The organism is Bacteroides mucinivorans, assembly GCF_034654355.2.
Taxonomy (GTDB): Bacteria; Bacteroidota; Bacteroidia; order Bacteroidales; family Bacteroidaceae; genus Bacteroides; species Bacteroides nordii.
Map to the genome: position 1 here is coordinate 5,536,464 of NZ_CP178179.1, position 57,671 is coordinate 5,594,134.

Below are 57,671 nucleotides of genomic sequence, written 5' to 3' on the forward strand. Positions count from 1 at the left end.
CCGTAATCACGGTATTTATTGATGGCAGGAGAACGCATCTGTGTTTTACGAAAATCTTTCGCTCTTTTCCCTTCACCCATTTTAGTGATAAAGTTGAATGCCTTCCGTTCATCGGCCGGATAACGTTCATAAAAACAGGAGTCTGCCAGATAATCACTCCATGCAGCCGTACTTTCCTCCATTGCCATATATGAAATACCATAGTTACTGGCTTGATTTACCTTGTCATGAGGTAACGCGAACATATGTTCCGTCGCATCAAGCTTAGTAGCTTCTTTCCATAATTCTTCGTAATGCGGAAGTAATGAATAACCTCCTTCATCAATAATTTCTTTTGCCTTATCACGGGCAAGTGCAAAATTTTCTGTCTTTTTTAATGGCCATTCTGCCATGGTCAGGTATACATCGGCCAGACATGCCTTAGCTGCCCATTTGGAAGGAGTTTCATTTGAACCGTTATTCTTCCGTCCTCTTTCGGGCAGATACTCTTCGGCTATCTTCAAAGAAGGAACAATAATCAGATTGTAAATATCTTCTGTCTTGTTACGGGTAATGTCCGTACTCCCCAATATATCTTTATAACAAGTGGAATCGGTAAATCCGGGAACATCCCCAAAATAACGCACAAGATGAAAATAAGCAAATGCACGCATAAAATAAGCCTCACCCAAATAGGGTTTCTTGGCTTCATCAGCCATAGTTGGAGAAGCTTCCAGTCCCTCTATAAACTGATTGCTTGCTTGTATCACAGCATATAAATACTCCCAAACCAAATCAACATCATCACCATGTACATAAAACTCATCAATCAGATAATGACGTTTACTAACCGAACCTCCGATAATATCATCGGCTCCTAATCCCAAAATTTGGGGACGGCAATTGAATCCCCAGTTATTAAACCACAATTTTCGATATAAACCATCAGTCAGGCTCGTTACATTGTCCTGATTATATTCAATATTCTCCGGAGTTGGAAAGCTCAATGGCTCTTGAAACAAATCAGCACACCCGGAAAGCCCAATACAACCTGTAAAAGCTAACGCTACAATATATTTTTTCATAAATCAATCTGCTTTTTATTATTAAAACCCAAAATTCAACCCAATCAGATAATTACGTCCGTTAGGATAATATCCGTAGTCGATCCCCGAGGTCAGTGGACTTTTCAATGTAACCTCCGGATCGATACCGGAATAACCGGTAAACAGGAATGGATTCTGGATAGAAGCATATATCCTCAATATACTGATTTTCATGCGTTTCAATACCGTTTCCGGTAAATTATATCCCAATGTGATACTCTTTACTTTTACAAAATCACCTCTTTCCACGTATTGAGATACAGATTTCTTTGAATTACGTTTTGATATAAAACCGGCAATATCCGAATTCTCATTCTCCGGTGTCCAACGATTCAGCCATTCCGGATTAGGACCTAACTCCAACGGACTATCCCCTACTCCCAAACGAGCCGCACGCGTATAATTATAAATATCAAAACCGTGTACCCCAATGACAAACAGGCTTAAGTCAAAATTCTTATAGGTAAACGTATTATTCCATCCCCACTGAAAAGAGGGTTGCCCATTACCGATAATAGTCTGGTCTTCCACCGTTATCTGCTTATCTTCGCTACCATCCAGATTCTTGTACCGATAAGATCCCGCTTCTGTTCCCTGTGGAGCATCAGCCAGTTCACTTGTTTTCCAAACACCGTCACTTACATATCCCCACATCGTTCCAAGTTTTTCGCCCTTTATATTACGGAAATAGTCGTTCTGATATCCACCGCTAATAATAGCATATTCCAAATCTCCGTCCAGGCTTTCAATAACTCCTTTATTGTGTGATAAAGTGATATTCGTATTCCACCTGAAATCTCTGGTAGCTACAGGATCGGCTCCGATAGTAACCTCAAAACCTTTATTACGTATTTCGGCTGCATTCTTCAAACGGGTCTTGAAACCAGTATATAACGGTGCAGTCACATCCAGCAAAGCATCTTTGGTCAGTTTATCATACACATCTACCGTAAATGTCAGGCGATTATTGAATACTCCGAAGTCAATACCCGCATTCCACTGTTTTGTACGTTCCCACCGCAGACCTTTCGTTCCGATCCGCTTGGTTGTAAGAGTCAAATTATCATTTGCATCACGGGTTGCTTCCAACTCTGTCCAGGCAGAATATGCGGCTACAGCCTGGTTTCCTGTTTCACCATAGCCGGCACGGAGTTTTAATTGACTCAGGAAATCAACATCACGCAAAAATGATTCTTCCTTCATATTCCATGCCAAAGCCATGGAAGGGAATTGTTCCCATCTCTTCTCTGACGAAAGATTGGAAGAACCGTCATAACGCCAGGAGGCAGTCAGCATATACCGGTTCATAAGAACATAATTTACTCTTGCCATATAAGAAAGCATGAAAGACCGGGTATGTCCGGAAGAACCATATACTTTTTTAGCCAAAGAGGTATTATTGGCGCCTATTTCTTCGGAAATCAACTCACGACCTTCACTCTTATTGTTCATATTATTACTATACTGTTGCTCAATAACGGCTGTAGCATTAATACGATGGTTTTTATTAAACTCTTTCACATAGGATAGAATATTCTGGTTCGTCCAGGAATAATTTTGGGTACTGGTAAAAGCAGCAGAGTTATATCCGCTGTTCCACCCACTCAGGCTCCCTTTCGTATTGGTATTCAATGCACTGGTATTCCCAAACCAGAAATTCTGAGTAGTCCGTAGCGTTAGTCCTTTCAAGATCGTAACATCTACATACCCCTGTATTGTAGAACTATAATAATAACCGTCTTTATCTACCTCATTGATATGAGCCATCGGGTTGAATTTACGACCTCCCTGTATATCTTTGTGATGATAAGCTCCATCTTCATCTTTCGGTAAAACAGTATTCGGGAAATTCAACGCATCTACCAAGGTATTCTGCCATCCGCTAAAGTTCACCCCGGAATCCTTAGAGTAACTGCCATTAAAGTTCACACCTGCTTTTAACCATGGAAGAAGTTCTGTATCCACCTTCAAGCGGGCATTGATCAACTTGCGTTGCGACTCTTCAATCGTACCTTCGTTATAATTATAACGCCCGGAAAATACAAATTGAGTTTTTTCATTTCCTCCGGTCACCGACAATTCATGTGTATGCTCCAACGCCACATCCCGGAAAATAGCGTCCAGATAGTCATATCCACCTCCATTATAGAAACCTTTAACAGCATCTGCATCATAGAAAACCTGAGGATCCAGACCTGAATTCCGGTTAATTTCTCTTCCGTAATCATTAGCCAAATCGGCCATTTGTCCGGGAGACAAAATATCAGGAAGAGTATACGGCTTTTTAAAATTGACATATCCGTTATAATTCACATTTACTTTTCCGGATTTTCCTTTTTTAGTAGTAATCAAGATAACTCCATTCGCCCCGCGCGAACCATAAACAGCCGTAGCAGAAGCATCTTTCAGGACCTCGACGGACTCTATATCTCCCGGATTCAACATGCTCAATGTACCTCCGATAAAACCATCGACTACTACCAGCGGACCACCATCTGCCTTGATGGAGTTGGCTCCGCGTACACGGATCGTAGCTCCCTGGGTAGGGTCACCCGAAGCGGAAACAATACTAACCCCCGCCATGCGTCCCTGAAGTGCATTCTCAATATTATTAGTCGGTGTATTTTTCAGAATATCGTCTGCTTTAACAGAAGCAACCGCCCCCGTTAAATCCGACTTACGCTGTACACCATAACCTACTACCACTACTTCATCCAGAGCTTGCGTATCGTCCTGCAGCGTTATTGTCAGACTTTTCTTTCCTGCTACTTTGACCTCTAATGTCTGATAACCGACAAAGGAAATTTTCAAAGTTGCATCCCTCCGTACGTTGTCCAACTTAAAGTTTCCATCCACATCCGTAATGGTACCCATTGTCGTACCTACCACCAGAACAGATGCTCCAATCACGCCCTCCCCGGCTTTGTCAATAACCTTACCAGTTATAGTCCCTACCTGTGCCCATACTATTTGTGTCATCAGGCAGCAAACTACAAACAGGCTCCACAACCTTTTTGTCGCCAAATTACTTTTTTTCATACTATTTTATTTCTAAAGTTATTTCACCAGAACTTTAAATGTCTTCGAACCGTTTACATTGCTGACTTTCACCAGATAGAAACCATTTCCGGACATGTTTATAGTGTTATCACCAGCGGTAACCGGCACACTAAGAACCATTTCACCTACAATAGAGTAAACCTCTACAACCGAATTTTCATCAGAGGTTACTACCAACTGATTCCCATAAGCCACCACTGAGGAACCGTTATCTGCTTTGTTCGGATAAATGCCGGTCAGTGCCGAACCCTGGTAAGCTCCCATATTTATTTTACCATTTACAATACGATCATTTCCTGCAATATCTTTCTTCATGAATTTTTCAACCCAGGTATCTTCCAGTTCACAATTATAGTCAAATTCAGTAGTACCGGAGTTTATAGCTAATGAAGCCTCCTTCAAAGAATAATCAGCCTTTGCAGATTCCTCTTTCTGAGTTGCATCCACAGCAACCCCTTTGAAAGAAGCAGGATTTACAAATGGAGTAACATCTACAACATTATTACTATTCGTTGCTTCTCCAAAATCAATCTCTGTATCAAAAGCACTGTATTCTATCCAACACAGTTCGTTATTAGCTGCAACCTCCACAGTTTTTTCTCTACTTGCTTCATTGTTTACTACAATATTATTATACCAGAAAGGACTACCGGCACCATCAATATACAAAGTACCTTTATTATTGGCAATGGTATTATTCAACTGAGTACCTCCCTGAATATCCATCAGTAAGCGGTTACTTGTATTATTCACTATCAGATTATTAGCAAGAACCATATTGGAGACCGTTGTAATAATAGCACTTCTCCATTCGTCTCCACTTTCTGTTGTATTTTGATTATTACGAACAATGTTGTTAGTAAAACTTGCCTGTACATTTGACTTTCCGGAAAGCACAGTACCAGAAACAGTTGTGGCATTTCCTTCAAACAGACAGTCGGTTATCGCCATCGTACCTTCTGACCAGTCATAAGCAATTCCAATACATTTATCTGTATTATCTTTAAAAAGACACTTGGTAATCAGCACTTCATCTGATTGATTCTGTGGTCCACCATTATAATTATAAAGTCCAAAAGATTGCATTTTGTTAGCCTCAAAGACACAGTTCTCCATACGATTTGGCAAACTGCCTACTGCATAACCACAAAAATAAATCACTGAATTAGTCTTCGTCAAATCACCCAAATTGCTGTTATTGGCAAAATAACAATCACGCACTATGAAATTCTCTTCACCATAAACAAGGGTAGCATTAGCTGCGCAATTAATCACTTTGTTATTCTGGAAAGTAACAGAATTTCTAAAATATAAAAAACGCCAGTCCTTAGTTACCTTATAATTATTAAAAGTAATTCCATCCACATACAGCATATCCCAAAGAGAACTTTTATCCTCCCGCTCCATCAAACGGTTTTCATTCTCACCGGTAAAAATCGTTTCATTTGTAAAGTTCCAGGGTTCAGCTTGAGGATTGGGTCGTTGGCGTGCATCGACAGAAATTTCTCCTTTGGCAAATCCACCATAAAAACTTACTCCATTTTTCATCATAATAGATGTATTAAAGACGTAGGTGCCTGCAGCAATATAAATATCATCACCTTTATCGGCTTTGCTTATTGCCACATTCAAATCTTTCACTGCCGTCTCCCAGGAAGTCCCGGCATTGTTGTCATTACCATCAGTAGTTACGTAGATTACTTTCGCACTCATGCCTGAGCAGAGAACCAAAGCACACATTGCAGAGAATAATGTCTTTTTCATACTATAAATTTTAAAATTGATAAGTTTTACATCGGTTTTTGATGCAACAAAAGTGGAATAAATATGAAAGAGAGGGATGCATATTGCGTACTTAAAGGAGGCACATCAAGTACAATTCACCAATATACAACATGCAGGAATTATTCTGTACGCAATGTGCACCTGATTGTACGCATAGTGCACATCAATCTAATAAATTTCGTATTAAACCTGCCCCTGCTATTGTATTAACACAATTAACATTATTCTTTAACAACCGCCTCCTGTCTTGTAAGAGTGTACACTTTTGCACTACAAAAATGTACATCTTTGCATAGCAAAAATGTACAATTAACACATGAATAAGTGTACACTTTTGCAAAACATTAAACAAGAGGCTATTATCTGTTATAAATCAGATGATTGTATAATATCAACGAAGTATATTCTGCCCAAAAATTTCTTTTGAAAAATATCTGTAATTACTTTTTTGACTATTACGTATTTGCCGAATAAATCCAATATAAGAGGTGAAGAGAATATCACGTACATAAAAAACGACTGATACAGAATTGGGCATATATCATACACCAAAAACTTATACGATGATGAGCGCCTCTTTACCCGCCAGTTTCCTCTTCCGTTTCTTCCACATCCTCGTCCTTATTACCCGTGCGATAGAATAATGGGCTGATGCCATATACTTCCTTAAAGCAACGGCTGAAGTAACGGGGAGAGCTAAAACCTGTCCGGTCTGCCACCTCAGCTATAGACAAGAACAATTCATTCTTCAGAAGATAAGCGGCTTTTTTCAAACGAATTGTCAAAATGAAATCGTTCGGAGTTTGTCCGGTAATAGCTTTCATTTTAGAGAAGAAGTTGGTGCGAGAGATACACAACTCACGAATCACGTCATTCAGACTAAACTCTGCATTATCCATATTCTTTTCAATAATGGCAACGGTACGGTCCAACAGATCTTTATCCATCGGATTGGTTGCTAACATCTGAACACGGGTCTGTGGCTGTTTACTAAACTTCTCCTGCAATACGATACGACTGTTCACCAGATTATTACATCTGGAAATAAGCAGGTTCACATTAAAAGGTTTCGTGATATAATCGTCCGCACCAATACGCAAGCCTTCAATGGTATGCTCTATCGCAGTACGGGCCGTCAATAAAACAACCGGAATATGACACGTTTCGAAATCCTGCTTTATCTGCTTGCAGAGTTCAATACCGGTCATTTTAGGCATAACCACATCGCTAATAATAAGATCAGGCATCCTATCACGAGCCTCTTTCAATCCCTCTTCTCCATCCGCAGCGGTTATTATCTCATAATAAGGTTCAAACAGACCCGCCAACATTTCTCTTAAAGAGTCATTGTCCTCCACAATCAGCACCTTCGCTCCTTTGATACGTTCCTTCACCGTATCGTCCAGCACCTGCTGCTCAACCATGAATTTCGATTCGACAACGACCGCCGCCTCCTCTTCTTTCGGCTCCTCTGTCTCTATCTGTTCTGCGGTGAAATGGGCATTTCCTAACTTTAACGCAATAGTAAACGTTGTCCCACTGGTCTGATTGCTGCTAACCTCAATCCGCCCCTTATGTAACTCCACAATACCTTTACTCAAGGCCAGCCCAATACCTGTTCCCTGAGTATTCTCCGGATCATTGCTGGTTTGATAGAAGCGTTCAAAAATCTTCCCTGCTTCTTCCGGCTTGATTCCTTTACCACTGTCCTGCACTTCAATAATAGCTTCTTCTCCTCTCTTACTGATGTTAATGGAGATACTTCCTTTCTCAGGAGTATATTTAAAAGCATTTGACAGCAAATTATTAATAACTTTCTGCATCTGACGCGAGTCATACCAAACCTCCAACTGATCCTGATCTTTATTGAAATAGAATTTGATATGCCGGGTAGATGCATATTCGATATAAAGCAGATAGTTTTCATATAAGAAGTCAACCAGATTATGCCTGCTCACCTTTATCTTCATATGTCCTTGCTCCTGCTTGCGAAAATCAAGTAATTCACTGATCAATCCCCGTAACTGGAGCCCGTTCTTATAAACATTCAGAAGTTTATTGTAAATAGCCGGTGGAAACGACTGTACCTGCAGTAACATTTCAATCTGCCCCACAATAACCGTCAACGGAGTACGGAACTCATGAGAAATATTAGTAAAGAAACGGAGTTTAGATTGGTTCAGTTCCTCTACATCCCGAATGCGCTGTTTCTCGTATTTAAGAGATTCTTGCAATTTTATTCTTCCATGATAGGTCCTCACTATATAATAAAGAAGGCTAATCGTAGTGACAGCATAGATAAGATAGGCCCAGATTGTTTTGTAAAACGGAGGAAGAACGGTTATGTTAAGACGATATTCCGGTTGATACACATTATTAATTCCTGCCGGTTTTACAATCAGGGTATAGTCACCCGGCGACAGATTGGTATAAGTAATAGTACGTTGCTTGTATATCTTTGTCCACCCATTGGAGAATCCCTCTAACCGGTACACAAACTCATGCTGATTGGCAGCAATATAATTGGAAACAGCAAATTCCAGATTTAAAACCGAATGATCACTTTTCAGCGTAATAGCAGAGGTGTCATAAAAAGAAGATTTCAGAATGCCTGTCTTGTCATTGATACCCACCTCTTCGCCATTCACCCAAAGTCCTACCGGAAAGATATCATAAGGTTTAGGAGGAATATTGAGACTTTTTTCATAGAATGAAACCATTCCTTTAATACCTCCCAAAAATATTTCACCATCTTTACATTGATATAATGAGTTCTCATTCAACGTAGTGAAAGGAAAGCCATTCTCATTATCATAATTATAAAATAGCTTCGTGTAATAATCAAAAAGGGTGAATCCCTGGTTAGTGGTCAGCAACAATTTGCCGTTTAAAGACTCTGTTACAGCATAAATACAATCACTACCCAAGCCGTTTTTCTTAGAATTGAAATTCTCAAACTTACCTGTCTCCCGGTAATAAACGTCAATGCCGGAACTAATCGTCGAGAACCACAGATTGCGATGACGATCTTCGGCAATACAGGTTATCATATTATCGCTTAAACAATTTGTCTTCTCCGGATCATATCTGTAATTCACCAGCTCCTTCGTATCAAAATGGTAAGCATATACGCCATGCCCTTCTACCCCAATCCACAATAATCCCTCCGAATCTATTTTCAGATAATGTGAAAATAGATTTAACAACAAAGTGGAGTTTCCCGTCTCAGGATTGAATTGAAAGACGCCATCATAAGAAGCCAGCAACAAATCATCTTTATAGGGAATAATGTCCAGTATCACATTGGATGCTTGTTTTCCTTCTATATCAGGAAGCTTATAAGTGGTAATCCTGTCTGTTTTTAAATCCAGTTTATTAACTCCCTCCTGATGGGTTCCGATCCAAAGCGCTTCCCGTTTCTCGTCATAGTACAAAGCTTTAATGTTATTATGCGAAAGAGAACCGCTACCCTCCCTATGTTTATACCATTTGAAACGCTTGTTGGTACGATCATAAAAATCCAGTCCACCCCCTTCGGTAGCAATCCACAAGTTTCCTCTCTTGTCTTCTGCAAAGCAACCGATCACCGGAAAACTAAGTCCCTCGTTCTCGTGCAATCCGGGACGATAATGGGTATAAATTTCATATTCGGGATTAAAATAGTTCACCCCACCGAAATAAGTGCCTACCCAGAGAGTTCCCTGGTGATCTTTAATAATGCAATAAACAGAAGCATTACTTAAACTTCCCGGTATATCCGTAGAAGTATAATAGACAAATTCGTTTTTCTTCTTATCAAACTTATCTAACCCATTGAAAGTTGCGATCCACAAATTTCCCTGATTATCTTCACAGCAATCCCGCACTGAGTTAGAAGAAATACAGTGTGTTTTGTCTGCTCCTCCATCTGTATAATGTACGATTTCATCATCAGAGATATGAAAAAGTCCGTCCTCCCAGGTACATACCCAAACATCACCGGACAAATCCTGATAGAGATTAAAGACATTACACCGGGGCAAAACACATTTCTGACTCGCCTGTCCTCTCTCCAAACAATATAGCCCTTCTCCCCGGGTACCGAGCCACAATCGCCCCCTACTGTCTTTCAGTATGGAAGAGACCTGTATGTTTCCTTCTAAAGAGCAATAAGGCTCCACCTGACGGCTTGCGACATCGTAATAATAGACAAAATTGTTACCACCTATCAGTAATGTATCAGCACTATAAGTAATTGAGTAACCCGCACCCCTCTGAATCGTTTCGAATGTTTCAGTACGCATATCAAAAGAGCATATCCCCTCAATTGTCTGTATATATAGATGTCCTTTATCATCACCACAAATCTTCCGGACATCTTTTCCTAAAATAGAATGACTGTTCTCCCGTTCCGGCTTGTAACTTTGTATCCGATTGCCATTGTAGACGTTCAACCCGTCACGTGTTCCTATCCATATCCTACCAAGTTCATCTTTATATAAACAGTAGGCTGTAAACTGTGAAAGTCCATTCTCAGTAGATAAATAATTGAACGATATGTCTTGCGCAATAAGCTTAGTAACCCAAAATAGTGAAATAAGAAATAAGGTAATCCTACTTATATTCTGATGCTTTATGTTTTTCATATCAGAGACGAATTAGATTCTTTATTGCGCAAAAATACGATAAATAAGAATCACGCCCAACTCTCTCATTAATAAAAAGACAAACTGGTTATTTACTACGCACCTTCTTCATCCTTTTATAAGACCGGTGTCCATATATAGTTACCACTACAAAACAAATAAATGGAAGTATAAACGACAAATTCACTGCCGGCATACCAAACAAAACCGATTGGTCAATAATGCTTGCCTGAACCGGAGGTAAGACAGAACCACCCAGAATGGCCATAATCAATCCGGCAGCACCAAACTTAGCATCATCACCCAGCCCCTGAAGGGCAATACCATAAATGGTAGGGAACATCAACGACATACAAGCTGAGACACCTACCAGACAATACATTCCACTAATATTCTGAAAATAAATAACTCCTACTGTAAAACAACAGGCAGCAATTGCAAGTATTTTCAGTAAAAGCCCGGGATTGAGATAACGCAAAATAAACGTACAAACAAAGCGGCTCACACAAAAAATGACCATTGCAACAATATTATACTGTTGAGATAAAACCTCGGCCACTTGCTCACTCATCCCCTGGGAGACAAACAGACGGGTACCATATTGAATAATGAATGTCCAGCACATAATCTGTGCACCTACATAGAAAAACTGTGCAATAACTCCTTCCCGGTAATGTCGAATAGAGAAGATGCGTTTCAGCGTTGGTAAAAAATCAATCGAATGAGAATGATCACAACTTTTGGGCATCTTCACCATACGAATCAGTAACAACATAATGAGAATAATGACTCCAATCACGAGATAAGGAGCTATAAGTACTGCCAGATCCGAATCACGCACCGCTTCGAACTCCGTAGGAGAAAGCTGACTGCGTTCTGCTGTCCCCATCGGATTGAGACGATTCTGAATAAAATTCATGGCCACATACATACCTAACAATGATCCCATCGGATTGAAGGATTGAGCCAGATTAAGCCTGCGGGTAGCTGTCTCTTCCGTTCCCATTGACAAGATATAAGGATTGGCACTCGTTTCAAGAAAGGACAACCCACACGTCAAAATAAAGTAAGCGATTAAAAAAGGATAATAACATCCGGTCATCATTGCTGGGAAGAAAAGTAACGCACCCAATGCATACAACCCCAACCCAAGCAGAATACCCGCTTTATAAGAGTACTTACGAATAAACATCGCCGCCGGAAAGGCCATAGCGAAATAACCACCATAGAAAGCAACCTGTACCAACGCACCATCGGTTACACTCATTCGGAATATTTTGGAGAACGCTTTCACCATGGGATTGGTGATATCATTGGCAAATCCCCAGAGTGCAAAACAACTGGTGACAAGAATAAAAGGGATGAGATAGCTTACACCATCTTTACTTAAAATCGTTTTTTTGGAAGTGTTGTTCATAATGGTAAAAAGGTTATTAGAAATTATTCTGATTCATATAAATAAAACATGCGCTCCATAGGTTGCCATTTCTGCGCTGAAGTAGCTCCGGGTTTTGTCAACTGGAATATGGACATATAATCTTCCCATTCCTGTTGACGCGACAGGGTGGCAAGGCGAGACATAGCAGTATCCCAATCAAACTCCAACGGGGTCTCTACAATCATAAAGAGACGTGTACCGAGAATATAAATTTCCATTTCAAGGATTCCAACCTCGCGAATACCTGCCATCACTTCCGGCCAGATATTTTCACGGCTATGCCGACGACGATACTCAGCTATCAATTCAGGATCATTTCTCAAATCAAGTGTCTGACAATAGCGTTTTACAGGCTGATGATATTCCTGTGTCCGATAACTCTTTATAGATGTTTCCATAAATCTATTCACTTTTAAATTATTCCTGTTATTTCTCTACGGTCTGCAATCTCTCCTTTGGCTAAAGCTTGCACCAGAATGTTACCAATGGCAGTAGCTTCTACCGGACCTGCATACACTGGAATACCCAGCGCTTCTTCTGTCAACCGGTTCAACAGCTTATTCCGGCAACCGCCTCCAATAATGTGCAGTGCCTCTACCGGAGCGGGCAACAAACGGTTTAATTGTTCGATCCCTCTTTTATAACGTTGTGCCAGTGACTTTAGTACACAACGCACATATTCACCTTGTGTAGAAGGTACCTGCAGTTCATGAGTACGGCAATAGTCGGCTATGGCAATTTCCATATCCGCCGGGCAGGCAAAAGCCGGATCATCGACATCAATCACAGAGGTGATTTCTGCCAGTTCAGCAGCAGAGATTAAAGCATCGTATTCAGTCTCCTTTTGGTTTTCGCCCCATTGGGCTATCAACCGTTGTAAAATCCACAAACCCGTAATGTTCTGCAGGAAACGAATCTTGCCTCCTACTCCACCCTCATTGGTAAAGCCAGACAGCCGGGCTTCTTCGGTCAATATAGGTTCATCGAGCTCAATTCCCAGTAATGACCAGGTTCCGGAACTCAAAAATGCATGACGAAGGCTTGTAGCAGGAGCAACGCTTTCAAGTACAGCATCCGTATCGGCAAACACAGAGCACCCTGTCCCCAAACCAACAGTAAACACAGCACTTGCCGTATCATGCGAACCTACGGCTATCACATCTACCTCATAATCCAAACCAAGTTCTGCGGCAACATCTTGTTTCAACTGTCCACGCACTGTACCAGGCATAACAATCTCTCCGAAAAGATGACCGGGTAAGCCCAACTGATGGATTAATGGCCAGTTCCACGTCCGGCTACGCGCATCCAACAGTTCGGAAGTAGACGCGATACTATATTCATTGTTTGCCGTTCCAGTCAGGAAATAGCTGAAAAGATCCGGCATAAACAACAGGCGGTCGGCTATCTCAAGAGTAGCATCTTCCTCTTTCTTCAAACTGTAAAGCTGGAAGAGCGTATTGATCGCCATCACCTGGATACCTGCTTCGGCATAATGTTGTGAAACATCCGTACCCGCAAAGAATTCTTCAGGAAGTCCATTTGTCCGGGAATCACGATAACAAACAGGGTTGCCCAACAAATTACCTTTCTTGTCTATTAACCCAAAGTCGACTCCCCACGTATCAATTCCAATACCCTTTATATGATAGCCCCTGCGGATCGCTTTACTTATGCCTTGTTTCATATCCGCAAACAGTGCCGGAAAGTCCCAGTAAAGATGATTACCCAATTTTACCTGCCGGTTGGGGAAACGGTAGATTTCCTCTAAATCTACCATTCCCGCACTGACAAATCCAGCCATAACCCGGCCACTTCCGGCACCAAAATCTATAGCTAAATAAGTATCTAACATCATTTTGTCTTTTTTCCTAAAACATACGTTTCAAGGTCATCTATTTCTTCCGGGGTCAATACAGTATAATCACCACCCGACTGGATAATAATACGACATGCCATCTCAAAAAACATAGCACGTTCAAAAGCCTCATCAAAATCTTTACCACACACTACTTGCCCATGTTTCAGTAATAACACCGAATTATGGTCCTTCATCCCGTCAATCACTCCTTGGGCCAGTTCTTTCGAACCAGGACGATAATAAGGAACCACCGGAATTTCGCTGCCTACGTGACAGGGTATTTCAGCTGTTACATTAAAATTGGTGGGACGGTTCTTCATACAAGCCACAGCAGTTGCATAATGTGACTGAAAATGAAGTACCACATTCACATCCGGACGTTCACGAAGAACACCAAAATGAAAGCCACTCTCCATAGAAGGTTTTACGCCATTCAAAACTTCACCGGTGGAAAGGCGACAAATTGAAACTTTTTCCTTTGGTAAAGAGGGTACCCATGATCCTGTACCGGTAATCAATACTTCATCACCGATACGCCATGAGATATTTCCACTACTACAGATTGTAAGATTTGCATCGCCTACACGATGTGCCTGAGCCATAAACTGCTCTATTTGTTCATTTGTTATCATAATACTTATTTGCTGTTTTTTTAAGTACTGTATCTTAATTAAATATTTCAACTGCTGATTCGCATTATTTATAGACAGGGCCATAAACAGTACAAGCTCTGTAGTCTGCCCCCTCTTTATCCATACCAAATGCATTCCATGCTGCAGGACGGAAAATCTTATCATCTTCTACATTGTGCATACAAACAGGGATACGAAGCATGGAAGCCATGGTTATCAAATCCTGGCCGATATGTCCGTAACTAATAGCGCCATGGTTAGCTCCCCAGTTGTTCATGACAGAATATACATCTCTGAAAGCCGGTTTGTCACAAAGACGGGGTACAAACCAGGTAGTAGGCCAGGTACGATCCGTACGTTCGTCCAGCAATTTATGAATTTCCGGATCAATCTCAACGGTCCATCCTTCTGCAATCTGCAGAACCGGGCCAAGCCCTTTCACCAGATTCAGACGCATCATAGTGACAGGCATACCACCTTTTGAAAGGAAATTAGATGAAAAACCACCTCCACGGAAATAGTCACGGTTGGCAGGATACCAGGTGGTAGCCTCCAGACACTTTTCTACTTCTGCTTCTGTAATATCCCAGTAAGGTTTCATTACCGGTTCACCCTGTTCATTGGTTTGTTGCCCCGTACCATCCAATGTAGTAGCACCGGAATTTATTAAATGAATAATACCATTGGCAGCACGGCCGGTAAGTTCCTTTCCTGTCACACGTTTCACTGCCTCCGGGCTCCAATAAGTACGTACATCTGAGAAGATTTGCGCACGGTTGGTCAATAAATGTCCGAAGAGCATAGCGACTCCATTGCAGGCATCGTTTTCCGTTGCCACCACATAGGCTTCACGAATCCCATTCCAGTCAAAGGATGTATTTAATAAGGCTTCTGAATAGTCTCCGTTGGGATAAAAATCAGTCCACTGACGTTGTCCCTGAAAACCGGCAGCGATAGCATTATGCCCCAAAGCTTCCTCTTTGAACCCCATCTCACGCAATTTCGGGTTTCCTTGCATCAGATCACGCATTATAATAGTCATCTTCACAATAAATTCCCAATCTTCATCCTTCTGTTCACGGGTCTTCGTCTTTTCAGGGATATTAATATCTTTCCCTTCATTTTTCTTGCAATATTTTTCAGTCCATGCCATGGCTTTAACGAACTCTTCCTTATCATAAATACCTTCAGTCATACGACGGATTATTTCAGTCAAATCGACAGATTCATTACGCATGCCTAAATATTCCTGGAAAAAATCCGGATTAACAATAGATCCGGCAATACCCATGGAAACACTACCCATAGAAAGGTAAGATTTACCACGCATGGTGGCTACAGCCTGTGCAGCACGGGCAAAACGAAGAATCTTTTCCGCTACATCAGCAGGAATAGAGTTATCGTTCAAATCTTGTACATCACGTCCGTAAATACCAAAAGCAGGTAATCCTTTCTGAGCATGCCCGGCCAATACAGCAGCCAGATAGACAGCTCCCGGACGTTCGGTTCCATTAAATCCCCACACTGCTTTCGGATAGTAAGGATTCATATCCATTGTTTCGGCACCATAGCACCAACAAGAAGTTACAGTGATAGTAGCCCCTACTCCTTCACGCTCAAACTTTTCTGCACACGCTGCACTTTCAGCAACACGTCCAATCGTACCATCAGCAATTACCCACTCCACAGGAGTACCATCACCATTTTTCAGATTCGTAGAAATTAATTTGGCTACAGCTTTAGCCAGATTCATCGTCTTTTCTTCAAGGCTTTCACGTACGCCACCCTGGCGACCATCAATCGTGGGACGAATCCCAATTTTCGGATACTTTTTCATAATCTATGATTTAATAAATAAAACACTTCAAAACCATGCTGAACTGTGCCGGAGCAAGGAGATAAAAAAGGATCATAAAGATCCTCTCAACCGCACTTCAGTGGGAAGATAAGTATGTATCTGCTTACCCGAAAGAATGAAATCAGCTGCTAAAGTTCCCATCTTTTCCCAATCAATACTCAACGTAGTAATCCCCTTATCAATGACTTCATAAGCCGGCGTTTCGTTGTAAGCCAGCAAGCCGAAATCTTCGCCACATGCAAGCCCGCTTATACGACTTTGCTTAATAAGGCTAACCACATCCAGCTGTCTGATAGCGATATATACCTCTCCTTTACTAATCTTTATCTCATCCATATTGTCTATCACTTCACACTCAAACTGGTGATCTGTACAAAATTTATGGAAGCTAATGCAAGTGCTTTGAGGATGTTTGGTTCCCTTTACGAATAGCAGAATCAGCTTTCTGTACTGTCGCAATCTATCAACAAGCTGTAATAATGCCCGATAAAAGGCATCGTCAAAATCCTGACATATATAAGAGTAGTCTTTTTTATCAAACTTACCGAAATCGAGTAGTAAAAGTTTAGAAGGATTTATTTTATAAAGATCAGAAGAAAACTTTTCATTATCGAAGTTCATCACGACATATTTGTTATAACGTCCGAGAGACTCGCGCAAAATAGCATTAAATAAACGTTCATTATATTGATGAAACCACAAATCGACCTTATAACGAACCGATAGATGTTTAATAAAACTATTATAAAGCGTATCTTTGAAAGGAGAATATTCATCAAGCAACAATAAAATACTTCTCTGCCTGTTTACTACATAATAACCTTTACCTGGTGTAGAATCAATAATACCTCTTTCTTTCAAATCGAGAAAAGCCTTAAAGACCGTGTCACGTGACACTTTATAATATTGACTTAGCTGGTTAATGGAAGGCAATGCGTCTTCAGCCTTATACTTGCCTATCGAAATATCCTGGCTGATAAGGTCAGCCAATTGTTTCACTTTAGTAGTTTGTTGTCCGAAAATGATTTCCATACAATTAGAATTAAAAGGTAGTAAGAATGGAACACATAACTATGCTGAACCATCCTGCGATAAAGTAAAGTAATTTATTTAAAATCAACAAGAAAAAAGAATATGTTCTACAACACGAAAGATATGATCTGAAAAAACAGAATTACACACTATGCAGTTTCATCTGTAGCGAATACAATAAATATGGATATAGAACAGTAGAATTCGCATTTCTTCAAAAACACCTGATTCCAAATAAATATCCGAAAAGAAATACCGATGCCCAATATTTCCATTACAAATTCATGATTACATTAGATAGATTTCTTCACACCTATATATACATTATAGAGACGAATAAAAGAGCATGATAATATAGTGATGACCATTCGCCATAAATTGACATTATTTAGACACCCTTATAGGCTATCACAAATAAAATCAGTATCTTTACCCCGAAACTTTAAAAGTATTATCATGGCACACCGTCTGAACACTAATAAACAATTTATGATAGGTAATGGTATTCTGGCATTTGCAGTCATCTTTATCGTAGTAGTCTTTGTTTATATGAGTATGAGACTACAACGCAACAAAGAAACAGACCGTCACTTTATCGAAACATACACTGTTAATCTGACAAAGGGATTTGTGGGTGATTCGCTTTCACTCTTTATTAATGATAGCCTGATAATGAACAAACAGATATCAGAAGAACCTGTCACAGTAGAAATAGGACGTTTTGCAGAAGAAAGCGCGTTGATGATTGTAGATAATATTACGGAACAAGTATCGGTTTTTGACTTGAGTGAAAAGGGAGGCAACTATCGATTTGAGAAGGATACAGACGGAATAAAACAATTGGCACGCTAAACATAGATTCTCTGAATTATAAAAGTACGTATTTAACAGCGTGTTAATTACCTATTTAACAAGGCGTTAAAATGCATACTTTATACTTATAAAGTACGTACTTTTTAATAAAGTGTAATACAAGTATATAAAGAGGATTTCAAATTTCTGTTTTATACTTCTTCAGTTCCTCACGCAATTCAAAAGCTTTGCCGCCAGTCATAGAGTTTAGCAATGCCCAAAAACGATCTCCATGGTTCATTTCACGCGTATGACTGAGTTCATGAAGCAAAACATAGTCAATTAAATGCTTAGGCAACAGAACCAGAAAATAAGACAGGTTGATAGCTTTCCGGGCCGAACAACTCCCCCATCGGCCACGACTGGAGTTAATCTTCACACTTTTATAAGGCAATTTATATTGTTCTGACAGCATATAAAGCCGTGGAGGCAGGATGATCTTTGCATTTCTTCTGAGAGCTTCTTCGATAACCTTACGTAACCACACTTGCAGGTTCTCATCTGCAAAGTCAGCAGAAGGTGGACAAATAATACGCATTTCACCCAATTCCGAATGAGCCAGAAACTTATCACGCTGCCCACTAACAAGTGATAATTTAAAATATTCCGTATCAATATGATAATTAAGATCTATCAATGGACGAACCACTTTCTCCTTAAGCCCACGTAACTTTACACGCAGCTGATCTATAGCGTTCGTAACATCAGCAGAGGTAGTTCCAGGAGGTACACTTACATAAATTGCATCGCTCTTTGTACGAAATACAAGGCTCCTTGCACGCGTATTGACACGTATGATCAAAGTGCCTAACTCATTATCTTCAATTATCCTATCCATTCCTTTCATACATCTGCAAATAAACAAATAATCCACCGGAAGAACAAATACAATATAGTAAAATCAGGGTAAATGATGGTTAATTATTGAAACGCAAATATCCGTAAAAAGGTAAATACAGGTATAAAAAAGAATAATAGCCTTTTAATCTGCGTCAACCCGTATTAATCGACATTTCATCAGATATTAATACGAAAAAAATCAAGATAAGATGCAACTTTACCAGGATAAACTACGTCTAATATACAGAAACCCAGAAAAAAGAAAAAAATGAAAACAAATTTAACAGTACTATTAGCTACACTCTTAGCCTGCTTACTGACCAGTTGTACCTTCGTAGCCGATAAATCAGGAAGATTAAAACCAAGTAAGAAATCTATTACCAGAGATTATGAGATTAAAAACTTCACTGCAATAGATGCCAATACAGTGAGTAACATTTACTACACACAGGCCACAGACGGAAAAAGTTCTCTCCAGATATCCGGACCGGATAATTTTGTTAATCTGATACAGGTTTCGGCAAAAGGCAATACATTGATACTTACAATGGACAAACAGAATAAAATAAGAGATACCAAAAACCTTAAAATCACAATCAGTTCCCCCGATCTGGACCGCATTAATTTTAAAGGTGTAGGAAATATCAGCATCAAAGATAGACTCATAACCAACACACTCGACATAGAGAGCAAAGGAGTGGGTAATATAGACATAGAAGATCTTAGTTGTCAAAATCTGACAGTGAGCTCTATGGGAGTAGGAAATGTAAACCTGAAAGGTAAAGTAGAAAATGCCAATCTCTATTCAAAAGGTGTGGGCGATGTAGAAGCCATCAATCTGGAAGCCATTCATGTGAAAGCTTCTTCCCATGGAGTAGGAAATATATCCTGCAATGCTGCCGAATCATTGGACGCCGCAGTAAGAGGCGTAGGAAGTATCCACTATAAGGGTTCGCCTGTGCAAAAGACATTCAGTAAAAAAGGTGTGGGAAGCATAAAAAGTATAGAATAACAAGAATTGCAGAAACAAAAACATCTGTAGCTTGTTACTTCAACTCAAAGATGTTTCGGAAGCATAAAGGTTTTCTCAATGCCAGACATCAGATAGATTATTAAAATTCTCTCTTACATATAACTTTATCTCTAACAGAGATACAAAAAAGGAAGTTTCCGTGAGGCAATTTCCTTTTTCTTTGTTTATCCCCCGATGACAGATAAGCATAATAAAAGGGCTACTGCATCACGCGGTAGCCCATCTATTTAGTTAGTTTTATTTATAAAAATTTGAGAGAATTGAAACTTCACAGCCTCAAGTTGTTTTAATTAAGCACACTAACTATATTATATGTTTAAAGCAAATGAAAATGTCTTTTTTTATCAAGAGTGTTTGGGCTTCATTGAAGCAGCCAATTTTGAGATAAACTCTGCACTCATATTACCTGTAAAATTAATCACGGAAAAATTATTTTTCCCATGCATTAACATCACCAATTCAATAATCGTATCATTCTTCTTTCGTACCATAATCTGACAATTTTCGGCACCGTCTTTGAAAGAAAGAAACGGTTCAAATCTTCCGGAATTCTTTTCTACCACTTTCAGAGCTTCATCATAATACTTTTGCCCTTTTACCTTGGCAGTAAGCATTTGCATACTCTTCAGATTAGATATTATCTCCAGAATTTCATCATCTTTTTCAGCATCACTTTTCATTATTTCCTCCATCATTTTCGGACTGATAGTAACACAAGTAAGATTTGAATCTCCTTTATGTTCTGTCAGAAAACGAGAAGCAAAGTCCTGAGCTGATACAGCTACAGACAGCAATGCCATCCAGCACATTAAAAGAACGCTCTTCATTATTTCTTTATCATATCGACTACACCTGCCCGCACACTGTCGGCCAAATGCTGGTCTTGTGATTTATTGATTCCCTCAGACAATATCATTAAAGCAGAAGATACTTGTTTGTAAGCTACTTCCGGATCATCATATGTATCTGTGTAAGCATCATAATTATAGTCCAAAGCCTCATCGGCAAAAATGGTATGTTGTGCTATACCGCCCAATGAAAACATTACAGCAACAACTGCAGCAGCTTTGAACAAAGGCATAAATCTTCCTACCAATGTCAGGCGTCTTGCCTTCACTACAGGCGCTTCTACCTGAGCAAGAATACGCACGTCAAAGTCTTCACTCAGCCCAACTTCCTGCTGAATCTGCTGATAAACAAACAGATCTCTATATTGAAACAAATGAGCAGGTACCTTTTCCTGTGAGAAGAAAGTACGCAATTCCAACTCCTCTTCTAAAGAAGTTTCACATTGCCAATATCGCTCCAAAAGCTGTTCTATATACTTACAGTCCATATTCTTCAATCTCAATATACTGTTGTTTCACTTTTTGTCTTGCCCTGAAGAGGTTCACTTTAACCTGTTCCTCCGTCAGATGCAGGACTTTTGCAATATCCTTATAACTTTCGCCCTCTATATCCCGGAGCTGCATTATAAGCCGCTGTTTCTCAGGAAGCTCATTAATCAACCGATGAATAATCTTCATCCGCTCATCATTTACCAACTGTTCATAAGGACCAGAAAGATCAACCTCTTCAGCCATATCCGAGGTAAGTTCTACGTTCTGAGCTTCTTTCTTTTGACTCCTATCTATTGCCAGATTTTTTGCAACGATCAGGCAATAAGCTTCAATAGACTCAAACTGCTTCCACTCATCACGTTTATTCCAGACTCGTATCATGGTGTCCTGAACTACATCCTCTGCTTCTGCCCTATCCAGGGTTATTCTAAGCGCCAATCGAAAGAGTTTATCTTTCAAAGGAAGTATGTCGTTTCGGAAACTGATTTCTTGCATCTCTATTAGAATGACGGGTGAGAATATAAAAAGTTACAGGTACAATCGTATTTTTTTTGAATTATTTTTTAATACGTGTACCGCTATCTCCATTAATAGCTGATGCTAAGGTGATTATCACTTCTGAGACACCTGCATTAATTGCTTCAAAAGAATTTTCAAGCTTTGGAATCATGCCACCTTGAATAATACCATCAGCCACATATTGATCAAACTCAGCAGGTGTAATCTGCGGGATAACACTGTCATCATCATTTTCATCGCGTAATACCCCCTTCTTCTCAAAGCAAAAGACAAGAGTCACATCAAAAAACCGGGCAAGCGCCTTTGCTGTTTCCCCGGCAATCGTATCGGCATTCGTGTTAAGCATATTCCCTTCGCCATCATGAGTCAGCGGAGCCATAACCGGAACTACACCTTTATATATAAGGTCAGACAACAAGGAAGCGTCTACCTTCTTCACATCACCTACAAAGCCATAATCAACTTCTTTCACCGGACGTTTGGCCGAGCGAATCACATTCATATCCGCCCCGGTCAGCCCTAAAGCATTCACCCCACGAGCTTGCAGGCCCGCTACAATATTCTTATTGACCAGTCCTCCATAGACCATTGTTACCACTTTGAGTGTTTCGGCGTCAGTTATGCGACGCCCATTCACCATTTTACTTTCAATGCCGAGTTGGGTTGCAATCTTTGTAGCCGATCTCCCTCCTCCATGAACAAGGACTTTGTGCCCTTCAATAGCTGCAAAATCATTTAATAATTGGTTGAGTGTGGCTTCTTCTTCTACTATTTTGCCACCAACTTTAATAACAGTCAGTTTTTCTCTCATAATTCTATATATTATATAAAGGAAGGTGCGTTAAAAGTCTGAGACATCTATCAATATATAACTTTAAAAACGCAGATTAACGCTGATTACCGCAGAGTTATTTAATCTTTGCGTAAATTAGCGTAATCTGCGTTTTAATGATAACGAATTTTACTTTCGGACACCCTCGCCAAAGGTTCTATTATTCCAAATAGGTATATCCGTAAAGCCCGGAACGATAATTTGAAAGGAACTCTTTTCCTTCTTCCACAGAAATCTTTCCTTCTTTTACAGATTTTGTAACCCAGGTTTCCAATGTACGCACCAGCTTCTTAGGATTATATTGCACATAATCCAGCACTTCTGCTACAGTCTCGCCGTCAATGATCTGTTCAATAGTATACCCTTTTTCGTTTACAGATACATGTACTGCATTCGTATCCCCAAACAAGTTATGCATATCTCCCAGTATTTCCTGATAAGCACCAACCAGGAATACTCCCAGATAATAAGGCTCTTTACTTTTCAAACTATGCACAGGCATATAATGAGCTACATTCTTCGTAGAAATAAAGTTTGCAATCTTCCCATCCGAGTCACAAGTAATGTCCTGCAAAGTAGCTGACCGCTCAGGTTTTTCATCCAATCTTTGAATAGGCATAATAGGGAATATCTGATCGATAGCCCAGGAATCCGGCAGTGATTGAAATAACGAGAAATTACAAAAATATTTATCGGCCAATAGTTTAGACAGACCACGGAACTCATCCGGTGCATGCTTCAACCCACTTGCGATCTGATTTACTTCGCGAGTGATAGACCAGTAAAGACGTTCAATCTGTGCACGAGTTTTCAAGTCAACAATACCATGACTGAACAGATCGAGTGCCTCTTCACGAATCTGCTGTGCATCATGCCAGGCTTCAAGCATCTTGTTCTGATTCAAGGTATCCCAAATACCATACAGCTCCTGCACCAATTCGTGTGCGTCCGGTGCTATCTCTTCCTCATCATCCCATTCGGGCAGTGTGGTCGTTTCCAAAACTTCAAAAACAAGTACAGAATGATGTGCCGTCAATGCACGTCCGCTTTCTGTTATAATATTAGGATGAGGAATACCATTCTTATCACTGGCATCTACAAGAGTAGAGATAGAGTCGTTGACATACTCCTGAATAGAATAGTTCACACTACTTTCGCTGCTCGATGAACGTGTTCCGTCATAATCAACTCCCAATCCACCGCCAATATCAACAAATTGTACATTAAAACCCATGGAATGAAGTTGTACATAAAACTGGGAAGCTTCACGCAAAGCAGTCTTTATGCGGCGAATTTTAGTCACCTGACTACCAATATGGAAATGAATCAGTTTCAAGCAGTCTTTCATATCCTTCTTTTCCAGGAAATCAAGTGCCTCAAGCAATTCGCTGGAAGTCAATCCAAACTTACTGGCATCACCACCGGATTCTTCCCATTTACCACTACCGGAAGAAGCAAGTTTAATACGAATGCCGATATTGGGCATCACATTCAATTGCTTCGCCATCTTGGCAATGAGTTTCAGCTCATTCATTTTTTCTACAACGAGAAAAATACGCTTGCCCATCTTTTGTGCAAGCAAAGCAAGTTCAATATAACTTTCGTCTTTATATCCGTTGCAGATAATCAACGAATCAGAATCAGTATTAACAGCAATTACAGCATGGAGTTCCGGTTTAGAACCAGCTTCAAGACCAAGATTAAACTTCTTTCCATGACTGATTATCTCTTCCACAACCGGGCGCATCTGATTTACCTTAATGGGGTAAATGATGAAATTCTGTGCTTTATAGCCATACTCTTCAGCAGCTTGTTTAAAGCAATATGCTGTCTTCTCAATCCGATTATCCAGAATATCCGGAAAACGCAGCAACATGGGAGCTGCCACATCACGCAACTGCAGTTCATCGACCAACTCCTTCAGGTCGACACCTATGCCATCCTTACGCGGTGTAACAACCACATGACCTTTGTCATTTATACCAAAGTACGAAGTACCCCAACCAGTAATGTTGTAGAGTTCCTCAGAATCTTCAATACGCCACTTTCTCATTTTAATGTATTCAGTTGTGTTTATAAAATATTTAAGGCAACAAAAATAGTTATAAATCCATAGTATACAATCAGAAAGACACGTTTTTTAAATAAGACAGGTTCGGAAGGCGCAAATAAGTCATAGTTTTAATAAATCGCGTAGCCGCTGCACTGATTTTTCAATCTGCGAGCGATCCTCTAATTCATCGGCATTAAAAACATACTGGGCCTGAGAATAGAACGGTGCACGTTTCTCCAACGCCTGAATGATAAATTCTTTCAGTTCCTCATCCTCTTTACCTTGTAAAATAGGACGCTGCTGTTTGGCAACACGCAGTCTATGAAATAAAACATCGGGATGGACATTCAAAAAAACAGTTTTACCATGATGATTCATGAAATCCATATTATCGAAGAAACAGGGGGCACCACCACCTGTAGAGATAACAACATTTTCAAAAGCACCTACCTCACGCAACATATTTCTTTCCAGTTCACGAAAACCTGCTTCACCGCGTTCGGCGAATAACTCTCCCACTGTCTTATGGAAACGCTCTTCCATATACCAGTCCAAATCAACAAACGGTACGTTCAGTGTTCGGGCAAAAGCTTTCCCTAAAGTTGTTTTACCGGCACCCATATAGCCGGTCAGGAATATACGAATCATAATTACCTATCTTTTCTTTTCAGAGCAAAGATAGGTAATATAATTATAGAATAAATAAAGTTTGTACTTCAATTTACTCTAAATTTGTTATGATTTTAAGCGATTTATATCCTGACGTGATCACTTAAATACTTTCACTCTTTCAGAGAGTGCTTTAAATTCTTTATCCCCCGGTTCTCCAACCGGCATACCAAACGGCATTTCAGCAATCAGATGCCAACTGGCCGGTAATTCCCAGGTACGACGCACTTCTTCATCAATCAGAGGATTGTAATGTTGCAGAGAAGCGCCAAAACCAGCATCTTCCAACATACTCCAGATTGCTAACTGATGCATGGCCGATGTTTGTAAGGACCACCCAGGAAAATTATCTTTATAACTGACAAATGTATCCTGCAGCGTTTGCACAACATATTGATCTTCAAAGAACAATACAGTACCATAACCACTCTCAAAACAATTATCAATCTTTGATTCTGTATTTTTAAAAGCCTCCGGAGTTACAATCTTCCGTATAGCATCTTTCACTATTTCCCATAGTTTCTTATGATTCTCACCCAAGAGTAATACGACGCGGGTCGACTGAGAATTAAAAGCCGATGGTACGTGGGTTACCGCAAAATTTATGATACGCTCTATCTCTTCGTCAGAAACAGGTGACTGATTTGTGATTGAATAGTAACTTCTCCTGTGTTTCAGGACATCTTTAAATGATTTTTGCATCATAGTCTCCTTTCTTTGGGTTTATAATCTGTTATATAGAGAACAACTGATCTTGAAAACTTGTTCGATAAGTAGTACTTCAAATTTAATTCATACTATGACAACGTTTTATTAAAACGCAAATGATCGCAGTTTTTCGCAAATTAGAAGGTTTGCTGTACTTGAGAGACGATATTTTTGCGTGAATTTGCGATAATCTACATTTCAATGATAGGTTCATTTAATTAGGATACAGTACTTACTAAAATATATTTGTAACTTTACCACCCGAATAAATAAAAAGATGAATGGCAAAGCAAAAATTTTATGTGGTATGGGAAGGCGTAACCCCAGGTATTTATTCTTCCTGGACTGATTGCCAACTACAAATTAAAGGATACGAAGGAGCCAAATATAAGTCATTTGACAGCCGGGAAGAAGCAGAACGTGCTCTCGCATCATCTCCTTACGCATATATTGGTAAAAATGCCACAAACAAAAAAGAAAATAAACCTACCTCACACACGTTGCCTGCTGCTGTAATAGAGAATAGCCTTGCTGTAGATGCAGCCTGCAGTGGTAATCCCGGTCCGATGGAGTATCGCGGAGTACATGTAGCCAGTCAACAGGAAATATTTCACTTCGGCCCAATGAAAGGTACAAATAATATCGGTGAATTCCTGGCATTAGTACATGGACTTGCCCTCCTGAAACAAAAAGGATTCGATATGCCCGTCTACAGTGACAGTGTGAACGCTATCAGTTGGGTAAAACAAAAGAGATGCAAAACAAAATTGCCACGCACCGCTGAAACGGAACAGCTTTTCTTACTAATAGAACGTGCCGAGAAGTGGTTAAAAGAAAACACCTATTCTACCCCTATTCTGAAGTGGGAAACCAAAGAATGGGGCGAAATTCCCGCCGACTTCGGAAGAAAATAAACTACTTGAACTTCTTTATCAGAAAACTCGGATTCACACGCAGGTAAACACCAAAAGAAAAGCTGGTGGCACTACCAGGCTTTATCATTTCCCCATCTGCTTTTGTCATAGTGCCAGGCAGATACTGATAAATATCCGCTTTAGCGCCAAGGGCATAGTGTTTACCAAATGAGCGAGAATATTCTACAGAAAGGAAAAGAGTTTGCGGATCATTATAAAACGCCCCTTCTTCTTTCGTGGAAACAGAGCCAAAATAAGGAATGCCAAGCAAAGAGATAAAGTCTTTTGACATAAAATACCCACCTTTGATACGTATATCTTTAAGATCAGTATAAGCAGCAGCGTATAGCCCTACTCCTTTATCAAAAGGCCATAAATGTCCTGCCTGCTGATAATAGGCTACTGCATCCACTTCTACATTCACTCGTTTCAGCACCGGACGATTCACGTTCCAGGTTACTCCGGCTCCTACGGAACCATTCATCAATGTTTGTACCGAATTCGTATAGATCGTATCCTGTTCTCCTCCACGATGTTGAATAGTCATTTGCACAGGTGTATAGTAATGGAAGCGCGCTTTCGGATCATTGTATTTTATCAACGAAGACAGCCCTACAACAAAAGACTCCTGATGGGTATCTTCTTCAAAAATGTAACTCATCCAATTGACCCACGCATCCAGATGCAAGTGCCGGGAGTCATATAAAAACTGCAATCCCGTTTCCGGATCGGCAGTCAGGTTTAATTCCGGACTATAAAGAGGAGCAATCAGCCCGTGATTGGAACCACCATAAATATTTCCCAGAATAAGATTCACACGAGACAAGGCCAATTGCACTCTGAAATAAGGCAAGATATGTGTTCCTCGTTGGTATTGACTTCCTTTCCAGGTGGCTATATCATGATAAGCATAGTTGGGGAATTTATAAGCACCGCTATAAATCAATGCATGCGCTCCTAACTCCAGTTTTATATTTTTCAGCGGATAATAGACAACCTTAGGTTCCAGCCACATACCCGGCAATGAATATCCCTTCATCACAGTACCGGCATACTCGTTATCTTTAAAAAAACTGATATTATCCAGTTCTACAGACAACTCTCCTACTCGTTCAGGATTAATGTTGTAATCAGTCTTACAAACTTTCTCTTCCACTTGGGCCCGAACCGTTGTAGTTACTATGAGAAGCATCATCAAACAACCTGTCCATCCAATATATCTGCCGTTTTTCATTTTACCTTCTATCAAAGGGATTGCATATCATTCAGTCGCTTATAGTATCCATTCATTTCCAATAATTCTTCATGCTTGCCGCGTTCTACAATCTCTCCTTCATAAAGTACGCAAATTTCATCTGCATTCTTTATTGTCGAAAGCCGATGGGCAATAGCAATCGTCGTACGTGTTTTCATTAATCTTTCAAGAGCTTCCTGTACCAGACGTTCAGATTCTGTATCAAGAGCAGAAGTTGCTTCATCAAGAATCAGAATCGGAGGATTTTTCAATATGGCACGGGCAATACTGATACGTTGGCGCTGCCCTCCAGACAGTTTACCACCACGGTCTCCGATATTGGTATTATAGCCATCTTCCTTTTCCATGATAAAATCATGGGCATTAGCAATCTTGGCAGCCTCTATCACTTGTTCCATAGTTGCATTTTCCACACCGAAAGCAATGTTATTGAAGAAAGTATCATTAAAAAGGATAGCATCCTGATTTACATTTCCAATCAAACCACGCAAATCAGATATACGTACATCCTTAATACTCGTACCATCAATCTTTATATCTCCTCCTTGCACATCATGATAGCGAGGCAACAAATCAACCAATGTAGACTTGCCGGATCCGGATTGTCCAACTAAAGCGATTGTTTTTCCTTTTGGTATTGTAATACTAACATCCTTCAGCACCTCTCTTTTTTCGTCATAACTGAACGTAATATTTTGAAACTCGATTTTGTCATTCAATCCGTTCAACGGCTTCGGATTCGGAGATTCTTTTATTTTGTTTTCTGCTTTCAATATCTTATCCACACGCTCCATAGAAGCCAATCCCTTTGGTATATTATAGCCCGCCTTTGAGAATTCCTTTAATGGATTAATTACGCTATACAAAATAATCATATAAAAAATAAAAGACGGAGCATCTATAGCAGAGTTATTACCCAATATCAACGATCCTCCAAACCATAACACAACCACAATCAACAAAGTACCCAAAAATTCACTCATCGGATGAGCCAATGATTGTCTGATAGCGACACGATTTGTAGCATCCCGATATTCGTTACTGCACTTTGTAAAACGATCCACCATTTTCTTCTCCGCAATAAAAGCTTTAATTATACGGAGCCCCCCCAAAGTTTCTTCCAGCTGCGACATGGTATCACTCCATTTTGCCTGCGCCTCCAAAGACTGGCGTTTTAATTTCTTTCCGACAACTCCCATCACCCATCCCATACCGGGTAATACAAGTATTGTAAACAAAGTCAACTGCCAACTCGTGATAATCAACGTACTAAAGTAGAAAAGGATCAAAATCGGGTTCTTAATCAACATATCCAACGAACTGGTAATAGAGTTTTCTACCTCACCGACATCTCCACTCATACGTGCAATAATATCTCCCTTACGTTCTTCGGAAAAGAATCCTAATGGCAATGACATCACTTTTGAGTATACCATTATGCGAATATCACGAACTACCCCTGTGCGTAATGGAACCATTACAGCTGAAGAAGCAAAATAACAAGATGTTTTCAGCAGTGTCATAAAAGCAAGAAATAATCCTAAAAAGAGTAAGGTAAGTGACGCCCCATTCGTCTGGATCATTTGGGTAACATAATAATAAAAATTATTCACCCCTATTTCTTTTAAACTTGCACCCGAATCCCATGGAATAAACTCATAAACTTTATTATCCATCTTAAACAGAATCTGTAAGATTGGGATAATTAATGTAAATGAAAAAACATTAAGTACAGCAGATAGTATATTCAGCAATATAGCCCATCCCAGATATTTTTTGTAAGGCGCCACGAATCGGCGCATGAGTTGAAAGAATTCCTTCATTAGTTTGTCATTAAAAGAATTAAGTCGCAAAGATAGGAGAAAATCCTCAGTTTACAGAAACTACCTTTAATTTTATTATCTACTTTAGAATTTGTTAAAACCGAAAACACACAAAGTTACAAAAAAAAAGATATTTTAAGAAGCTGCTTACAGGAATTTTAGTCTCTCGATTAATTGAAACAATCAATCACTAGACCAGATATCCAACTCTTTAGGGTTTGTATAAGGACAATATCAAGCTACACAATATACTACAGATATGAATCCAATATTTAGCTATTTCCTTCTCCAAATTATAAACGGGAATAATATATAGAAATAAGGGGTGCATTCAACATATCCAATTACTTTTTAGTTACAGAATCTTTTATTAGCTGTCTCACATCACGTTGAAACTTCTGCACAGAGTGTACCTCACGAATATAACTAACGGCCTCACATGACAATTTCTTACGCCTTTCTTCATCACTCATAACTTCCTCAATTGCTGAAACAAATTTAGGAACTTCATCAAATCCATCGCCCAATACTGTGCCTACGAATTTTCCAAATTTAGAAGTTAAATCCTCAGGATTTCTACAACTGACAAGAAGTGTACCATAAGCCAATGCTTCAAGGAAGGTGATAGGCAAGGCTTCATGGATAGAGGTATTTACCAATATTTTAGCATCTCTTATGTATGCATTTTTCTCTTCACCCTCTACATGCCCCACGAAATGGAGGTTAGGGATACCAGCTTTATATGCCGACATAACTACCTCGTTCTCTTTTTTCTCTCTAAAAGTTTGTCCCAACATAAAAAATTCATATTGAGGCATTCTTTTCGCTATTTCACAGAATAGCCATCCTCGTTTCACCGATTCAATACGTCCAATAAAAATTATATGATTCTTTTTTTTATAAGTAGCAGGATCAAATGTATAATCTATATCTATCGGATTCGCACAATAAGTAATATCTACATCTTCCGGTAACCGATACAATACTTTGGCTTTCTCATTTAAGAAATATCCTTGTGATATAAATTTAAGCTGCCCATTACAATAGAATCGATTCACCATATCATATAGTTCAGAATTCCAATAACATGACTCAGTAAAGAGCTTTACTGTCTGAATTTCCTGCCATTCGGTCCAAGGTCTGGGATCTTGTATCCAATGTATAATAGGCTTTCCCCGGTGTTCGTACTTCAAAAGATCATGCGTCAATTCAACGGTAAGATAGACATCATAATTGGTTCTTTTCAACCACTTATAAACAAATTTTCTACCGGGTGGGACTATAATTGTCACTCCATCTATTTTCTTTTTCTTAGCTCTATACTCCCATTTATTAGAACTCTTTCCTAAGAGAACTTCCACAGACATCTCTTCATTCGGTAGATAACGAGCTATATAATAACGTGCAAGAAAGCCATACCCTCCAAAGGCAGTCCCCATTCCACCAAAATACTCGTCAATAATGAGAGCTATTTTTATCTTCTTGGGATTAATATTTATTCCACACATTTTTTTGATTGTTCGAATCAACCGTTCTTTTTTAAACATACCAATAAATCCTTTATAAGGTGTTTTCTTCAGATATTCAAAATAAAGGTTCCGCAATGGGTTACAACACTCCTCATTAATACTCCATGGTTTGATCCGACCCGTATAGTGAATGATAACCGGACTTTCTGCCCTTGTATGGAGAACCTCCTCTGTCGTATAGTTATAGATTACTGGGACTTCTTTTATCTTTCCTCTTAAAGCCCAATTTATAATGTCCTGATCTTGATACTCAAATTTATCGCAGTATTTTTTTGCCACATCCATCAGTAGTGCGGTTATATTCTCATTACGCATAGCCTCAAGATTCATCAAAATCACTCCGGCATTTATGTATATATCAGACTCTTGCAAACCAATACTATATTTATATTTTATCCGTTCTATCCAGGAATCATTCACACCTGCGCACAAATAACCCTCCAAAGGAGTTTTCCATAATTCGGTTATAGGGCCATCAACAATCAAGTCAGCATCTAAATACAAAATACGAGTAAGTTCCGGGAACATATCCGCTATTAGCAATCGATAGTATGTATGACAAGTAATGTATTTTATATGGAGTTTAAAGCCTTCAAATATAGCATGATCCACTAATTTAAACTCAACACGATTATTATTACCATATCCCTCTACTGCAGAAACAAACAACTTCTTATTTTCATCAGAAAAATAGTCCGTCAAAATGTAGAAATCAATGCTACTGGTAAGATTATTCTCCAGAACAGATATCATTGCAGCACAACAATGCTGAGCATATGAATTGTTTACAGTAAAAACAATCGAAATTCTATTATCCATTACTTATTCAGGAATTTAATATTATTCGACAAATATAGATAAAAAATCTCGGTTCATAAGCGTGCCTTATTAAAAGAACAGCTTTTTTTCCACCCCCGTTTGTAAAAAAAATCAAGACCTTATATCTTCTAAATTTGGTACTACGAACTCACAATTCAATTAATATTATATTTATGAGGAACATCTAAATTGATACCTATGGAACGATACTGCGGTCTTGATGTACACAAAGACAGTGTATCCATGTGTATAAGTGACATATTTAATATTCCCAGGAAAACAATATCTTGTCATTACCACAGTCCATATCATACATCGATTTTATTCCTGTCGTTATCTCCTTAATATATTAATATTACTCTGAAAATGCCCATAATATATTTATCGCACTCAAATGAAGAGTTATCGATTACCAAACGATCTTTATAATCTTATTTATATTTTCCCTCTACTACGATAATAAGATAGATATAAATCACCTAACCAACCTGACAATTGATAAACTGATAGAATCTTTAATTGACGTTTAGTCAACCCAGCCCGTAATCCGGGCATTCTTTTTAGATCATTAGCCGCTTTTCTCAGATCTGCAGGTGCATCTTCATATCGCTTCCAATACATTGCCCAAAAAAGATTCTGAAGTTGCAAATGCGCTAAATCCTCCTCGAACTCTCTAATTAACCCCTTTCTCCGTAAATAATGCTCTATCCAAGTAGGATAAGCCCTAAGGTCTTTATACATCGTGTCACTTACTACCTCCGAACGTGACAAAGAATTAGGACGTACATAATAATTTAAAATAGGCATATCGATAGTCACTACTTTTTGAGCAAAAGAAAGAAGTTGAACCATCAGTATGGCATCTTCACCTAAAGAAATATCGGGCACATGCTCTATAGAATGGTCAAGGAATAAAGAACGCTTCTGAAAATTAGCCCACACACTCCAGTATCCTCTACCCTGAAGAATCTCTCTAAAATATTCCATCCCGGATAATGTATCAAAAGTCATCGATACAGATCTTTTAGGTTCTTTTCCTAATGTACAAAAATAAAAAGGTGCTGCAACAATATCAGCATCGGAATTTTCAGCTTTATCTACCAAATGTTCAACCGCTCCGGGCAGCAAAACATCATCGCTATCCAGGTGTTGAATATATTTCCCTTTAGCAATATCAATCCCTGATTTTCGCGCAGACGGCAACCCTCCATTTCTCTTATTTATAATAATAATACGTTCATCAAGTTTGGCATACTTCTCCATAATAGTAAAACTATCATCTGTAGAGCCATCATTAACTATTATTATTTCCAGTGTAGAATAACTTTGCCCAATCACGCTTTCAATACACGCCTCTAAATAAAGCTCACTATTATAAACAGGTATAATTACAGAAACCAAAGGAGATGATAAGTTAACCATCATAAACAATTTCTAATTTATTAATTCCATTCTTTTTTCGACGATAACAATAATGATTCAAATAGCCTTAGCCATTTTTCACCAATTACCTCCGGAGCATAATCCATAGACTTACGAATAACATTCCCTTTCATTTTTTGCAGTTTATCAGCGTCATTCAATAAGTCAATTAACAAACGCGCATATTCTTTTAAAGAAAATGGAGGTACGAGTATTCCATTTTCTCCCGAAGGGGATATAATTTCATGTATACCCGCTACGCAATCAAAAGCAACAGGTACCACTCCATTTGCCTGAGCTTCGGTAAGGCAAAGCGGCCATCCTTCATAATTAGAAGTCAAACATAGCACCGAAGCATTATAATAATATTTATCAACACAGCTACTATATCCTACAAAGCTGATACGCTGTAATTGTTTTTTTTGCGCTCTCTGTTGAAGAAACACTTTTTCATCCCCGTCGCCAACCAAAATCAACTCCCAATCCGGTACTTCTCTATAAATCAGTTCCCAAATATCTATCAAACGATCTATACGTTTATCTTCATAGGTCATACGCCCTACAAATAAAATTTGTTTCTTTTTATTCGGATTTATGTTCTCAACCCGTTTTTCCGAATTAGGAATTACAGATATCTTATTTTCCTCAGGAGACAATCCTATTTTATCAATCAACGTCTGTTTATACCCTTCGCACAAGACCGTATATACATCCACCTGTTCGTATATCCTACGATAATCACCCAAAAGACGTTTATAGTATTTCTTAAACCAAACGGTTTTAGGGTAAGTAAATAAAATCCACTTTATTCGCCCGGATAATGAATGCCATGCTTTTTTCTTTTTATTGTAAAGATCATGCCCAATCTCCCAAAAAGGAACACTATGCAAAGCAAATATTATTTTACAATTAGTATTATTCCGTATATGTGCCAGATGCGACAATGTTTGAACAGGCAAAACAAATATATCAATCCTCAGCTGCTTTAAAGTCTCAATAATAGCATCTGCATTTTCTTTACTATTAACGCTTGCTTTGTCCGGCAGTTCCAAAAGTATTATGTTGGATAAAAACTTATCACGTATTTCTCTCGCCAGAACATATACTTCAAATCCATAATGAGATATATAACCAGCAATATCAATAGTCACTCTATCTGCTCCACCACTAGGAAATTCGTTATGTAAAAACAAAATTCGTTTTTTATCCATTACTTTTTAGGTCTTTGTTTTATAAAGCGGTAATACTTTTCGAAAAAAAACGGTGACATATTAAACATCCAATAATAAAAAGAAGTTTTACGGGGTTTAAGAGGGAGTAATCCTCCTTCTTTTATTTTTTTTATCATATCAGTCTGTCCTCGTCCACCGCAGCGAATGCTGTTCTTAAATAATCTCATAATAATCACAGCAATGTGATCATCAAAATAGGCTACTATCTTTGGATCATTACTAACAGTAATTTTAAAATTATTCAGCGATACCATAGCCGCAACCATATATAGTGCATTAGATTCACAATACTGATTCATAAAAGAACCGCTATTTTGGAAATAAGAATAAAAACACAAGGGTAGATATTTTATTCTGTTTGCATAAAAAATAGCTCTTGGCACAAATTCTTCATCCTCATGCCTAATAGGAATCATCTTTAATTGATTAGCAATAAGAAAAGTGCGTTTATAAACATATAGCGGAACCATTGCCGGATAAAAATCTCTCAGAAGAAACTCTCTTCCGGAAATGATATTTGAATCATTCAATTCCATATGATAAGGTTGCTCTAAAAAACTTCCATCCAAAGAAATATGCTTATAATTCAACAACATCATATCCAATTTACCATCAGACATCTCCTTATAAATACGTTCAAAAACATTCGGATAGAAGCAATCGTCAGCATCCAAAAAAAGCAAATACTCACCACAAGCCTCTAATATCCCCTTATTCCTTGCGCAACTAACTCCCTCATTTTCAACATAAATACACTTTAAAAATGAATATTTCTCACACAAAGAATCCAATATTTCAATGGAGTTGTCCGTTGAACCATCATTTATTACAATTGCTTCATAACAATCATATGGTAAATCCTGATTGGCAACTGACTCTATACATCTGTTTAAATATTTTGCAGCATTATAAGCTGGTATAATAACAGAGATTTGCATATATATATCCCGCTTTTCGTAAATTAAGGTGGTAAAGATAGTCAAATATAGTTGGACATAATTAATAGAAAAAGACTTTTTCAGAAAAAAGAGCAAAAATATGCAGTATTTCCCCTATCTTTGCATTTATTACTTTACATAGTAAAACAAAAGCTGATTAAGATATATCCAATGAAAGTTTCATTAATCATTTCAACCTACAATTGGCCTGAAGCGTTAAGACTTAGCCTTATGACAGTGTTGCATCAGACCCAATATCCGTACGAAATAGTTATAGCGGATGACGGCTCTACCATTGAAACTCAGAATATGATTAAAGAGCTTCAGACTGAATATCCTATCCCCATACAACACATTTGGCACGAAGACAAGGGGTTTAGGAAAACAATGATTATGAACAAGGCCATCAAAGCAGCTACGGGAGATTACATCATCCAAATTGATGGGGATATATTACTGCACCCTTATTTCATAGCAGATCATCTCGAAATAGCTGAGCCTGGATATTTCATAAGAGGCGGGCGTACACTCATCAATGCATTTAAAACAAGATTTTTTCTGCACCGCAATGCGCTTCGCCCCCAGAAAAGTAATTTAATGAGAAGTAACAATAAGTTCAATGCATTCAGAATACCCTTCCTTGCAAATATATTCAGTGGGATATCGGAAGATGTAACACATGTAAAAGGGTGCAATATGGCTTATTGGAAGAAAGACTTTATTGCAGTAAATGGCTATAATAATGATATTAATGGCTGGGGACATGAAGATATAGAGCTTGCTATCCGCCTTCATAATTCAGGAATTAAGATGAAAAAAGTGAAATTTAAAGCAATAGCTTACCACCTTCACCATCCTTTGAATTCAAGAAACTGTGAAGAAAAGAATATGGAAATTTCCAATCTTGCACTCAACAAAAAAATAATACGAGCAAAGAATGGATACGACAGCCTATAGCCGTACTTCAAAAGTCAGTATAATCGTTCCAATGTATAATGCAGCCTCTTTTCTAAAAGAGACTTTAGACAGTATTCTTAATCAAACTTTCACAGACTTTGAACTACTACTCATTGATGACTGTTCAAAAGACAATACCTTAGAAATAGCTAATTCTTTTTCTGATCCTCGTATTTGTGTTATTAAAAACGAAAAGAATTTAGGAGCCGGAGGCACCCGAAATAAAGGTATTGAACTCGCCCAATCAACCTATATTGCATTTTGTGACGCGGATGATATTATGTTTCCCAATAGATTAGAAGAGCAATATAACTTCATGGAACAGCATCCGGATATTGATATCTGCGGTAGTTTTGTAAAATTAATCAACAAGAGAGGTGCTATTACAGGTAAATTTACATTTCCGGTAAAACATGATAAAATAGCTGTTGAGATGTTCTTGCGCTGTGCATTCCAACAGTCCACAGCTTTTATCCGCAGTCAGTCTTTTAAGCAATCCGGACTTAAATATAAAGAAAATCATTATGCTGAGGATTATGATTTATGGGCCAACGCCATAAAAAAACTGAAATTTCATGTTATCCCTCATTTTTTGATGTACTACAAGATTTCTGATTCGCAGATATCTTCTGTATCTTTTGATAAACAGCAAAAAGATGCCTATCTGGTTTACAAACAGATGATGGAGGATTTAGGGGTTCGTTACAATGAACATATTATTGAACTTCATTATGAGTTGGCACATCGCAAGAAAAAAACATTCCCGGAAGAATGGATAAAAGAATATGAAACTTTCTGCAGAGAATGCCTTTTAAGGAATAAATCTGTAAAAATCTACAAAGACAAGCTCTGGAGACAAGCTATGATACATAATTATAAAAAGTCGCAATATTTATTGCATAATAAAATTGTAGCGACTATCAAGACATTTTTCAAATTCAAAATTCTCAAATAATGGATATCAAAATTTCTATTATCATACCAGCTTACAATGCACAAAAGTATATTGAGAGGTGTCTTCGGTCATTGTCTGTACAAGACATGCCAACTAATAATTATGAAGCGATTGTGATCAATGATGGTTCTACAGACAACACTCAAAGCCTTTTAGATGTATTATGTAAACAGTACTCATTTACCCGTTATGTATCTACCCCTAACAGCGGGCTTAGTGCATCCCGAAACAGAGGTGTAAAAGAAGCAACAGGAGAATATCTATTATTCTTAGATGCAGATGATAGTATTATACCCAACTGCTTAAAGGATATTTATGAGGAGATGTCCGGAAATCAACTGGATATGATGTTAATGAACTACCAATATATACTTCCCAACGGAACTCAACGGAAGGGCGGATATCATATTGATAAGAATGACGAGAAAATAGTCTCCGGCAAACAGTTTTTAATCAGAGAAAACTATCCGCCGATGATTCCATTGTATGCATATCGTCGCTCTTTTATTACCGAGAACAACCTCACTTTTCTTTCTATCGGACATGAAGATGAGGAGTTTACTCCCAAAGCTATTTACATGGCTAAGCGTATTAAATATTATCCTCTGACTTTCTATAACTATTTCCAGAATGAAGAGTCATTCATGCATACCTACAAAGAAAGTAACTTTTATGATATGCTCACTGCAATGGGTTCACTCAATAGGTTCAGACTTGAACACGAAAATGATCCTAAAATCATATCCTATTTCAACGACCACATTGCAAACAGAGTGATAATGATATTCAAACGCAGTATCAGGGACGGACATTCCATCCAAAAGGAGTTAATACAGAAAATTAAAGAAGAAGGTCTATATCCATTGTGTCCCCGAAAGCCATCCTTCTATATACGATTATTCAATTATTCGCCTACCTTATTTGAGAAATACTACCGCTTCATTAAGCATAAATAAGAAAAGAAACAGAAATAAAGATATTTTTTTAATACATTCCCAAAAAGTCTTTTTATTATTTACCCTCTTCAGATGTAATATCTTACGAACTTTTAGTATACTCTTCGTAGAGTTTCACTTCATTGTCCGTAGAGTTTCGCATCATTCTTCGTAGAGTTTCGAGCTGTTCCTCGTAGAGGAAAAACGTCCCAATATACCATTCTGATTTTCAACAGATTACAATAAAATCAAAATGTATTCTTTTTTCCTTTACCAAAGGATCTATTTTTTATACAACCAAGAAGTCTTTTTGTTCTCCAATAATTACAAATATACTTTATTCACACACCAGCTTATCCGTATTCATCCTCGTCATATATTGCTGAATTATTGCCTTCAACTCTGATTCCATAGAAGATTGTATTTCGGGCAAAGTACCTAGCAAATTATGTTCCAGCAAACGATCTGAAACAAAGTCATACAGGGCAACCGGCTCTTTACCATCAAACTGAAGTAGATAATGACCTTTATGATATTGATAAACACCGCCTATATAGTTCACTGCAGAAGTCTGATCGGCGGGAGTAGTGAGTAAATCACATCCGAAAGAAATGTAAGGCTTGTCATATCCCAAATATCCCAATACAGTAGGCATTATATCTATTTGTTGGGCTATAGCATCGATATGCCCTTTCAATGTACTACCCGGCTGGTAGAAAATGACGGGTACAGCAAATGTGCCACTTTCAGTCATATATTCGGGATGCTCCGTTTGATTGGTATGATCGGCTGTGATCACAAACAATGTATTATTGAACCAAGGCTCATGAGAAGCTCTCTCGAAAAAACGCTTCAACGCATAATCCGAATAACCAATACACTGATGAATAGGCAATGTCCCTTTGGGAAACTTACCCGTATACCGTTTGGGTATTACAAACGGATGATGGGAAGAAGCACTAAAAAGAGCAGCCGCAAAAGGTTGACGGAAAGAAGAAAGTTCATCTGCAAAAAACTGGAAAAACTCTTCGTCCCAGATAGCCCAGCGACCGTCAAAATCATCATCATTGTTATATTCTGTACGTCCGTAATAATCCTGAAAACCTGTAGCTCGCGAGAAAGCTTCAAAGCCCATTGAACCATTTTCGGCACCATGGAAAAAAGCAGTATAGTATCCCTTTTTACGTAACTCACCCCCAATACCGGATACTTTATTCATTGAAGCCGGTGTCAGAAAAAAGGGTTCTACAAACATAGGAATACCGGACAATACGGAGGGCATCCCATCAATACTTTTGTGCCCGTTGGCAAATGAGTATTCAAATGTGAGACTCTCTGAAATCAATGAATCCAGGAACGGGGTATATCCCTTATAAGCTCCCCCATCCAAATCTTTATTTAAAACACCAATGTATTCCTTTCCGAAGCTCTCCATGATAAATACCACCACATTCAGCGGACGGAACTGCACACTATCCGCCGGAGTATGGACAGGTGTATAAACGGCCTCCATCGCAGCCTCATCTTTATAATAGGCAGGTACTACAAACGGCTTTTTACCAATAGTACGTATCATCGCAAAAGGAGTATTAAGCACCAGCCCTGTCTCAATGGGACGATTGACATATTGGTTGGCATTACTAACCGTAATAGGTCGCACAGCAGCTCCGATACCACCACGCATACCAAATATGCAAAAAGGTATGACAGCAACAAGACAAACCAACTGCATTCCATAATAACTCCACGGATTCAGATTCTCTGATTTTCCCAAAGGCTTTCTGTATAACTTAAACATACCATAAATCAACACAACAGCCAGCAAAGTCAGATACCAATGATTCAGCAACTCTACTCCGATAATGCCTGCTATGTTATTCTCATTACTGAATTCATTGAAAACGGAAGCAGTGGTCCGGCGATTGGTAAACTGAAAATAGACCGTATCCATCAGATTCATAATCAGGGCAATACTATTAGTAAAGACAAAAACGCCTTTTGTCACTTGCTGATAGCGTTTATATTCTTTATAGTGTAATGGGAAAAACATCAGAAGAATGTACAAAGCATTGATATAAACAATAGCAGACGTATCAAAAACCAGCCCCCCTTTAAGTATTGTCATTAATTCAGCGCCTGTCAATTCTGAATAATAAGAGTAATTGACCCACAAAAAAACAAACCGACAAATCATAAAAAGAAGATAGGACAGCGCCAGATTACATAGTGCAGCAAGCACCACTCGTATATAAGGAAGGAAAGAAAGAGATCGTTTCATATTAATGTAATATCAAGTATAACAGCGACAAAATTAATATATTTAATTGGTTCTGCCATTAAAATACCCAAAAACACTTACCTTTGCAACCTATAAACCAGAAATTATAAAACGAATGAAAATAGCTTTTGATGCCAAAAGAGCAGCACAAAACCGCACAGGTCTCGGCAATTACAGCCGCTTTGTTATTGAAGGCTTAAGCCGTTACTACCCTGAAAACAAATACCTGTTGTACACTCCCAATGAACGAAAAGCAAAGTTATTGGGTAATTTGTCACAGCAAGAGAATTGTGTTGTCTGTTATCCAGATAAAGCGATCTGGAAAAATCTACCTTCATTGTGGCGTGTCAGCGGCATCAAAGGACAGCTGCAAAACGATCATCCGGCTATTTTCCACGGGCTTAGTAATGAACTCCCTTTAGGGATCGAACGGTTGAAAGAAATCAAAAGTATCGTTACGATTCATGACCTGATTTTCCTCCGTTATCCTGACTTTTACTCGTATATAGACCGTAACATATATACTTATAAATTTCGCCGGGCTTGCCAGATAGCCAGTAGTATTATCGCTGTAAGCGAATGTACCAAAAGAGACATCATACACTATTTTGATATCCCGGCAGAAAAAATAAAAGTTATTTATCAAGGATGTGATGAAAGTTTTCTCCACCCGGCAGACTCCGGTTTGAAAGAAGAAGCACGCAAACAATACGGGCTTCCGGAAAAATATCTTTTATATGTGGGAAGTATTGAAAGCCGCAAAAACCTGTTGTTAATAGCTAAGGCCCTTACAAAAGCTTCTTGTGACCTCCCTTTGGTAGCGATAGGAAAACATACCCCTTATGCAGATACCGTTCTTCAGTATGCGCGGGAGAACGGACTGTCGAATCGGCTTCTAATGTTGCACAACGTTTCGTTCCGTTATTTCCCTGCTATCTACCAGATGGCCTCTCTATTTATCTATCCAAGTTTTTTTGAGGGATTCGGTATTCCCATTCTGGAAGCATTAAACAGTAAAATTCCTGTAATCGGAGCTACAGGTTCTTGCCTGGAAGAAGCAGGTGGAGACCATTCCATCTACATAAATCCCGAAAATGAACAGGAACTTGCTGATGCCATAGATCGAGTCATGGCAAATCCCACCTTACAACAGGAAATGGTTGAAAAAGGAACAGAGTATGCTGCTCGTTTCGGACAAGAGACATTAACCCGGCAAATGATGGAACATTACCTCTCGCTGTAAAATTATTATTTCTGATTTCTTCTCAGATATTCTTCGTAGGTTCTTTTCCACCGATTATGACTCCACAGCCAATACTGAGGAGCTCGCTGAATAGTCGCCTCCAGGCGCCGGGCATAATCAACCGTTATTTCATAATTCGGGAAGGATTTGGGTTGATCGGTCATCAGGATAAACTCTGCATGATAATACCCTCTTCTTACTCTTTGTACATCTATATACACTACTACAGCATCGGTTGCTTTAGCAATGCCTTCTGCACCAACAAAGAATGAGGACTTATGATTCAGAAAATCAGTCCACATATTCACAAAATTCCAGTTGGGAGACTGATCGGATATAAAGCCAATGATGAAACGTTTATTCTGCTGTTTATAACGTACCAATTGACGTAAAGCCATGAACATCTCTATATTAACTGCACGAAAACGACTTCGCATTCGCAGGAATAGCTGATCAAAAGCCGGACTTTCCAATCGGTGATAAATCTGTCCTACCACAAGGTCTTTATCAATATCTAAATGTAAAGGTAAAGAAGCCACCCACTCCCAATTACAATAGTGGCCCAGATAAGCGACACAATCTCTATCCTTTATAATTTCATTTATCTTTTCCACACCACCAAAAGTCATCCGCCTGCGTATCTGCTTTTCGCTCATAGAAAACAGCTTAATCGTTTCCACCATATAATCACAAAAATAATGATAGAATGCTTTCTCTATTCTTTGTATCTCCCCCAACTCCTTTTCAGGGAAAGATTCAATCAGATTTTTCCGAACAATCTTCCTGCGATAACGAACACAATAATAAAGTGGAAAATACAATAAGTCAGAGAATATATAGAGAAATCGCAACGGTAATAAAGAAGCAACAAACCAAAAGAAAAAAACAAAATAATATAAAACAGTTTTCATACTCTCACTTATTTTTATGCTTAAAAACCCAACGAAGTAATAAAAAATTTATTGGAACTGCAATAGCCAAAACTAAAACAGGAGCCAACACCTTTGAAATTCCTAAATACAAGAAAAGGTTCAGAAAAGACAAATGAATCAAATAGTTAACCAGATGGCTTCCTCCAAAACCCAAGGCCTTCCTGATAGAAGGTGAACTATGGAAAGTAAGATACGAAGTGAGAAAGAAATTACATATCAAGCTAATCAAATATCCCACTGTATAGGCAACATTTACATTAATCCTTGTTTGTAACAGATAATAAACCCCATAATGTAAACCCGAAGCTAATACCCCGACCACACAAAACCGAATAAATTCGTATCGCTTTTCTCTTGATTTCAACATTCCTTCCATTATCTTACCTTAGTCGTGCACAGTCTTCGCATCCGGATTCTCCGTATCTTCATTATTCAATAAAACAGATTCAATATTATAACGGGGTCTATCTTTCACCTCAATATATATTTTCCCAATATATTCGCCCACAACTCCAAGGCTAATCAAAATTACAGCTCCCACAAACCAGACTGAAAGCATCAGTGAAGTCCACCCCGGAACAACATGACCAATCCAGAGTGAATGTAAGATATAGACCAATACTCCCACAGTTATTAATAGAAACAGTAGTCCTGCCAGAAGGATCATTCTCACCGGTCTCACAGAAAAGGAGGTAATGCCGTCTATCGCGAAGTTCAGCATTTTACTAAAGGGATATTTAGATTCTCCTGCAAATCGCTCAACCCGGTCATAATATACAGAAGCCGTATTATAACCGATTAATGGCACAATGCCTCTAAGAAAAAGATTTCTTTCACGAAACTTACACAACTGTTCAATGGCTCTCTTGCTCATTAGACGATAGTCAGCATGATTATAAACCGACTTTATCCCCATGGCACGCATGAACTTATAAAAGCTTAAAGCTGTAAAACGTTTAAAGAAAGTATCAGAGGTTCTGCTTTTACGTACGCCATAAACGATATCAAATCCTTCTTTATATTTAATGACCATTTCTTCTATAACAGCAGTATCATCCTGCAAGTCGGCATCAATAGAAATGACTATATCGCAAAATCTTCCGGCAACAGTAAGCCCCGCCATTAATGCATTCTGATGTCCTACATTACTGGCTAAATTGACCCCACAAATAGATTTATTATTTGAATGAAGAGTTGAAATCAAAGACCATGTTCCATCTGTACTTCCATCATTTACGTAAAGAATAAAACTATTGGGCGTTATCAGTTTCCTGTTGACGAGCGCCTCCATCACCTTGGTCAAACGTTTGGTTGTTTCAACCAATACCGCTTCTTCTTTATAACAGGGAACAACAATGGCAAGTCTCATTTCTTCTTTACTTTTCCGGTTAATCAATCAACAGACCTTCCACTTTACTTATTATCTGCTCTGGTTTAATATTTCTCATACAAGCATAATCCCCGCGAAAACAAGGTTTCTGCCCATATACCGAACAGGGACGGCAAGATAAATCAAGCTGTACTGTATTGATTGGCAACTGTTTCCAGCCCATAAAACCAGCGTAAGGATGAGTTGCTCCCCAAACGGAAACCACCGGAGTATTTACCAATGAAGCCAAATGCATATTAGCCGAATCCATAGAGAGCATCACATCCAGGTGGCTCATCAGATTCAGCTCCGTATTCATATTTAATTTACCGATCATAGACGTCACAGATGGATACTTTGACATCCATGAATCAAATACATTCTGTTCTCTCATTCCACCGCCAAACAGGAACACTTTAACATCCGGACGTTGAGCGAAATGGGCGACCACTTTCTCTTGTAATTCTATAGGATATATTTTTCCTTCATGCTTGGCAAAAGGAGCAATACCAATCCATTTTATCCCTTTCTCTTTGGCTCCGGTTACAGGTTCTATTAAAGAGAAATCTCCTTTTCCTTCGCCATAGACAGAAGTAAAATTCAACAAGACCGGGAAACCCAACTCCTCCAATACATCTGCATAGTGCCTGAAAGAGCTTTTCTGGTTCTCCAATACCTTGTTATGGCGCCGTACTAATTTCTTTTTCCCTTTTCGACCTTTATCAATAAATGCTACCGGAACTCCGGACATTCTAAACCTTAAACGGATATATTTCGTACGCAGCACATTATGAAAATCAGCCACATAGTCGAAATGAAGTTTTTTCAACTCCGAATAAAGTATATTCAATCCCCAGAATCCTTTGTGCTTACCGGTAAGATCTGCGCTTATAAAGTGTACATTGGATGGTAGACCTTGAAAAAGAGGCTGTAGCACCCCACGACTCAACACAGTAATTTCATGCTGAGGATACTGGGCTGCCAACGAATAGACTACCGGAATAGTCATGGCAACATCACCAAGTGCTGAGAATCGAATTATAAGAATACGGGCCATCGTTTATTTTTTAGCATAAAGTACCGGATTCAAAGCCGGATCATTATACATCTTCATCTGCTTATATACCTTCATGTATTTTCTGCCGGCCTCAATATCAGTCAACAATTGGTCAATAGCCGTTGACAGATCTTTCTGTTGTTCCAACAGAATAGAAAGTTTGGCCAGACATTGGTCATGATGTTCTTTCGTTGTATCCGTACGGTCTACTTCCTGCTGCATATGATAGATTTTCAAGGCAAGGATAGAGAGACGGTCAACAGCCCAAGCGGGACTTTCCGTATTAATCGTAGCGTTCGGCAGAGAAACTACATCTTTATATTTATCAAGGAAATAACTGTCAATCAATTCCACCAGATCCGTACGATCCTGATTGGACTTGTCAATTCTGCGTTTCAACTTCAATGCTTCTACCGGGTCAATCTGAGGATCACGGATTATATCTTCAAAATGCCATTGCACAGCATCAATCCAGTTCTTTAAATACAAATAATATTCAATCGATTTCAACTCGTATGGGTTATTCATCGGAGCATCCACACTATCTGTAATATGATAATCGCTGGTCGATTTCCCAAAAATGTCATTGCAAAGGTTACTAAATGTCATAATTATAATCATTTTAATGAATGTACAATAAGACAAAGCTAAAGAATTTTTCTCAGACGAACAATCCTTTCTTACTTTTAATTATACATCCATACTATAAACACGCATTATAGCTTCGTAAAACTTATCATAAGCCAGCTCTTTCTCAAAATATTTTTTAGCCTGATCGCCCAAACGATTACGCGTTTCAGCATCCAAGATCAATGATGACAAAGCCTGGGACAAAGCATCAACATCGCCTGGTGTCACTAACCATCCATTGTTTCCATGCTTAATAAACTCTACTTGTGCCCCATTATCCGTTGTTATAATACATTTTCCCGCCTGCATAAATTCTATGGCAGTCAATCCGAAAGCCTCTTTACACAAAGAAGGGGCAACTCCGATATCAGCATCTGCAATAAGTGCACGCACTTTATCCGAGTGTCCCAGAAATGCAACTTTATCAGCCAGCCCCTCTGAAACCACAAGTGCCTTCAATCGCTCAATAAAGTCATCCTTGCCCTTACCTATGATTACTGAGAAGAAATTAAGATGGTGAAGTTTGCCTAATGCTGTAATCAACTGAAGTATCCCTTTCGCCGGAACGACCCTCCCGACAAAAACAATCAGCGGACACTCTTTAGGAATATGAAATCTCTCACGAAGGGTTTCTGACTTATCTATAGGTTCTATATAGGGAGGAATACTGTTATGAACAACAATACTGCGTTCTTTAGGGAAACCGGGAACTGAGCCCAAAAATGTTTGTTCACCGAGTCGTGATACAAACACAATACGATTTATATGCCGATAGGCCCAAAGATAGAGAGGATTATTTTTCCCTTTTTTAATAAGATGCCTCGTGAGAACTATTTTTGCTTTACTCCCGGAAATACGTTTGGCAAGGATAACAGTAAACATTTCTTTGAAGCAATGGATATGTATAATATCCGTAGGATGTTTTTTTAAATACTTGCTTAACCGGATAACCGAGTAAAAATCTATAATTCCTTTGAAAGGTAACTGGTAATACTCCCCATCGATTCCTGCAACTCTCTGAGCTATAACAGAGCTTTTCCGTGAGAAAAAGGTGACAGCATGCCTGTGATTCGTAGAAGCTACAGCCAAGTCATATATATATTGTTCACCTCCTCCCCAAACAGGAGATGCAAAAATCTGAATGATATTCATATTTATTTCTATCTTACAGCTTTATAGCGAGTCGTCTTTGCCATCAGGCAGTAGTTTTTTACCTATCAAGTCCCGACAAAGATACTATTTTTTTTGTATTTTTGCCAAAAATGAAAAATGATATGAAAATTATTATAGATGACAAGATTCCTTATATACAAGAGGCTATCAAAGAAATTGCAGAGGAAGTTGTTTATATACCAGGAAAAGACTTTACACCAAAACTCATACACGATGCTGACGCACTAATTATCCGCACAAGAACTCATTGTAACCGCGAACTGCTGGAAGGTAGCCAGGTTAAGTTTATTGCAACTGCAACCATCGGGTTCGATCACATTGATACAGAATACTGTCGTACAGCCGGCATTACCTGGGCCAATGCTCCCGGATGTAATTCTGCTTCTGTAGCACAATACATTGAATCCGTACTCTCGTTGCTGAAGATCACCAAAGGTAAAAATCTTAATGAAATGTGTATAGGCATTGTAGGAGTTGGAAATGTAGGAAGTAAAATAATTGAAGTAGCAAAGACACAAGGGATGCGCATATTGCTGAATGACCTTCCCAAAGAAGAACAAGAAGGGAATGCTGAATTTTGTTCTTTAGAACAAATAGCGCAAGAATGTGACATAATAACTTTCCATGTGCCTCTATACAAAGACGGAAAATACAAAACCTACCATTTGGCAAACGAATCATTCTTCCGTACTCTCAAACGCAAACCCATAATTATCAACACTTCCCGTGGAGAAGTTATTGAAACAAAAGCATTGCTGGAAGCCCTACAAAAAGGAGTCATTTCTGAAGCAATCATTGATGTATGGGAAAATGAACCCACTATTAATCTTGAGTTATTGAATAAAGTAATAATAGGAACCCCTCACATCGCAGGATATTCAGCAGATGGAAAAGCAAATGCAACACGGATGTCATTGGACGCTCTCTGCCGGCATTTCGATATAAAAGCCAACTATACCATCACGCCTATGCAACCCCAAAACACATTCATACAAGCTGCAACTTTAGAGGAAGCTTTACTAAAAATATACGATCCACGCCAAGATAGTAACCGATTAAAATCACATCCTGAACAGTTTGAACAACTTCGGGGAGACTATCCTCTAAGAAGAGAAAAAGAGGCGTATATTATATCAGTTGAAGTGCCGGAATAAAATACGTATTTAACTTGGTGTTAATTAGTATACTTTATAGGTAAAAAGTACGTACTTTATACCTGTAAAAGTACGTACTTCTGTAAACATCAAAATGGTAGTTAAGACACTATGTTAATAAAGTTATAGGATTATGATGTTATAGGGCACAGAATAATTATATAATTGATTTTAAAACAACTATTCACCACATTTTATAAATTTGGAAATTACAATTTATTTATCTTTTAAATATCATGAAAAAACTTTTTTTACTTGCTTTTCTCCTTCTGAGCACTCTATCTGCAAACAGTAAGAAAGCCGGAGAATTTACTGTTTTACAATGGAATGTCTGGCAAGAAGGAACATCTGTACCAGGGGGTTACGACGCTATCATTAATGAAATTGTCCGTTTAAAACCAGACTTTGTCACCTTTAGCGAGGTCAGAAACTATAACAAAAGCAATTTTAGTGCCCGCATTCTGTCTTCCTTGCGAGAAAAGGGATTGACTTACTACTCTTTTTATAGCTATGACACCGGCTTATTGAGTAAACATCCCATCACAGATTCTCTGACAGTTTTTCCCGAGAATGGAGATCATGGTAGTATCTACCGACTATTGGCCACCGTCAACGGACACAAGGTAGCCGTATACACAGCCCACCTTGATTATCTGGATTGTGCATACTACAATGTACGCGGATATGACGGTTCTACCTGGAAAGAAATTCCCAAACCTCAAACAGTGGAAGAAGTATTGAAAGTAAATACAGATTCGCAACGTGATGATGCCATCAAGCTATTCATTGACCAAGCCCATAAGGATATGACCAACGGATATAGCATTATTTTAGGAGGAGATTTCAATGAGCCCTCTCATCGTGACTGGTTGGAAACGAACAAGGATATGTACGACCATAATGGCATGGTTATCCCCTGGACAGTAACCACTCTACTTGAAGAGGCCGGATTCATTGACAGCTATCGTGAAATTTATCCTGATCCGCTTACACACCCTGGATTTACTTATCCTTCGGACAATCTGTTAATAGCCCCCGAAAAGTTAACCTGGGCACCGAAAGCAGACGAACGTGACCGGATCGACTTCATTTTTTATCAAGGGAAAGGGCTACAAGCAGAAAAAGCAATTATATTCGGCCCCAAAAGTTCCATTGTACGAAGTCAAAGAGTAAAGGAAACATCCAAAGATAAATTCCTCCTTCCTAAAGGAGTATGGCCTACCGATCACAAAGGATTACTGGTCACATTCCGTTTCACGGAATAAACAGATAAACATCTGATAATGAGCGCTTATAAAAGTGTATTTTTTTTGTGATACAAGAGTGTACACTTTTATATAACAACAGGAATGTACACTTTTGCTATACAAGAGTGTACATTCTTATAATTCTTATTGAATCATAGCTGCCCAACCTCCGTTACGCACCATCTTAATCTTAAATGTATCACCCGATTTCACCTGACAATCCTTCTTTCTATAATCCATTGCCTGACGTCCGGCATTAATACCATCCTCAAAATAGGTCATCTGATAATTTTTGCCGGGGTTCAGAAAATCAAGAGAGATTTCGAATTCCCGTTCTTTTTGTTTATTATTTGTGATACCGCCTATAAACCACTGATTACCTTTACGTTTAGCTACGATTACATACTCTCCCGCATCAGCAGCCAATGCTTTAGTCTCATCCCATACTACCGGTACTTTAGTAATAAACTCCGTACAGTCCGGATTTCTATAATAAAGGGTAGGATTATCAGCTAACATCTGTATACCACTTTCAAATACAACAAACAATGCCAACTGATAAGCACGGGTACCAATGCTGGCCGAATTAGGACGTCTGGACTGATAAACTTCCGGTTGCATGCTGATCATTGCCCCCGGGGTATAGTCCATTGGGCCTACTGCATTACGCATAAAAGGTAAAAACAGACTATTGTCAGGATAGCATCCTCCCATTTGTTCCATACCACGTACTCCTTCATAAGAAAGCAGGTTCGGATACAGCTTCTCCAATCCGGCCGGTTTGAACGAACCATGCATATCTACAAACAGATGGTGTTTGGCTGCTTCTTTAGCAACACGTTCATAATAGTCCACCATCCACTGGTCACTACGATCCATAAAGTCAATTTTCAATCCTGCCACTCCCCAGTCTGCAAAGGTTTTAAATGAATCAAAGTTATTTTCTACAGCCAGCCATGTCAACCAAAGTGCAACGCCAACTCCCTTCTCTTTACCATAACGGATAATTTCATGTACATTTACTTCCGGATTCGGTGTATAAGGATCACGGGTACTCATAGCCCAACCTTCGTCCATTATAATATAAGGTATACCATATTTAGCTGCAAAATCAATATAATACTTATAAGTATCCAGATTAAAACCAGCTTTAAAGTTCACATCCGGCCCGTAAGGGGAAGCAGCATTCCACCATTCCCAACTGGCCTGCCCCGGTTTTATCCATGAGACACCATCCAAACGACATTTGGAAGCTAACTTGTCTGTCATAGTCTGCTCTAACAATTCAGTATCCTCCTTTGAAATAAAGAAATATCGCCAGGGGAAACTGCGGTTTCCTTTTGTTTTTGCAATATAGTCTGCCTCTTTTAGAATCTTCAGACTGCGGTCTCCGTCTTCACCAAACTCCAGAGGTACCCGTGGAAACACACCATGAATGCGTTCTTCAGCACCATTCCCTTTCAAAAACAGACAAGGATAATCTACCAGATCTGTCTCCGATATCAATATCTTATATTTCTTCCCGGTATCCATCAGAACCGGAAGATTAGACATTTTATCTTCAACTTTCCATTGAGAAGCAACAACATGACTATAGGGTTCCTCATAAGCAGTTTTAAAACCACCCGGCTGTTGCAAATGAGTCAGATAATCTCCAGCCAGACCGATAGAGAAATCTTCGTTCAGCACCTCTATTGCTTCTTTTTTATCAGTAACAAAACGATAAGCCACTGCATCATTATATACCCTGAACTCAACAGAATATCCTCCCTTGAATTTCAGACTCTCCCCATTATAATGGTTACGTATAGAAGAAAATTTCAGGGGAATAACCGGAGCTACCATTTCATCTGCCGAGAGTTTCTTTTTACCAACCAACTTCGGATTCTCTCCCAAAAACTGCCCTCTTAAAGTCATTCCCAACCGGCAATCCTTTAATAAAGTTTCATCATCATAGGATACGTTGTATACAATCTGCCCATTCAGGTTAATATCCACCTTCATTTTTCCGTCCGGTGATTTTATCTCAATATCTCGGGCATGAGCTGTAACCGCTCCCATACATAAAACGGCAATTAATACTCCGTATAGCTTTCGGCTATTTATAATACAGTTTAGCAAAATCATAAAAGTTATATTTATATATTAGTTTTAGCAATCTTTTTACATTACGCAAATCTTCTTCCGGCAAGAGGTCTGACCATCAAAAATATCTACCAGATAGAATCCTGAAGGCAAATGAATATACTCCCGGTCTGCCATCATCTGAATACGATCGAGCAAACATCCACCCACTGTATAAACTTGTATGAGGAGCGGAGTCACTTCCTTGTTTACAATCACCATACTTCCTTTTTCTGTAAAGATGGAAAAATTTATATCCGCCCCGCCTATTTGTTCCTGTAAACCGGTTACAGGATTCTTTGCAAACAATTGCCAACGGGATAGCTCAAAGTTCTGGCTTCCGTTAACAGACTTCAGCACAAGCCGATAATACTGATAAGCATTCTCCTTATTGGATATACTTTCCGGATTCTGATTGTCTACCGGTATTTTTCCTTCCCGTTGTAATTCGTCCAGCAATTCAAACAACATGGTTCCACTCAAATGTGTAGAAGCATCATACCGTTTTCCTTCGTCCGTAGAAGATGAAAGTACTCTTTCGGGACGTTCTCTCCAGTTATTCTTAAATATAATTTCCGGTTTCAAAGTAGCAGCATCCCACAGTCCTTTTGCATTTTCAAGCATATACTGCGTATAGTGTTGTTCACGCACAGAATCTAACTTACCCGACAAAATCCATTGTGAGAGATAGCGCATAAGAATACCTTTAAACAGTCCGCCATCGCCCTGTCCTTCACCATTATCCAAAATACCGTCCGGGGAAAACTTAGTCCAGTCATTCACAATGTAATCCCCTGTACGAATGGCTGCATCACGATATTTCTGCTCTCCGGTAATTTTATACAATTCCAGACAAGCCCCCATCCATGTACCTTGATTATAAGTAAATGACCACCCCAAATTATCATTCAAATACGCATCTTTTACAATTCCGTTGTCAAATAACAGATGAGAGTTTGTCCATTCCCATATCTTTTTTGCCCAGTCCAGATATTCTTCGTCCTGTGTCAGGTTGTAGAGTCGTGCAGCCAGAATAGCAGCAGGCGCATTGGAACAGGCATTTTTTGATTCCGGCGAAGCATCATTCCATTGTATTCCTCCTCCATGCTTATCATTCCAGCCTACTTTTATCCAATCCCAAAGTTGAATGGCTCCGGTCTTCCAACGTTGCTCCAACTCATCTCCCCAAACAGCATCTGCTCTCAGGCAAGCCAATCCCATCCATTCCATATCATCAAAAAAGCCATTCCACAAAGAACTTTTACCATATGTTTTCTTACCATATGAAAGCATCGCATTGTATACTCTTATAGCATTTTTACGGTACGTATTATCTCCAGTGCGTTGGTATGCATCTACGAATACATCGATCACATGTGCCATCCACCAGTAGTTGAATCCGTTATTTGACAGGGTGGAGTTCGGATGCCATCCATGTACCAGATAATATCCCGACCCATAGGTTTTCCAGAAAAGTTCCAGCATACTTTGCTGAGCCATGTCGGCTGCCACTCCCCAATCATATTTCTCACGGTCTTTTCCCAATTCATATATCTGCATATTGTTGATAGCCTGCAGGTATACATTACTACGAGAATCAAGCACCTTCCAGTTTTCACGATCATTGGACCCTAATAATTCCCAACTTCTCGGGCTGGAAGCTATGTTATTGGCAGACATCACAGAGTAACCTTCTATCTTTTGCGGAGTATCCAAAGCATATTCTATCCAGCATGACTGAACACCATTTTGTCTGAAAACCTCAGTAGTTTTATCACTCAACAGATTTTTCAGTGAAGAATTATCGGCATACTGTCCGGTTAAGTTATCGGCTTCTGTTATTAAGTTATCGAAATCAGGTTTCGGATAGCCCAGCAATTGCCATTCTGCAATTTCCAACATTGTACCCGAAACTATTTCCTCAATACTAAGCCTGAAATATTTATACGCATTTGTGCCATTGGTTTTACTAACAAGGGCTTCCCGAGGCTTTGTCGTGACTCCCACTCCTGAAAGAATACGCTTCCAGGTTTCTCCGTCATTGGAACCTTCTACCTTGAAGCTTTTCGGAGCGGTAGCCTGCTTGTCCGAAAGAAGCAATAAGTTAGCTGTCACAACCATTGGCCGGGTTGCTTCATACACAATCCAGTTTTTTCCGGTAAACGGAACCGAATATACCGTACTGTCATTTTTATCACTCAGTAGTTCCAGTGTCTCCATCTGATCGGATCGTAAATTTCCCCCTTCATCAAGCAGACTATAACTTTGAAATGTCTGTTGAGCAGATAAGAGTGAAGCAAACATACCCATGCAAACTCCTCCCAGTATTCTAACCATAATCTGTGTTGTTCTCATTATTTTTCTTGTGCTATTATTTTTTGACTATATGATTCTTTCCCTGTATATACATTAACAATATAAGTTCTTCCGGGAGCAAGTGTTTCCGTCAGTCTCCCGTCATGAATATTCCAATGCTGTAATACTTGTCCTTCAACGGAATATAACGTACAGACAGCCTCCTTACTCGCGGTAATTACCTGAAGAGTACATCCTTCTATACGTATTTGAACATCCTTCTCCCGAGCAACGCGTTCATTTCCTACAATACAATTATCAACCACTCTTTTCAAAGTAATACGATCCATATTGGGCATCAACGCAGACGCATTTCCTATTTCAATCTTATTTTTCCCGCTTTCCAATTGTGTCAAGACAGTTGTAAAAGACAAATGTTTGCCTTCCAGGCCACCCGAAGACGGGAAATGATAATAAATCTCCTCTCCACCATTCACCTTGAGATAAGCATCTTTTTCCTTATCGGTCATATAAAAGAAAGTCAGAGCGTATTCACCGCCCTCCTCTACTTCCACATCACTATAGTTTAATTTATTGCTCCTTCCTAAAGCCGACACATATGCCCCACCGGAACAGACTGCATCCTGTTCCTTCTTAGCAAAAGTAGCTGCATCTTCCGCTTCCAATGTTTTCTGCCACGGTTTGGGCAAACAGTCGGACACGGACAGTCGGACACTTGCACCACCAGATGCCAATAACGGAAGTGTAAGGGTTGTATTTTTACCTACATTGGGCTGATAGTCAAAAGCAATTTCAGCTTTACACCCGCCATCCTTATAAATATAGGCATAGTATGTTTTTGTTTCATCCAAAAAGTCCAGCGGTATCGACAACGTACGTGCCTGGTTGCAAATAGAAGACACATACCAGTCATCACCTTTACGGCGAGCCAGCGTAACATAAGACTCCGGTTCGGTTTCCAAACATTTGACATCATCCCAGGCAGCCGGAATATCTTTAAGATAAGATTCTGCTATATTGTACCTATAACTCAACGGATTATCTACATAACATTGAATTCCCGATTCATAGAGACTTAAAAGTGCCAATTGATGAGACCAGGAAGTGTATTGGCTTACTGCTCCCCATTTTGTTCCAAACTCGCCCGGTGTATAGTCCATAGGTCCTATTACATTACGTGTCATCGCCAACATAACATTATGTGATGGTTGCAGTATTACCCTGTTTCCTAAATACATTTCGCCACCATATACGGCTTCCGAAGTCAATACATTAGGCCATGTTCTACGGGTTCCCGACGGACGGGTACACCCGTGCCAATTAACTAAAAGTTCCAAATCCGCAGCTGCTTCCTGTACAATATCATATTGCTTCATCACTTTTTGTGCATCTCCGTCCCAAAAGTCAATCTTTGCACCTTTTACTCCCCAGCTTTTCCATTCGCTCAAAATCCGATTTATTTGCTCTTTATTGCTTGCAAATCTATTCTGATGACTCCACAGAAGCACACCTACCGATTTACCGGCGGCATATTCAACCAATCGTTTCACATCCGAAGAGCCATTCCAACCATCACGTACACTGTCCCAACCATCATCCAATATGAAATACTCCCACCCCATAGAGGCTGCCATATCCACATATTTCACTGCAATATCCCAACTTATTACATTTTCGGCATCTTCGCCTCCCCAATTCCAGGAAGCTCGCCCGGGGCGTACCCATGACCAATCCCGCTGATCGGCATCAACATTCAAATGCTCCACCATCGAGGATTCTATTATTTGATTCAAAGTGCCTAGCATTACTACGCGCCAAGGCGATTCAAAGGGACACTTCACTAACACCGTCCCCTCCGGTTTATAATAATAACAACCTGTCGCCTCGGCAGGCATTAGCCTGCTTGTAGCATAGCTACCTGTATTTGCAGCCTCTGTCAATAGTAAATAACAAGAACCGTTAGTCTCCACTAAGACCGGAGATCCTTGTCCTTCTGCAGATTGTTCCAGGGTCATCGCCCAGTTTTTTCGGTTGTACGTTGTTTCGTAATTAGCATTATACTTTTGCGACCAGGCTATTTTAAAATCATTTACAGCAACTTCGCTCAATTCCTGTCTCAAAGAGCCCGACTCTTTTCCGTCAACCTGATATCTATATGCAAATCCCTCATTGAAAACTCTAAATACTATTTTTATACTACTTCCCAACAATGTGGTAAAAGCCACTTCTTGCTCATTACACCGATTATGATATTCACTCATTTTTCCGGAAGGAAGTGTATAAGTCTCATCTATCTCTCTACTTACCTTATCGACATACTCCAATTTTGTAAAATTAGTAAACGAAAACGAAATTCCAAGTTTGGAGTCCGACACTACGAGCTGTTCGTCTTTATATACCTGATAAAATATATTTTCATCCTTTTGCATCAATTCTACACGAATAGAAGTATCGGGCGAATAAATGGTCGATATAATAGTAGCACTGTTTTGTGCAATACAAACAAATGGTTGTGTCAGAAAGAAACTAATCCACACGCCCAGGATCATTAATAATCTTCGATTGTTCAAATTCATGGTATTATGTATGCAAATAAAATGAAAACAGGAAGCCATTGTATGTTTTTCAGGAAAACATCACGGCTTCCTGTTATTTAAAAAATTAACGAGTTAAAACTTTAGTAGCTACTCCATCTACAGTTACGATATAAAATCCGGCAGATACAGGCACTTCAACAGTACCGTCAACTATGCCTTCTTTTACTTTTTGTCCGCTCAAACCATAAATACAGTAAACAACTCTTTGGTCGGCAGAAATAATAACCTTATTATCTACAGAATAAACCTGTGCCGAAACCTTATCGGTATAGATATCTTTCACACCGGTAATTATATCTATAGGTTGTTTTTCATTAAACAACTGCCATGCTGTAAGTTGCGTATTGTCACGGCTTCCGTTGTTTGCAGTAATTTCCAGTTTGTATACTGCACATTCTTTTGGTTCTGCAATGTTATAAACCAAAGTAGAAGAGGATGTCGGGAATTTTATATCCTTGCGGCTATCAAGTACTATCCATGCTCCATTCATGTAACCATACAATGTCCAGTCTTTCGGATCACGTGACTGTAACTCCCAGGGGACAGTCAA

General features: G+C 39.1%; 44 protein-coding genes (2 of these 44 cut by a window edge). 9 read left to right on the top strand and 35 right to left on the bottom strand.

Annotation, left to right across the window (positions count from 1 at the left end; all coding sequences use genetic code 11):
- From VCM39_RS20935 to VCM39_RS20980, 10 genes are all read right to left on the bottom strand, one after another.
- Positions 1-1,064, bottom strand: partial view of a RagB/SusD family nutrient uptake outer membrane protein gene (locus VCM39_RS20935; RefSeq protein WP_221650690.1) — the 5' portion only. Its footprint begins 451 nt before the window's first position; 1,064 of the gene's 1,515 nt are visible here — the first part of the coding sequence; its start codon is at positions 1,062-1,064; the stop codon falls past the left edge of the window.
- A gap of 21 nt (positions 1,065-1,085) precedes the next feature.
- Entirely contained in the window at positions 1,086-4,124 is a 3,039-nt protein-coding gene (locus VCM39_RS20940) for a TonB-dependent receptor (RefSeq protein WP_322933340.1), read from the bottom strand.
- A gap of 18 nt (positions 4,125-4,142) precedes the next feature.
- Positions 4,143-5,909, bottom strand: coding sequence for a right-handed parallel beta-helix repeat-containing protein (locus tag VCM39_RS20945; RefSeq protein ID WP_322933341.1), 1,767 nt, complete (start codon positions 5,907-5,909; stop codon positions 4,143-4,145).
- A gap of 599 nt (positions 5,910-6,508) precedes the next feature.
- The gene (locus tag VCM39_RS20950) at positions 6,509-10,555 is read right to left on the bottom strand and encodes a two-component regulator propeller domain-containing protein (protein WP_322933342.1); all 4,047 of its coding nucleotides are present in this window, start codon (positions 10,553-10,555) and stop codon (positions 6,509-6,511) included.
- A gap of 88 nt (positions 10,556-10,643) precedes the next feature.
- Positions 10,644-11,972 carry an L-fucose:H+ symporter permease gene (fucP, locus tag VCM39_RS20955; protein WP_322933343.1) on the bottom strand — a complete coding sequence of 443 codons (1,329 nt, stop codon included), beginning with the start codon at positions 11,970-11,972 and terminating at the stop codon, positions 10,644-10,646.
- Between the two features lie 23 nt (positions 11,973-11,995).
- Positions 11,996-12,391: an L-rhamnose mutarotase gene (locus tag VCM39_RS20960; protein WP_221650695.1), complete on the bottom strand. Its 396-nt coding sequence runs from the start codon at positions 12,389-12,391 to the stop codon at positions 11,996-11,998.
- A 14-nt stretch (positions 12,392-12,405) separates the two neighbouring features.
- Entirely contained in the window at positions 12,406-13,848 is a 1,443-nt protein-coding gene (locus VCM39_RS20965) for a rhamnulokinase (protein ID WP_221650715.1), read from the bottom strand.
- The gene (locus VCM39_RS20970; protein WP_002558716.1) at positions 13,848-14,486 is read right to left on the bottom strand and encodes a class II aldolase/adducin family protein; all 639 of its coding nucleotides are present in this window, start codon (positions 14,484-14,486) and stop codon (positions 13,848-13,850) included. Before VCM39_RS20970 ends, VCM39_RS20965 begins: the two co-directional genes overlap by 1 nt.
- Positions 14,487-14,550: 64 nt before the next feature.
- Positions 14,551-16,323, bottom strand: coding sequence for an L-fucose isomerase (gene fucI, locus VCM39_RS20975; RefSeq protein WP_322933345.1), 1,773 nt, complete (start codon positions 16,321-16,323; stop codon positions 14,551-14,553).
- 72 nt (positions 16,324-16,395) lie between these two features.
- Positions 16,396-17,376 (bottom strand): GntR family transcriptional regulator, encoded by a 981-nt coding sequence (locus tag VCM39_RS20980; protein WP_322933346.1) that lies wholly within the window; start codon positions 17,374-17,376, stop codon positions 16,396-16,398.
- Between the two features lie 456 nt (positions 17,377-17,832).
- Between VCM39_RS20980 and VCM39_RS20985 the strand changes: the two genes are divergently transcribed.
- A complete protein-coding gene (locus VCM39_RS20985) occupies positions 17,833-18,228 on the top strand; it encodes a hypothetical protein (protein ID WP_289291502.1) in 396 nt (131 codons plus the stop codon).
- 139 nt (positions 18,229-18,367) lie between these two features.
- Here the strand turns inward: VCM39_RS20985 and VCM39_RS20990 are convergent, their stop codons facing one another.
- Positions 18,368-19,066: a SprT family zinc-dependent metalloprotease gene (locus VCM39_RS20990; RefSeq protein WP_221650699.1), complete on the bottom strand. Its 699-nt coding sequence runs from the start codon at positions 19,064-19,066 to the stop codon at positions 18,368-18,370.
- 270 nt (positions 19,067-19,336) lie between these two features.
- Here VCM39_RS20990 and VCM39_RS20995 point away from each other — a divergent pair, with 270 nt between their 5' ends.
- A complete protein-coding gene (locus VCM39_RS20995; RefSeq protein WP_221650700.1) occupies positions 19,337-20,080 on the top strand; it encodes a head GIN domain-containing protein in 744 nt (247 codons plus the stop codon).
- A gap of 365 nt (positions 20,081-20,445) precedes the next feature.
- Here the strand turns inward: VCM39_RS20995 and VCM39_RS21000 are convergent, their stop codons facing one another.
- From VCM39_RS21000 to VCM39_RS21030, 7 genes are all read right to left on the bottom strand, one after another.
- On the bottom strand, positions 20,446-20,928 hold the full coding sequence (locus VCM39_RS21000; RefSeq protein ID WP_221650701.1) for a DUF4252 domain-containing protein: 483 nt from the start codon (positions 20,926-20,928) through the stop codon (positions 20,446-20,448).
- Positions 20,928-21,437, bottom strand: coding sequence for a hypothetical protein (locus tag VCM39_RS21005; protein WP_322933347.1), 510 nt, complete (start codon positions 21,435-21,437; stop codon positions 20,928-20,930). The genes VCM39_RS21000 and VCM39_RS21005 overlap by 1 nt, the downstream gene beginning before the upstream one ends.
- Positions 21,427-21,936: an RNA polymerase sigma factor gene (locus tag VCM39_RS21010; RefSeq protein WP_195350650.1), complete on the bottom strand. Its 510-nt coding sequence runs from the start codon at positions 21,934-21,936 to the stop codon at positions 21,427-21,429. Before VCM39_RS21010 ends, VCM39_RS21005 begins: the two co-directional genes overlap by 11 nt.
- A gap of 61 nt (positions 21,937-21,997) precedes the next feature.
- Positions 21,998-22,771, bottom strand: a complete 774-nt coding sequence (argB, locus tag VCM39_RS21015) for an acetylglutamate kinase (protein ID WP_221650703.1) — start codon at positions 22,769-22,771, stop codon at positions 21,998-22,000.
- A 181-nt stretch (positions 22,772-22,952) separates the two neighbouring features.
- Positions 22,953-24,845, bottom strand: a complete 1,893-nt coding sequence (gene speA / locus VCM39_RS21020) for a biosynthetic arginine decarboxylase (RefSeq protein WP_002558706.1) — start codon at positions 24,843-24,845, stop codon at positions 22,953-22,955.
- Between the two features lie 120 nt (positions 24,846-24,965).
- Positions 24,966-25,493 carry a shikimate kinase gene (locus VCM39_RS21025; RefSeq protein WP_002558705.1) on the bottom strand — a complete coding sequence of 176 codons (528 nt, stop codon included), beginning with the start codon at positions 25,491-25,493 and terminating at the stop codon, positions 24,966-24,968.
- A 120-nt stretch (positions 25,494-25,613) separates the two neighbouring features.
- Complete coding sequence (locus VCM39_RS21030) at positions 25,614-26,216, bottom strand: nitroreductase family protein (RefSeq protein WP_025866598.1); 603 nt, start codon at positions 26,214-26,216, stop codon at positions 25,614-25,616.
- Positions 26,217-26,503: 287 nt separating this feature from the next.
- Between VCM39_RS21030 and VCM39_RS21035 the strand changes: the two genes are divergently transcribed.
- Positions 26,504-27,136, top strand: coding sequence for a ribonuclease H family protein (locus VCM39_RS21035; protein ID WP_322933348.1), 633 nt, complete (start codon positions 26,504-26,506; stop codon positions 27,134-27,136).
- A 1-nt stretch (position 27,137) separates the two neighbouring features.
- Here the strand turns inward: VCM39_RS21035 and VCM39_RS21040 are convergent, their stop codons facing one another.
- The 6 genes from VCM39_RS21040 to VCM39_RS21065 all read right to left on the bottom strand — a co-directional run bounded on the left by VCM39_RS21040 (position 27,138) and on the right by VCM39_RS21065 (position 36,154).
- Positions 27,138-28,370, bottom strand: a complete 1,233-nt coding sequence (locus VCM39_RS21040) for a hypothetical protein (RefSeq protein WP_322933349.1) — start codon at positions 28,368-28,370, stop codon at positions 27,138-27,140.
- A gap of 11 nt (positions 28,371-28,381) precedes the next feature.
- Positions 28,382-30,214, bottom strand: coding sequence for an ABC transporter ATP-binding protein (locus VCM39_RS21045; protein WP_221650707.1), 1,833 nt, complete (start codon positions 30,212-30,214; stop codon positions 28,382-28,384).
- A 344-nt stretch (positions 30,215-30,558) separates the two neighbouring features.
- Positions 30,559-32,562, bottom strand: coding sequence for a glycosyltransferase (locus tag VCM39_RS21050; protein WP_322933350.1), 2,004 nt, complete (start codon positions 32,560-32,562; stop codon positions 30,559-30,561).
- 435 nt (positions 32,563-32,997) lie between these two features.
- The gene (locus VCM39_RS21055) at positions 32,998-33,987 is read right to left on the bottom strand and encodes a glycosyltransferase family 2 protein (RefSeq protein ID WP_322933351.1); all 990 of its coding nucleotides are present in this window, start codon (positions 33,985-33,987) and stop codon (positions 32,998-33,000) included.
- Positions 33,988-34,004: 17 nt separating this feature from the next.
- Entirely contained in the window at positions 34,005-35,195 is a 1,191-nt protein-coding gene (locus VCM39_RS21060) for a glycosyltransferase (RefSeq protein ID WP_289291487.1), read from the bottom strand.
- Entirely contained in the window at positions 35,195-36,154 is a 960-nt protein-coding gene (locus tag VCM39_RS21065; protein WP_322933352.1) for a glycosyltransferase, read from the bottom strand. Before VCM39_RS21065 ends, VCM39_RS21060 begins: the two co-directional genes overlap by 1 nt.
- Positions 36,155-36,325: 171 nt before the next feature.
- Between VCM39_RS21065 and VCM39_RS21070 the strand changes: the two genes are divergently transcribed.
- The 3 genes from VCM39_RS21070 to VCM39_RS21080 are packed head-to-tail and all read left to right on the top strand — an operon-like array spanning position 36,326 to position 39,022.
- Positions 36,326-37,111 carry a glycosyltransferase family 2 protein gene (locus VCM39_RS21070; RefSeq protein ID WP_322933353.1) on the top strand — a complete coding sequence of 262 codons (786 nt, stop codon included), beginning with the start codon at positions 36,326-36,328 and terminating at the stop codon, positions 37,109-37,111.
- On the top strand, positions 37,092-38,066 hold the full coding sequence (locus VCM39_RS21075) for a glycosyltransferase family 2 protein (RefSeq protein ID WP_322933354.1): 975 nt from the start codon (positions 37,092-37,094) through the stop codon (positions 38,064-38,066). Before VCM39_RS21070 ends, VCM39_RS21075 begins: the two co-directional genes overlap by 20 nt.
- Entirely contained in the window at positions 38,066-39,022 is a 957-nt protein-coding gene (locus tag VCM39_RS21080; RefSeq protein WP_322933355.1) for a glycosyltransferase family 2 protein, read from the top strand. The genes VCM39_RS21075 and VCM39_RS21080 overlap by 1 nt, the downstream gene beginning before the upstream one ends.
- A gap of 316 nt (positions 39,023-39,338) precedes the next feature.
- Here the strand turns inward: VCM39_RS21080 and VCM39_RS21085 are convergent, their stop codons facing one another.
- A complete protein-coding gene (locus VCM39_RS21085; RefSeq protein WP_322933356.1) occupies positions 39,339-41,279 on the bottom strand; it encodes an LTA synthase family protein in 1,941 nt (646 codons plus the stop codon).
- A gap of 115 nt (positions 41,280-41,394) precedes the next feature.
- Here VCM39_RS21085 and VCM39_RS21090 point away from each other — a divergent pair, with 115 nt between their 5' ends.
- On the top strand, positions 41,395-42,522 hold the full coding sequence (locus VCM39_RS21090; RefSeq protein ID WP_322933357.1) for a glycosyltransferase family 1 protein: 1,128 nt from the start codon (positions 41,395-41,397) through the stop codon (positions 42,520-42,522).
- 5 nt (positions 42,523-42,527) lie between these two features.
- Here VCM39_RS21090 and VCM39_RS21095 read toward each other — a convergent pair whose 3' ends face one another.
- The 6 genes from VCM39_RS21095 to VCM39_RS21120 form a co-directional block, all read right to left on the bottom strand.
- The gene (locus VCM39_RS21095) at positions 42,528-43,433 is read right to left on the bottom strand and encodes a lysophospholipid acyltransferase family protein (protein ID WP_002558690.1); all 906 of its coding nucleotides are present in this window, start codon (positions 43,431-43,433) and stop codon (positions 42,528-42,530) included.
- A gap of 4 nt (positions 43,434-43,437) precedes the next feature.
- Entirely contained in the window at positions 43,438-43,821 is a 384-nt protein-coding gene (locus VCM39_RS21100; RefSeq protein WP_221650665.1) for a GtrA family protein, read from the bottom strand.
- A gap of 18 nt (positions 43,822-43,839) precedes the next feature.
- The gene (locus VCM39_RS21105) at positions 43,840-44,823 is read right to left on the bottom strand and encodes a glycosyltransferase family 2 protein (protein WP_221650658.1); all 984 of its coding nucleotides are present in this window, start codon (positions 44,821-44,823) and stop codon (positions 43,840-43,842) included.
- A 19-nt stretch (positions 44,824-44,842) separates the two neighbouring features.
- Positions 44,843-45,880 carry a glycosyltransferase family 9 protein gene (locus VCM39_RS21110; protein WP_221650657.1) on the bottom strand — a complete coding sequence of 346 codons (1,038 nt, stop codon included), beginning with the start codon at positions 45,878-45,880 and terminating at the stop codon, positions 44,843-44,845.
- Positions 45,881-45,883: 3 nt separating this feature from the next.
- The gene (locus tag VCM39_RS21115) at positions 45,884-46,489 is read right to left on the bottom strand and encodes a DUF4254 domain-containing protein (RefSeq protein ID WP_221650656.1); all 606 of its coding nucleotides are present in this window, start codon (positions 46,487-46,489) and stop codon (positions 45,884-45,886) included.
- 81 nt (positions 46,490-46,570) lie between these two features.
- Complete coding sequence (locus VCM39_RS21120) at positions 46,571-47,662, bottom strand: glycosyltransferase family 4 protein (protein WP_221650655.1); 1,092 nt, start codon at positions 47,660-47,662, stop codon at positions 46,571-46,573.
- Between the two features lie 122 nt (positions 47,663-47,784).
- Here VCM39_RS21120 and pdxB point away from each other — a divergent pair, with 122 nt between their 5' ends.
- Together pdxB and VCM39_RS21130 are read left to right on the top strand one after the other, a co-directional pair.
- Positions 47,785-48,837, top strand: a complete 1,053-nt coding sequence (gene pdxB / locus VCM39_RS21125) for a 4-phosphoerythronate dehydrogenase PdxB (RefSeq protein WP_289292251.1) — start codon at positions 47,785-47,787, stop codon at positions 48,835-48,837.
- Positions 48,838-49,073: 236 nt separating this feature from the next.
- Positions 49,074-50,102 (top strand): endonuclease/exonuclease/phosphatase family protein, encoded by a 1,029-nt coding sequence (locus tag VCM39_RS21130; protein WP_322933358.1) that lies wholly within the window; start codon positions 49,074-49,076, stop codon positions 50,100-50,102.
- A gap of 126 nt (positions 50,103-50,228) precedes the next feature.
- Here VCM39_RS21130 and VCM39_RS21135 read toward each other — a convergent pair whose 3' ends face one another.
- The 4 genes from VCM39_RS21135 to VCM39_RS21150 all read right to left on the bottom strand — a co-directional run.
- Positions 50,229-52,145, bottom strand: coding sequence for a glycoside hydrolase family 97 protein (locus tag VCM39_RS21135; RefSeq protein WP_323674008.1), 1,917 nt, complete (start codon positions 52,143-52,145; stop codon positions 50,229-50,231).
- Positions 52,146-52,247: 102 nt separating this feature from the next.
- Positions 52,248-54,563 (bottom strand): glycoside hydrolase family 76 protein, encoded by a 2,316-nt coding sequence (locus tag VCM39_RS21140; RefSeq protein WP_322933360.1) that lies wholly within the window; start codon positions 54,561-54,563, stop codon positions 52,248-52,250.
- Positions 54,563-57,100: a glycoside hydrolase family 97 catalytic domain-containing protein gene (locus tag VCM39_RS21145; protein ID WP_322933361.1), complete on the bottom strand. Its 2,538-nt coding sequence runs from the start codon at positions 57,098-57,100 to the stop codon at positions 54,563-54,565. Before VCM39_RS21145 ends, VCM39_RS21140 begins: the two co-directional genes overlap by 1 nt.
- 85 nt (positions 57,101-57,185) lie before the next feature.
- Positions 57,186-57,671: the final stretch of a hypothetical protein gene (locus tag VCM39_RS21150; RefSeq protein WP_322933362.1), read on the bottom strand. 1,710 nt of this gene lie beyond the right edge of the window; the window shows 486 of its 2,196 coding nt (coding positions 1,711-2,196); its start codon lies beyond the right edge, outside the window — the gene reads right to left on this strand; its stop codon occupies positions 57,186-57,188.

Bases quoted from the DNA above. Each gene is read 5' to 3' on its own strand.
- VCM39_RS21040 (WP_322933349.1), bottom strand. From the start codon at position 28,370: ATGAAAAACGGCAGATATATTGGATGGACAGGTTGTTTGATGATGCTT.
- VCM39_RS21025 (WP_002558705.1), bottom strand. From the start codon at position 25,493: ATGATTCGTATATTCCTGACCGGCTATATGGGTGCCGGTAAAACAACT.
- VCM39_RS20960 (WP_221650695.1), bottom strand. From the start codon at position 12,391: ATGGAAACATCTATAAAGAGTTATCGGACACAGGAATATCATCAGCCT.
- VCM39_RS21140 (WP_322933360.1), bottom strand. From the start codon at position 54,563: ATGAGAACAACACAGATTATGGTTAGAATACTGGGAGGAGTTTGCATG.
- VCM39_RS20950 (WP_322933342.1), bottom strand. From the start codon at position 10,555: ATGAAAAACATAAAGCATCAGAATATAAGTAGGATTACCTTATTTCTT.
- VCM39_RS20970 (WP_002558716.1), bottom strand. From the start codon at position 14,486: ATGATAACAAATGAACAAATAGAGCAGTTTATGGCTCAGGCACATCGT.
- VCM39_RS21055 (WP_322933351.1), bottom strand. From the start codon at position 33,987: ATGATGGTTAACTTATCATCTCCTTTGGTTTCTGTAATTATACCTGTT.
- VCM39_RS21050 (WP_322933350.1), bottom strand. From the start codon at position 32,562: ATGGATAATAGAATTTCGATTGTTTTTACTGTAAACAATTCATATGCT.
- VCM39_RS21090 (WP_322933357.1), top strand. From the start codon at position 41,395: ATGAAAATAGCTTTTGATGCCAAAAGAGCAGCACAAAACCGCACAGGT.
- VCM39_RS21085 (WP_322933356.1), bottom strand. From the start codon at position 41,279: ATGAAACGATCTCTTTCTTTCCTTCCTTATATACGAGTGGTGCTTGCT.
- VCM39_RS20940 (WP_322933340.1), bottom strand. From the start codon at position 4,124: ATGAAAAAAAGTAATTTGGCGACAAAAAGGTTGTGGAGCCTGTTTGTA.
- VCM39_RS21095 (WP_002558690.1), bottom strand. From the start codon at position 43,433: ATGAAAACTGTTTTATATTATTTTGTTTTTTTCTTTTGGTTTGTTGCT.
- VCM39_RS20965 (WP_221650715.1), bottom strand. From the start codon at position 13,848: ATGTTAGATACTTATTTAGCTATAGATTTTGGTGCCGGAAGTGGCCGG.
- VCM39_RS21120 (WP_221650655.1), bottom strand. From the start codon at position 47,662: ATGAATATCATTCAGATTTTTGCATCTCCTGTTTGGGGAGGAGGTGAA.
- VCM39_RS20945 (WP_322933341.1), bottom strand. From the start codon at position 5,909: ATGAAAAAGACATTATTCTCTGCAATGTGTGCTTTGGTTCTCTGCTCA.
- VCM39_RS20985 (WP_289291502.1), top strand. From the start codon at position 17,833: ATGGCACACCGTCTGAACACTAATAAACAATTTATGATAGGTAATGGT.
- VCM39_RS21100 (WP_221650665.1), bottom strand. From the start codon at position 43,821: ATGTTGAAATCAAGAGAAAAGCGATACGAATTTATTCGGTTTTGTGTG.
- argB (WP_221650703.1), bottom strand. From the start codon at position 22,771: ATGAGAGAAAAACTGACTGTTATTAAAGTTGGTGGCAAAATAGTAGAA.
- VCM39_RS21075 (WP_322933354.1), top strand. From the start codon at position 37,092: ATGGATACGACAGCCTATAGCCGTACTTCAAAAGTCAGTATAATCGTT.
- VCM39_RS21115 (WP_221650656.1), bottom strand. From the start codon at position 46,489: ATGACATTTAGTAACCTTTGCAATGACATTTTTGGGAAATCGACCAGC.
- VCM39_RS21000 (WP_221650701.1), bottom strand. From the start codon at position 20,928: ATGAAGAGCGTTCTTTTAATGTGCTGGATGGCATTGCTGTCTGTAGCT.
- VCM39_RS21145 (WP_322933361.1), bottom strand. From the start codon at position 57,100: ATGAATTTGAACAATCGAAGATTATTAATGATCCTGGGCGTGTGGATT.
- VCM39_RS21005 (WP_322933347.1), bottom strand. From the start codon at position 21,437: ATGGACTGTAAGTATATAGAACAGCTTTTGGAGCGATATTGGCAATGT.
- fucP (WP_322933343.1), bottom strand. From the start codon at position 11,972: ATGAACAACACTTCCAAAAAAACGATTTTAAGTAAAGATGGTGTAAGC.
- VCM39_RS21010 (WP_195350650.1), bottom strand. From the start codon at position 21,936: ATGCAAGAAATCAGTTTCCGAAACGACATACTTCCTTTGAAAGATAAA.
- fucI (WP_322933345.1), bottom strand. From the start codon at position 16,323: ATGAAAAAGTATCCGAAAATTGGGATTCGTCCCACGATTGATGGTCGC.
- VCM39_RS21080 (WP_322933355.1), top strand. From the start codon at position 38,066: ATGGATATCAAAATTTCTATTATCATACCAGCTTACAATGCACAAAAG.
- VCM39_RS21135 (WP_323674008.1), bottom strand. From the start codon at position 52,145: ATGGGAGCGGTTACAGCTCATGCCCGAGATATTGAGATAAAATCACCG.
- VCM39_RS21070 (WP_322933353.1), top strand. From the start codon at position 36,326: ATGAAAGTTTCATTAATCATTTCAACCTACAATTGGCCTGAAGCGTTA.
- VCM39_RS21035 (WP_322933348.1), top strand. From the start codon at position 26,504: ATGGCAAAGCAAAAATTTTATGTGGTATGGGAAGGCGTAACCCCAGGT.
- VCM39_RS20990 (WP_221650699.1), bottom strand. From the start codon at position 19,066: ATGGATAGGATAATTGAAGATAATGAGTTAGGCACTTTGATCATACGT.
- VCM39_RS20995 (WP_221650700.1), top strand. From the start codon at position 19,337: ATGAAAACAAATTTAACAGTACTATTAGCTACACTCTTAGCCTGCTTA.
- pdxB (WP_289292251.1), top strand. From the start codon at position 47,785: ATGAAAATTATTATAGATGACAAGATTCCTTATATACAAGAGGCTATC.
- speA (WP_002558706.1), bottom strand. From the start codon at position 24,845: ATGAGAAAGTGGCGTATTGAAGATTCTGAGGAACTCTACAACATTACT.
- VCM39_RS21065 (WP_322933352.1), bottom strand. From the start codon at position 36,154: ATGCAAATCTCTGTTATTATACCAGCTTATAATGCTGCAAAATATTTA.
- VCM39_RS21060 (WP_289291487.1), bottom strand. From the start codon at position 35,195: ATGGATAAAAAACGAATTTTGTTTTTACATAACGAATTTCCTAGTGGT.
- VCM39_RS21130 (WP_322933358.1), top strand. From the start codon at position 49,074: ATGAAAAAACTTTTTTTACTTGCTTTTCTCCTTCTGAGCACTCTATCT.
- VCM39_RS20980 (WP_322933346.1), bottom strand. From the start codon at position 17,376: ATGGAAATCATTTTCGGACAACAAACTACTAAAGTGAAACAATTGGCT.
- VCM39_RS21110 (WP_221650657.1), bottom strand. From the start codon at position 45,880: ATGGCCCGTATTCTTATAATTCGATTCTCAGCACTTGGTGATGTTGCC.
- VCM39_RS21030 (WP_025866598.1), bottom strand. From the start codon at position 26,216: ATGCAAAAATCATTTAAAGATGTCCTGAAACACAGGAGAAGTTACTAT.
- VCM39_RS21045 (WP_221650707.1), bottom strand. From the start codon at position 30,214: ATGAAGGAATTCTTTCAACTCATGCGCCGATTCGTGGCGCCTTACAAA.
- VCM39_RS21105 (WP_221650658.1), bottom strand. From the start codon at position 44,823: ATGAGACTTGCCATTGTTGTTCCCTGTTATAAAGAAGAAGCGGTATTG.